General features: G+C 54.2%; 49 protein-coding genes (2 of these 49 cut by a window edge). 25 read left to right on the top strand and 24 right to left on the bottom strand.

What is annotated here, in order from left to right; genetic code table 11:
• Positions 1–448: the 3' portion of a hypothetical protein gene (locus ACPXV9_RS13945; protein ID WP_423898250.1), read on the top strand. 350 nt of this gene lie to the left of the window's left edge; only the last 448 of its 798 coding nucleotides appear in the window; the start codon falls outside the window, past its left edge; the stop codon is at positions 446–448.
• A 65-nt stretch (positions 449–513) separates the two neighbouring features.
• Here the strand turns inward: ACPXV9_RS13945 and ppa are convergent, their stop codons facing one another.
• Complete coding sequence (gene ppa, locus ACPXV9_RS13940) at positions 514–1,062, bottom strand: inorganic diphosphatase (RefSeq protein WP_423898248.1); 549 nt, start codon at positions 1,060–1,062, stop codon at positions 514–516.
• A gap of 190 nt (positions 1,063–1,252) precedes the next feature.
• On the opposite strand from ppa, the gene ACPXV9_RS13935 reads away from it, so the two are divergent.
• On the top strand, positions 1,253–3,274 hold the full coding sequence (locus ACPXV9_RS13935) for a sodium-translocating pyrophosphatase (RefSeq protein ID WP_423898246.1): 2,022 nt from the start codon (positions 1,253–1,255) through the stop codon (positions 3,272–3,274).
• Between the two features lie 79 nt (positions 3,275–3,353).
• On the top strand, positions 3,354–3,944 hold the full coding sequence (gene msrA, locus ACPXV9_RS13930) for a peptide-methionine (S)-S-oxide reductase MsrA (RefSeq protein WP_423898244.1): 591 nt from the start codon (positions 3,354–3,356) through the stop codon (positions 3,942–3,944).
• Here the strand turns inward: msrA and ACPXV9_RS13925 are convergent.
• The 5 genes from ACPXV9_RS13925 to ACPXV9_RS13905 all read right to left on the bottom strand — a co-directional run bounded on the left by ACPXV9_RS13925 (position 3,941) and on the right by ACPXV9_RS13905 (position 10,510).
• Positions 3,941–4,786 carry a symmetrical bis(5'-nucleosyl)-tetraphosphatase gene (locus ACPXV9_RS13925; RefSeq protein ID WP_423898241.1) on the bottom strand — a complete coding sequence of 282 codons (846 nt, stop codon included), beginning with the start codon at positions 4,784–4,786 and terminating at the stop codon, positions 3,941–3,943. The two genes, msrA and ACPXV9_RS13925, sit on opposite strands and share 4 nt — an antisense overlap.
• An 18-nt stretch (positions 4,787–4,804) precedes the next feature.
• The gene (rsmA, locus tag ACPXV9_RS13920) at positions 4,805–5,659 is read right to left on the bottom strand and encodes a 16S rRNA (adenine(1518)-N(6)/adenine(1519)-N(6))-dimethyltransferase RsmA (RefSeq protein ID WP_423898238.1); all 855 of its coding nucleotides are present in this window, start codon (positions 5,657–5,659) and stop codon (positions 4,805–4,807) included.
• Between the two features lie 26 nt (positions 5,660–5,685).
• Complete coding sequence (gene pdxA / locus ACPXV9_RS13915) at positions 5,686–6,687, bottom strand: 4-hydroxythreonine-4-phosphate dehydrogenase PdxA (RefSeq protein WP_423898235.1); 1,002 nt, start codon at positions 6,685–6,687, stop codon at positions 5,686–5,688.
• A gap of 75 nt (positions 6,688–6,762) precedes the next feature.
• Positions 6,763–8,058 carry a peptidylprolyl isomerase gene (locus ACPXV9_RS13910; protein ID WP_423898232.1) on the bottom strand — a complete coding sequence of 432 codons (1,296 nt, stop codon included), beginning with the start codon at positions 8,056–8,058 and terminating at the stop codon, positions 6,763–6,765.
• Positions 8,059–8,101: 43 nt separating this feature from the next.
• The gene (locus ACPXV9_RS13905; RefSeq protein ID WP_423898231.1) at positions 8,102–10,510 is read right to left on the bottom strand and encodes an LPS-assembly protein LptD; all 2,409 of its coding nucleotides are present in this window, start codon (positions 10,508–10,510) and stop codon (positions 8,102–8,104) included.
• A gap of 463 nt (positions 10,511–10,973) precedes the next feature.
• Here ACPXV9_RS13905 and ACPXV9_RS13900 point away from each other — a divergent pair, with 463 nt between their 5' ends.
• Both ACPXV9_RS13900 and murU read left to right on the top strand, forming a co-directional pair.
• On the top strand, positions 10,974–12,053 hold the full coding sequence (locus ACPXV9_RS13900) for an aminoglycoside phosphotransferase family protein (RefSeq protein WP_423898228.1): 1,080 nt from the start codon (positions 10,974–10,976) through the stop codon (positions 12,051–12,053).
• A 5-nt stretch (positions 12,054–12,058) separates the two neighbouring features.
• The gene (gene murU, locus ACPXV9_RS13895) at positions 12,059–12,745 is read left to right on the top strand and encodes an N-acetylmuramate alpha-1-phosphate uridylyltransferase MurU (RefSeq protein WP_423898345.1); all 687 of its coding nucleotides are present in this window, start codon (positions 12,059–12,061) and stop codon (positions 12,743–12,745) included.
• Between the two features lie 9 nt (positions 12,746–12,754).
• Here murU and ACPXV9_RS13890 read toward each other — a convergent pair whose 3' ends face one another.
• Together ACPXV9_RS13890 and ACPXV9_RS13885 are read right to left on the bottom strand one after the other, a co-directional pair.
• Positions 12,755–14,164, bottom strand: coding sequence for a hypothetical protein (locus ACPXV9_RS13890; RefSeq protein WP_423898227.1), 1,410 nt, complete (start codon positions 14,162–14,164; stop codon positions 12,755–12,757).
• Positions 14,165–14,194: 30 nt separating this feature from the next.
• Positions 14,195–15,469, bottom strand: coding sequence for a DUF3530 family protein (locus ACPXV9_RS13885; protein WP_423898226.1), 1,275 nt, complete (start codon positions 15,467–15,469; stop codon positions 14,195–14,197).
• A gap of 53 nt (positions 15,470–15,522) precedes the next feature.
• Here ACPXV9_RS13885 and rpe point away from each other — a divergent pair, with 53 nt between their 5' ends.
• The gene (rpe, locus tag ACPXV9_RS13880) at positions 15,523–16,212 is read left to right on the top strand and encodes a ribulose-phosphate 3-epimerase (protein ID WP_423898224.1); all 690 of its coding nucleotides are present in this window, start codon (positions 15,523–15,525) and stop codon (positions 16,210–16,212) included.
• 43 nt (positions 16,213–16,255) lie between these two features.
• Here the strand turns inward: rpe and ACPXV9_RS13875 are convergent, their stop codons facing one another.
• A complete protein-coding gene (locus ACPXV9_RS13875) occupies positions 16,256–17,581 on the bottom strand; it encodes an alpha/beta hydrolase fold domain-containing protein (protein WP_423898221.1) in 1,326 nt (441 codons plus the stop codon).
• Positions 17,582–17,918: 337 nt separating this feature from the next.
• Here ACPXV9_RS13875 and trpE point away from each other — a divergent pair, with 337 nt between their 5' ends.
• From trpE to trpC, 4 genes are read left to right on the top strand one after another with little or no spacing between them, the layout of a single operon-like run.
• Positions 17,919–19,385, top strand: a complete 1,467-nt coding sequence (trpE, locus tag ACPXV9_RS13870) for an anthranilate synthase component I (RefSeq protein ID WP_423898219.1) — start codon at positions 17,919–17,921, stop codon at positions 19,383–19,385.
• A 17-nt stretch (positions 19,386–19,402) separates the two neighbouring features.
• Complete coding sequence (locus ACPXV9_RS13865) at positions 19,403–19,981, top strand: anthranilate synthase component II (protein ID WP_423898216.1); 579 nt, start codon at positions 19,403–19,405, stop codon at positions 19,979–19,981.
• A gap of 26 nt (positions 19,982–20,007) precedes the next feature.
• Positions 20,008–21,048, top strand: coding sequence for an anthranilate phosphoribosyltransferase (gene trpD, locus ACPXV9_RS13860; RefSeq protein WP_423898215.1), 1,041 nt, complete (start codon positions 20,008–20,010; stop codon positions 21,046–21,048).
• A gap of 33 nt (positions 21,049–21,081) precedes the next feature.
• Entirely contained in the window at positions 21,082–21,879 is a 798-nt protein-coding gene (trpC, locus tag ACPXV9_RS13855) for an indole-3-glycerol phosphate synthase TrpC (protein WP_423898212.1), read from the top strand.
• On the opposite strand, the gene ACPXV9_RS13850 is transcribed toward trpC, so the two are convergent.
• Entirely contained in the window at positions 21,876–23,333 is a 1,458-nt protein-coding gene (locus ACPXV9_RS13850; protein WP_423898210.1) for a patatin-like phospholipase family protein, read from the bottom strand. The genes trpC and ACPXV9_RS13850 overlap by 4 nt on opposite strands.
• 232 nt (positions 23,334–23,565) lie before the next feature.
• Between ACPXV9_RS13850 and ACPXV9_RS13845 the strand changes: the two genes are divergently transcribed.
• From ACPXV9_RS13845 to ACPXV9_RS13805, 9 genes are all read left to right on the top strand, one after another.
• Positions 23,566–24,717: an ABC transporter substrate-binding protein gene (locus tag ACPXV9_RS13845; protein ID WP_423898207.1), complete on the top strand. Its 1,152-nt coding sequence runs from the start codon at positions 23,566–23,568 to the stop codon at positions 24,715–24,717.
• 11 nt (positions 24,718–24,728) lie between these two features.
• Entirely contained in the window at positions 24,729–27,731 is a 3,003-nt protein-coding gene (locus tag ACPXV9_RS13840) for a response regulator (RefSeq protein WP_423898205.1), read from the top strand.
• A 138-nt stretch (positions 27,732–27,869) separates the two neighbouring features.
• Complete coding sequence (locus tag ACPXV9_RS13835) at positions 27,870–28,286, top strand: DUF4399 domain-containing protein (protein WP_423898202.1); 417 nt, start codon at positions 27,870–27,872, stop codon at positions 28,284–28,286.
• Positions 28,287–28,370: 84 nt separating this feature from the next.
• Positions 28,371–29,741, top strand: a complete 1,371-nt coding sequence (locus tag ACPXV9_RS13830) for an SPFH domain-containing protein (protein ID WP_423898200.1) — start codon at positions 28,371–28,373, stop codon at positions 29,739–29,741.
• A 280-nt stretch (positions 29,742–30,021) separates the two neighbouring features.
• Complete coding sequence (locus ACPXV9_RS13825; RefSeq protein ID WP_423898198.1) at positions 30,022–30,360, top strand: ArsR/SmtB family transcription factor; 339 nt, start codon at positions 30,022–30,024, stop codon at positions 30,358–30,360.
• Positions 30,360–30,998, top strand: coding sequence for a cation transporter (locus tag ACPXV9_RS13820; protein WP_423898195.1), 639 nt, complete (start codon positions 30,360–30,362; stop codon positions 30,996–30,998). Before ACPXV9_RS13825 ends, ACPXV9_RS13820 begins: the two co-directional genes overlap by 1 nt.
• Before the next feature lie 426 nt (positions 30,999–31,424).
• Positions 31,425–32,735 carry a TolC family protein gene (locus ACPXV9_RS13815; protein ID WP_423898193.1) on the top strand — a complete coding sequence of 437 codons (1,311 nt, stop codon included), beginning with the start codon at positions 31,425–31,427 and terminating at the stop codon, positions 32,733–32,735.
• A 48-nt stretch (positions 32,736–32,783) separates the two neighbouring features.
• A complete protein-coding gene (locus tag ACPXV9_RS13810) occupies positions 32,784–33,944 on the top strand; it encodes an efflux RND transporter periplasmic adaptor subunit (RefSeq protein WP_423898190.1) in 1,161 nt (386 codons plus the stop codon).
• 10 nt (positions 33,945–33,954) lie between these two features.
• A complete protein-coding gene (locus ACPXV9_RS13805; RefSeq protein ID WP_423898188.1) occupies positions 33,955–37,077 on the top strand; it encodes an efflux RND transporter permease subunit in 3,123 nt (1,040 codons plus the stop codon).
• Positions 37,078–37,197: 120 nt separating this feature from the next.
• Here ACPXV9_RS13805 and ACPXV9_RS13800 read toward each other — a convergent pair whose 3' ends face one another.
• From ACPXV9_RS13800 to ACPXV9_RS13785, 4 genes are all read right to left on the bottom strand, one after another.
• Positions 37,198–37,926: a transglutaminase-like domain-containing protein gene (locus ACPXV9_RS13800; protein WP_423898185.1), complete on the bottom strand. Its 729-nt coding sequence runs from the start codon at positions 37,924–37,926 to the stop codon at positions 37,198–37,200.
• Between the two features lie 71 nt (positions 37,927–37,997).
• The gene (locus tag ACPXV9_RS13795) at positions 37,998–38,747 is read right to left on the bottom strand and encodes a helix-turn-helix domain-containing protein (protein WP_423898182.1); all 750 of its coding nucleotides are present in this window, start codon (positions 38,745–38,747) and stop codon (positions 37,998–38,000) included.
• Between the two features lie 282 nt (positions 38,748–39,029).
• Entirely contained in the window at positions 39,030–40,427 is a 1,398-nt protein-coding gene (locus ACPXV9_RS13790) for a hypothetical protein (RefSeq protein ID WP_423898180.1), read from the bottom strand.
• Between the two features lie 198 nt (positions 40,428–40,625).
• Entirely contained in the window at positions 40,626–42,104 is a 1,479-nt protein-coding gene (locus ACPXV9_RS13785) for an AAA family ATPase (protein ID WP_423898178.1), read from the bottom strand.
• A gap of 130 nt (positions 42,105–42,234) precedes the next feature.
• Between ACPXV9_RS13785 and coq7 the strand changes: the two genes are divergently transcribed.
• Positions 42,235–42,879, top strand: a complete 645-nt coding sequence (gene coq7, locus ACPXV9_RS13780) for a 2-polyprenyl-3-methyl-6-methoxy-1,4-benzoquinone monooxygenase (RefSeq protein WP_423898176.1) — start codon at positions 42,235–42,237, stop codon at positions 42,877–42,879.
• A 20-nt stretch (positions 42,880–42,899) separates the two neighbouring features.
• Here coq7 and ACPXV9_RS13775 read toward each other — a convergent pair whose 3' ends face one another.
• Positions 42,900–43,325 carry an OsmC family protein gene (locus tag ACPXV9_RS13775; protein WP_423898174.1) on the bottom strand — a complete coding sequence of 142 codons (426 nt, stop codon included), beginning with the start codon at positions 43,323–43,325 and terminating at the stop codon, positions 42,900–42,902.
• Positions 43,326–43,509: 184 nt separating this feature from the next.
• Between ACPXV9_RS13775 and crp the strand changes: the two genes are divergently transcribed.
• Positions 43,510–44,142, top strand: a complete 633-nt coding sequence (gene crp / locus ACPXV9_RS13770) for a cAMP-activated global transcriptional regulator CRP (RefSeq protein ID WP_423898172.1) — start codon at positions 43,510–43,512, stop codon at positions 44,140–44,142.
• An 8-nt stretch (positions 44,143–44,150) separates the two neighbouring features.
• Positions 44,151–45,005: a substrate-binding periplasmic protein gene (locus ACPXV9_RS13765; RefSeq protein WP_423898169.1), complete on the top strand. Its 855-nt coding sequence runs from the start codon at positions 44,151–44,153 to the stop codon at positions 45,003–45,005.
• A 102-nt stretch (positions 45,006–45,107) separates the two neighbouring features.
• Here ACPXV9_RS13765 and purD read toward each other — a convergent pair whose 3' ends face one another.
• The 9 genes from purD to ACPXV9_RS13720 form a co-directional block, all read right to left on the bottom strand.
• Positions 45,108–46,397, bottom strand: a complete 1,290-nt coding sequence (gene purD, locus ACPXV9_RS13760; protein WP_423898166.1) for a phosphoribosylamine--glycine ligase — start codon at positions 46,395–46,397, stop codon at positions 45,108–45,110.
• A gap of 215 nt (positions 46,398–46,612) precedes the next feature.
• The gene (purH, locus tag ACPXV9_RS13755) at positions 46,613–48,190 is read right to left on the bottom strand and encodes a bifunctional phosphoribosylaminoimidazolecarboxamide formyltransferase/IMP cyclohydrolase (protein ID WP_423898164.1); all 1,578 of its coding nucleotides are present in this window, start codon (positions 48,188–48,190) and stop codon (positions 46,613–46,615) included.
• Positions 48,191–48,312: 122 nt separating this feature from the next.
• Entirely contained in the window at positions 48,313–48,621 is a 309-nt protein-coding gene (gene fis / locus ACPXV9_RS13750) for a DNA-binding transcriptional regulator Fis (protein WP_423898162.1), read from the bottom strand.
• On the bottom strand, positions 48,618–49,556 hold the full coding sequence (gene dusB / locus ACPXV9_RS13745) for a tRNA dihydrouridine synthase DusB (protein ID WP_423898343.1): 939 nt from the start codon (positions 49,554–49,556) through the stop codon (positions 48,618–48,620). Before dusB ends, fis begins: the two co-directional genes overlap by 4 nt.
• Positions 49,557–49,837: 281 nt before the next feature.
• Positions 49,838–51,097: a DUF3426 domain-containing protein gene (locus ACPXV9_RS13740; protein ID WP_423898161.1), complete on the bottom strand. Its 1,260-nt coding sequence runs from the start codon at positions 51,095–51,097 to the stop codon at positions 49,838–49,840.
• An 83-nt stretch (positions 51,098–51,180) separates the two neighbouring features.
• On the bottom strand, positions 51,181–52,062 hold the full coding sequence (prmA, locus tag ACPXV9_RS13735; protein WP_423898158.1) for a 50S ribosomal protein L11 methyltransferase: 882 nt from the start codon (positions 52,060–52,062) through the stop codon (positions 51,181–51,183).
• A gap of 35 nt (positions 52,063–52,097) precedes the next feature.
• Positions 52,098–54,047: a 1-deoxy-D-xylulose-5-phosphate synthase gene (gene dxs, locus ACPXV9_RS13730; protein WP_423898156.1), complete on the bottom strand. Its 1,950-nt coding sequence runs from the start codon at positions 54,045–54,047 to the stop codon at positions 52,098–52,100.
• A gap of 93 nt (positions 54,048–54,140) precedes the next feature.
• Complete coding sequence (gene ispA / locus ACPXV9_RS13725) at positions 54,141–55,067, bottom strand: (2E,6E)-farnesyl diphosphate synthase (protein ID WP_423898153.1); 927 nt, start codon at positions 55,065–55,067, stop codon at positions 54,141–54,143.
• Positions 55,067–55,306 carry an exodeoxyribonuclease VII small subunit gene (locus tag ACPXV9_RS13720; RefSeq protein WP_423898150.1) on the bottom strand — a complete coding sequence of 80 codons (240 nt, stop codon included), beginning with the start codon at positions 55,304–55,306 and terminating at the stop codon, positions 55,067–55,069. The genes ispA and ACPXV9_RS13720 overlap by 1 nt, the downstream gene beginning before the upstream one ends.
• Before the next feature lie 261 nt (positions 55,307–55,567).
• Here ACPXV9_RS13720 and pomA point away from each other — a divergent pair, with 261 nt between their 5' ends.
• The 3 genes in view from pomA to ACPXV9_RS13705 are tightly spaced (at most 33 nt apart) and all read left to right on the top strand, a layout consistent with a single transcriptional unit that may run on beyond the window.
• Positions 55,568–56,326 (top strand): flagellar motor protein PomA, encoded by a 759-nt coding sequence (gene pomA, locus ACPXV9_RS13715; protein ID WP_423898147.1) that lies wholly within the window; start codon positions 55,568–55,570, stop codon positions 56,324–56,326.
• A gap of 12 nt (positions 56,327–56,338) precedes the next feature.
• A complete protein-coding gene (locus ACPXV9_RS13710) occupies positions 56,339–57,319 on the top strand; it encodes a flagellar motor protein MotB (RefSeq protein WP_423898145.1) in 981 nt (326 codons plus the stop codon).
• 33 nt (positions 57,320–57,352) lie between these two features.
• Positions 57,353–57,671 carry the 5' portion of a PilZ domain-containing protein gene (locus ACPXV9_RS13705; RefSeq protein WP_423898142.1) on the top strand. Its footprint extends 248 nt past the window's final position, so 319 of the gene's 567 nt are visible here — the first part of the coding sequence; its start codon is at positions 57,353–57,355; its stop codon lies off the right edge, out of view.

The following is a 57,671-nucleotide window of genomic DNA, read 5'->3' as shown; positions in this document are numbered from 1 at the left end:
CAAGTCCATGGCTGAGCGTTTGGCCGAACAGGAGTTGCAGCGCCAGGCGGAGGAAGAGGCTGCCAGTAGCAGGGCGTCAGAGGAGAGTGATCCATCGGGTTTGAGCTTGGCTCCGGTGGGCGCCGATGTGTTGCGCCCCGATGAGCGTTCGCAAGTTCAGCCGGTCGAGGTGGATGTATCGGATATCAGTTTGAGAGAGTCCGGAGGCAACCTGCTCGATGCCGGAGAAATAGCCGAGCTGCCGGTGGTGGACGTGGATGTCAGTGATCTGAGTCTGGGTGAAGTGGGTGAAGACTTGCTTGCCGCTGAGGAGAAGCAGGCCTTTGTAGAATTGGAGCTGGACCTGTCGGCCATCGATCTGGCCGAGCCCGGCAGTGACATGGGACAAATCAAACCGTCCGCCCCACCGCCGCCGCCCGATACTTCCGGTATTGAGCTGGAAGAATGAGGTAACGGCAAGGCAATAAAAAAGGGGCTAACAGCCCCTTTTTTGTATCACCACGAAGCGCGCACTCAGAAGTGAGGCTTGTCTTCGGCGTTGTTGAAGCGCTCAACGGAATCCATGATTTCCTGACGCGCATCCTGAGGGCCGCCCCAGCCGTTGATCTTAACCCACTTGCCAGCTTCCAGGTCTTTGTAGTGCTCAAAGAAGTGGGCAATTTGGTTCAGGGTGATTTCAGGCAGATCGCGAACAGACTCAACACCGGTGTACAGCGGTGTGATCTTGTCTACTGGTACCGCTACAACCTTGGCATCTTCACCGGATTCATCGGTCATTTGCAGAACGCCGATTGGGCGGCAGCGAATAACAGAGCCAGGGATCAGAGCCAGAGGCATGATAACCAGAACGTCTACCGGGTCACCGTCACCGCACAGGGTGTGGGGAACATAACCGTAGTTACATGGGTAGTGCATGGCGGTACCCAGCATGCGATCAACGAAGATGGCACCAGAATCTTTGTCCACTTCGTATTTGATGGGATCACCGTTCAGGGGGATCTCGATGATAACGTTGATTTCTTCTGGCAGGTTCTTGCCGGAGGGTACTTCATGCAGGCTCATATGACTGATTCCATGGCTGATTTTAGAAAGGCCGCAATTCTATCACAAATGTGGTCGACCTCAATTTCGACCTTGGTGTGAGTCTGCCCGGCATTGCCCAACGTCTACGGGCCCAGATTCATAGTCTAGACTCTTGGTAGGGATCAAGATGTCGTTGCCCCCCAAATAATAATGATACTTGGGAGTGATTATGGATATGTTGCTGTTGCCGCCCCTGTTGGGGGTGGTGGGCCTGTGTGCCGCCTTTGTTATTTATCGGATTGTCAAAAAACACCCTGCGGGTGAAGGTCTGGTGACCGAGATTGCCGATGCCATCCATCAGGGGGCGCTGGTGTTTATGAAGCGCGAATACACCATCCTGTTTGCGTTTGCTGCGGTGCTGGTGATCCTCTTGTTTATCGGTTTTCAGAGCTGGCACACGCCGGTGGCCTTTATTGTGGGTGCATTAAGCTCAGCATTGGCCGGTTACATTGGTATGTACACCGCGACTCAGGCCAATGTGCGAACCACTGTGGCAGCGGCAGACAGTGGTGCCGCTGAGGCGCTCAGTGTGGCCTTCTTTGGTGGCTCCATTATGGGGCTGGTGGTGGCTTCCATGGGCCTGCTTGGTCTGGGCAGCCTGTATCTGCTGTTTGGTGGTGATCCGGAACACGCCGAGGCCATTCATGGCTTTGGCATGGGCGCCTCGACGGTGGCGCTGTTCTCTCGTGTCGGCGGCGGTATCTTTACCAAGAGTGCCGATGTCGGTGCCGATCTGGTGGGCAAGGTTGAGGCAGGCATTCCCGAAGATGATCCACGCAATCCTGGCGTAATCGCCGATAACGTTGGTGACAATGTCGGAGATGTGGCGGGTATGGGATCAGATATCTTTGAGTCCTACTGCGGCTCCATGATCGCCACCATTGCCATCGCATCCACCATGAGTCTGGTTGCATTGCAGCAGTTGGGTGCTGAGCGCAGCGAATTGATGTTCGCGCCACTGGCGCTCGCATCCATTGGTTTGTTGTGCTCCATTGCCGGTATTGCGTTGGTGAAAATGTCGGCGGCAAAATCTCCCGAGGTGGCGCTGCGGATAGGCACTATCGGTGCCTCGGCAATCTTTATTGCTGCAGCCTGGCTGGTGATCGACAGTCTTGGGATTCATGCCAATGTCTGGTGGTGTGTGGTTTGTGGGGCCGTTGGTGGCGCCTTGATTGGTCTGGTAACCGAGTACTACACCGGGGGTAAACCTGTCAGAACCATTGCTGAGGGAGGTGAAACCGGGCCGGCGACGGTGATGATTGCCGGGTTGGCGATCGGTATGGAGTCGGTGGTGATTCCGGTGCTGGTGATTGCCGGTATTATTTTTGCGACCAGTGCCTTACTGCCCGAAGGCGCTGGTGTTTACGGCGTCGGCATAGCCGCCGTAGGCATGCTGGCGACTGTCGGCATTACCATGGCGATTGATGCCTATGGCCCGGTGGCGGATAACGCCGGGGGGATCGCCGAGATGGCTGAGTTGGGTGAAGAGACCCGCAATATCACCGACAGTCTGGATGAAGTGGGTAATACCACGGCGGCCATTGGCAAGGGCTTCGCGATTGGTGCAGCCGGATTGGCCGCACTGGCCATTATCGCGGCCTACATTGAAACGGTTTCCCTGCACGTCAGTGATTTCTCGCTGGAGATCAATAATCCGCTGGTGCTGATGGGCATGTTTCTGGGTGGTATTTTCCCGTTTCTGGTCAGTGCCATTACCATGCGCGCTGTGGGCGATGCGGCCTTTGATATGATCAAGGAAATTCGTCGCCAGTTTCATGAAATTCCCGGATTGATGGAAGGCAAGGCCAAGCCTGACAGTGGCCGCTGTGTGGACATTGCCACCCAGGCGGCGCTCAAGCGGATGGTGTTGCCCGGTGCGCTGGCGGTGTTTGCCCCTGTGGTGGTGGGCTTTGGGATTGGCCCGGCGGCTCTCGGAGGCATGCTCGGTGGCGCTCTGATCAGTTGTGTGCTGTTGGCGCTGACCATGGCCAATGCTGGTGGTGCCTGGGATAACGCCAAGAAATATGTGGAAAAAGGCAATCTCGGTGGCAAGGGGTCGGAAGTTCACAAGGCGGTCGTTGTCGGCGATACCATGGGCGATCCGTTCAAGGACACCAGTGGCCCGGCCATGAATATTCTGATCAATGTGATGGCGATCGTCAGTCTGGTGATCGCGCCGCTGTTGTCCTGATTTTTCCGGTATCAGGCGAAACCAATCAGGTGGGGATGGGTCATAGGCATTACCAAAAATAAAATAACGGTATAGCCCTATGAAGTTCATCCCCGCTGTCTTGCTTAATCTGTTGCTACTGTTGTCTGCGACTGCTGTTGCCGAACCCCCTAAGACCGCTCTGGCGACCTTTGGTGGCGGTTGTTTCTGGTGTATGGAGCCACCTTTTGACAAGCTTGACGGGGTCATTAGTACCACCTCAGGCTTCAGTGGTGGCCATGTGGTTAATCCCACCTACAAGCAGGTTGTCACTAGTGACACCGGTCATACCGAAGTGGTGCAGGTGGCTTATGACCCGGCCAAAATCAGTTTCAGCCAATTGCTGGAGGTCTACTGGGTAAATATCGATCCGCTCGACAGCAAAGGGCAGTTCTGTGATCGGGGTTGGAGCTATCGGCCGGTCATTTTTGCTCACAGCGAAGAGCAAAAGCAGCAAGCGGAAGCCAGTCGTGCGCAGCTGGATGTGGCAGGCAAGATCGTCGTGCCGATAGAAGATTTTGCGGTTTTTTACCCGGCCGAAGACTACCACCAGGACTACTATCAGAAAAACCCGCTGCGTTATAAGTTCTATCGCCACAACTGTGGTCGTGATCAACGCCTCAATCAGGTCTGGGGTGATCAGTCCCGTTAGGCTGTATCCGGGCTTGTCGGGGGCGCTAAAGTGGCGTCGCTGTCGCAGCTGAACAAGACTTCATCTTCGAGGCGCATCATGGTCAGCTTGCCGCCCCATACGCAGCCGGTATCCAGAGCGTAGATATTCTTGGTGCCGGTTTGGCCTTCGAGAGCGGCCCAGTGGCCAAAAATGATTTTGTCTTTGCGGGTCTTGCGTTTTTTGTGCTCAAACCAGGGGGCGTAGCCCTTGGGGGCATTTTTTGGCGATCCCTTGTGACTCAGGTCGAGGCGGCCATCGGCGGTACACAGACGCATGCGGGTAAAGTAGTTGGTGATCACTCGCAGTCGCTTCATCCCGTGCAGGGTACTGCGCCACTTGCTCGGATGGTTGCCGTACATCTCCCGCAGGAAGCGTTTGAATTTCGGCCCCTGCAGATATTTTTCTACTCGCCTTGAGCGTTTCAGTGCCTTACGGATATCCCATTGCGGGGGAATGCCGGCGTGAACCATGGTGAAGCCCAGTTCCGAATCATGGTGCACCAGGGGTTGCTGGCGCAGCCACTCGAGTAACTCTTTGCCATCGGGGGCGTCTAGGATTTCGTCCAGCGTATCCTGTCGGTTCAGGGCGCGCTGGTGATGGGCGACTGCCAGCAAATGCAGGTCGTGATTGCCCAATACCACGGTCAGGCAGGCGCGCATGTTGTAGAGGTAGCGCAGTGTGCCCAGCGAATCCGGGCCGCGATTCACCAGATCACCGGCGACCCAGAGACGGTCTTTTTCCGGGTTGAATGCCACTTTTTCCAGCAGGCATTGCAGCGGGGTCAGGCACCCCTGAATATCGCCAACGGCATAGGTCGCCATTTATGGGTTCTTCCTTCTCTATCCTTGTTCCAGTTCAAACAGTGCGTCGCTGAGACGAACGTACTCTGCCAGACTGATATTTTCCGGGCGAACGCCGGTGTCCACATCCAGAGCCTCAATGGCGGCTGCCGGCATCAATTGTTTGAGCGAATTGCGCAGAGTTTTACGGCGCTGTTGAAAGGCGGTGTTGACCAGCTTTTCCAGCGTTTTCACATCTTTGGCAACCACTGGCAGTTGCTCATAAGGTGTCAGGCGTACAATGGCGGAGTCGACTTTGGGCCTGGGATTAAAGCTCTCGGGGGGGACGTCAAACAGATTTTCCACTCGACAGTAATATTGCACCATGATGCCCAGACGCCCATAGGCTTTTTCCTCAGGTTGTGCGGCCATGCGATCCACCACTTCTTTTTGCAGCATAAAGTGCATGTCGCGCACCTGGCCATGGTAGCTGAGCAGGTGAAAGATCAGTGGCGTCGAAATGTTGTAAGGCAGGTTGCCAACAATCCGCAGGGGGTTGGCCGGCTCTCCCAGCAGACTGCTGAAATCGAACTTCAAGGCATCCTGCTGATGGATGCTGAAGTCGGGATAGCGGGCAATAAATTGCGACAGCAGCACCGGAATAAGATCGCGATCGAGCTCTACCACCTGAAGGGTGGGGCAGGCCTCCAGCAGATGCTGGGTGATGGCGCCCTTGCCCGGGCCGATCTCCACAAGGTTGTCTTCGGCTTTTGGGCTTATGCATTTGATGATGCGGCGGATAATGCCGTCGTCTTCGAGGAAGTTCTGGCCGAAGCGCTTGCGCGCACGGTGCTCATTGAGGCCTTGAGCCGATGACTTTTTGGCTGCTGGCTTTGAGGCAAAATGTTTCGCCATAGATGGGTTGCTCGGTAGCGATAGGTTTAGAGGTCGTTCAGAGCCTTGCGGGCGTTGACCATATTCATGGCATATTTTAATGCGGTTAGCAGGCTGCCGCCATCGGCTTTTCCGCTTCCGGCCAAATCCAGTGCGGTACCGTGATCCACCGAGGTGCGAATGATGGGCAGCCCAAGGGTGATATTGACAGCCTCGCCAAAGCCTTTGAATTTCAGTACCGGCAGGCCCTGATCGTGGTACATGGCGAGCACCGCATCCGCGCCCTCAAGTACTTTTGGGGTAAACAGGGTGTCAGCGGGCAGGGGGCCGATCAGGTTGATGCCCTGCCCAATCAACTCGGTCAGAGTCGGCTCGATGGTGTCGATTTCTTCTCGCCCCATGTGGCCGCCTTCTCCGGCGTGGGGGTTGAGGCCGCAGACAAGAATCTTTGGCTTGGCAATACCGAAATGATCCACCAGATCGCGGTGCAGGATGGTGATTACCTCGGTCAGACCGGCTCTGGTGATGGCGCCGGCGACGTCTTTCAGGGGCAGGTGGGTGGTGGCCAGTGCCACCCGCAGCCCCTCGGTAGCGAGCATCATCACCACTCGCTTGGTATGGGTGCGCTCGGCCAGATATTCGGTGTGGCCGCTGAAGGGTATGCCGGCCTCATTGATGACGCCCTTGTGTGCCGGGCCGGTGACATAGCCGTCAAACGTGCCATCGACACAGCCATCAATGGCCAGGTTGAGGCTTTCGAGAACGTAGCGGGCGTTGGCCGGATTGAGTTGCCCCGGTGCGGCAGGGGCGGCCAGAGGCAGTGGCAGGTATCTCAGCTCACCCGGTGCCAGCGGTCTGGCCGGTTGCTGCGGGTCGAACGGTGTCAGTTCAATGTCTAGCCCAAGTAATTGAGCCCTGTCGTGCAACAGCGCCGGATCTGTGATGGTAACAATCTCGGCATCAAAGCCCTGCTGTGCCAGTTGCAGGATCAGGTCCGGACCAATGCCGGCGGGTTCTCCGGGGGTGTAGGCGAGTCTCGGTGTCGACATCGGGTGCCTCAATCATGTCGCAATCGTTAAGCCAAAAAAGGCAGCCTGTGGCTGCCTTTAATCGATCTGATCTGGTCAGGAGCGAATATCAATAAATGCTTTGCGGTGAATATCCTGTAACCAGTTGACCCGCTCTTCTTCAAAGCGGCGGTTGCGCAGCATGCGAGTGGCCTGATTGATGCGCACCTGTTCGCTCATGTCCTGACTGCGGCGTTCATCCACGGTCAGAATGTGCCAACCAAACTGGCTGCGGAACGGCAGGCTGATTTTGCCGGTGGCGGTTGCTTCGATGGTTCTTTCAAATTCGGGAACGAATTTTCCTGGCAGTGACCAGCCCAGGTCGCCGCCATTGAGTACGGTGCCTGTGTCATCAGAATGTTCGCGCGCCAGTTCGGCAAAATCGGCGCCGTCGAGGATTTCCTGGCGAATTTCCGTCAGCTTGGCTTCGGCCTGTTGGTCGTTCAGGATGGCGTTGGTCTCCAGCAGAATGTGGCGAACCTTGGCTTGGTCGATGACCTTTTCACTGCTGCCGCGGGTGTCGTAGACCTTCAAAATATGGAACCCGGCGCCACTGCGCAGCGGCTGGGTGATCTCGCCTTTCTTCACGCCCTTGAGCCCTTCGGCAATCAGGTCTGGGAGCTGGGACAGTTTGCGCCAGCCCATGTCACCGCCTTTCAGGGCGTCGCGACCTTTGGATTCGCTGATCGCCAGGGTGCGGAAGTCTTCGCCAGCCAGCAGGCGGCGGTGAATGTCTTCAACCTTGTCCTGCAGTGCTTGCTGCTCGGCTGTGGTTGCAGTCGAGGGGACGTGAATGATCAGATGACCGAGGTTGTAATCCGGAGAGGCCCAGAATTGCCCCTGCTTGGATTTCAGGAAGTTCTTTACTTCCTGTTCGGAAATCTTGATGCGACGGTTGACGCTGCCGCGCTGGACCTGATCGATGATAATGTCGCGGCGCAGTTGGTCGCGCAGGGCCGTGTAGCTGATGCCGTCACGAACCAGTTGCTCGCGAAAGGCGTCATCGCTGAGGTTATTGGAGTCTTTAATGCGCTGGATCTGTTGATCGATTTCGGCTTCAGAAACGGTGACCCCGGCGCGGTCGCCAAGTTGCAGTTGCAGGGACTCAAGAATCAGCTGATCGAGAACCTGTCGCTGGATGACGTTCATGGGGGGCAGTTGGGTGCCCTTGGCACGCAGTTGCGAGGTTACCATCTGTACTCGTTGGTGAATCTCGCTGGCCATGATGACGTCATCATCCACAACGGCGATGACTTTATCCAGGGGAATGGTTTCGGCGTGCAGCAGGCTGCTTAACAGCAGCGAGCCGGCACACAGGGTTTTGCAAAGGGATTTCAGTAGAGTCTGTTTCATTGGGTAATCAATACTTCGTTACTTTTATTAACTGCTGCGCGCATTACTTCAGGTTTTGCTCGCGCAGGTCGTAGCCATAGATGCCATCACTGAGGATGCCTTCCAGCTTGCTGCCAATGCTGCCCAGTCCTTTGAGCTGGAATTCAAAGAAGATGCCCTGATCGTCTTCCAGCAGGGTGTCATCGACGATGGATTGCAGGTCGGTGTCGAGCCATTTACGCGCGACGATACGCACCCGATAGCAGCAATCGTTGTATTCCAGTCCGGCCAGAGTTTCCAGCTCACGGCTGTTGGTGATGTCGTGGTTATAGCGGCCGACGATGTTCCAGTCATCGGTCAGGGGCCAGGCGAAAGACAGATCCGCTTGCTCAACGTCGCGATCGATCAGTTCGGTCACATCCAGATCGTTGTCGACGTCGTTGACATCGGCCACCGGATCTTTTCGCACATAGCGGTAGCTGAGGTTGATCAGGCGATAATCGTCGTCGCGATAGCGCAGGCTGAAGTTGCCGCGGCTGGCTTTGTCGTTGTTGTCATCATCAAGCATCAGGCTGGTGGACAGCTGCCAGTGGTCGTAGATGCGGCCGGCCAGTTCCAGAGCAATCTCCGAATCGTTGGCGGTGTTGAGGGCGTTGGCGCGTGCCTCTTCACTGGTCAGCGTCAGGTCAACTGCGCGATCATCGTAGTAGTAGATCTGGCCAAGGCTGGCGCGGAAGCGCTCGATACCAGAGGCCATTTCGATAAAGCGGGTGGTCAGACCCACCGACAGGCGGTTGTCATCGCCGATGCGATCATGGCCGGCGAAACGACGATCGCGAAACAGCTGGCTGTAGCTGAACGTCAGTTCAGACGAGTCGAAGTCAATGCTGTCGCCATCGGTTTCAATCCCGATCAGCTCGTCCTGATTTTCGTAATCGCTGTAGAAGTAGTACAGGCGGGGCTCGAAGGTTTGCAGGTAGCCGTGACCAAACATACTGCCGTCGCGCTCAAAGTAGAGGCCCATATCGAGGCTGCCCTGAGGTACGGTAAAGCTCGGTGAATCGCTGGCACCTGCAATCAGGTGTTTGTCGTCCAGCTCGTAGCTCAGGTGTTTGACGCTGATGCCCGGTTTAAAGAAGCCCCAGATCCAGCTCTTGTCCCAAGTCAGGCCATAATCAACGTAGCCACGCTGACCGGTTGCCCAGGCTTCGCTGTCGGCATCGCGGTGATCGAATTCGGTGTACTCGTGGTTCAGTTCAGCCTTGAGGTCCCAGCCCAGATCGTAGTTGCCATCAATATTGATCCGAGGCATCTGCTGGTAAGGCGATTCTGCGGTTCTTGAAATAGTCTGGTACTGCTCCACTTTGATTTTGCTGTGCCAGTTCTGGGTGCGGTAACCCACAGTGCCGGTTTCTTTTAAATGCGTGGCGCTGTTCACTTCCAGACTGGTGGTGTCCAGATCCTGGAAGAAATCCTTGTCACTGACCCGGGTGTAATCAACGATGGTGTAGACACCGGAGCTGTAGTTGGCGCGGTGGTTAAAGTCTGCCAGCCAGCGATCATCACCTTTGTGGTAGCGATCAATGGCGTCAGGGTCGCCGGCTTCCACCAGCTTCAGCAGGTCGGAGTCGTCACCGCCTTTGTCATCATAGAGATGCGCAAGGCTCAGATCGGTCTCGCTGTTGGCGGACATGTGACGACCTTCCAGTTCCAGCATTTCGCCGCGCTCACCGATGTAACGTGGGGTGATGGTGGCGTCGTAATTGGGTGCCAGATTCAGGTAAAAGGGCGTGGAAATGTCCAGACCGTTGTCCTCACCCTGACTGAAGGATGGGAACAGGAAACCGGTCATGCGCTGGCTGCCAATCGGGAACTGGATGTAGGGGGTGTAGAACACCGGCACATCCTTGATCTTCAGACGGACGTGTTTGCCCTTGCCCTGCAGGGTGTTTGGATCAATTTCCAGCTCGCTGCTCTCAAAGTGCCACAGATTGCTGTCGGGTTCGCACTGGGTCAGCGAGGCGTTTTGCATCACCATGCGGTTGTCGCTGAGGTGCTGCAGCTCGCCGGCATCGCCGCGCAGACCGGCGTCGTGGAGCAGATAGCTGGCGTTATTGATGACGGCGTCGTTGCTGTTCATGTCAACATCGGCGCTGGAGCCGGTCAGCAGCAGTCCGGGTTCACGAATGCGAATATTGCCCTTCAGGTTGGCGGTATTGGCTGCCTGATCCAGTGTGGCCTCGTCGGCCTCGAGTATCCGATAGCCCTGAGTCAGACGTACGTCGCCTTCCAGTTTGGCAACAGATTCCTGCTGCACTTCGGAGCGGTCGGCACTGGCGCGCAGTGGCGCGTCTTCAGGCTTGAGCTCGGCATCTTCATGAGTTTGTTCCGGCTGGACATAGGCGCCACAACAACCGGGCTTTTGTGCCAGTTTTTGCTCTTCGTTAAGGTCTGCTTCATCAACCCAGTCCACTTCAGCGGCTGGCAGACTGCGCGGTTTGGTGATCGCAACAGCGGCACCGGCAGCGCCGGTTTTGCGGGTCAGCTTTTTGAAACTGTGATGGGGGCGCTGGTAGGCCGGGCCCGGTACCGCCTGTTGATTACAGGTCCAGCCCTGGCCATTGGCTCCGGGTGAACAGTTCCACTGTTGGTGGCTTTCTTCGGCCTGGATCGGAGTGACTGGCAATGCGGCCAGAAGACCCAGAGCGCAGAGGGCAGAAGCAGGTTTTGGCTGTATAGCAAGACGGATGTGTCTTCTCAGCAAAGAGTTATGCAGGGGCATTAGTGAGGAAATCCCTTCTGGTCATTATTGCTTTTTTTCAATTTAAGGAGGGGATTCTACTTGGGATGCTGGCTTTAGGCTACTGCTCAGGTAGAATTCCGAGCCTCTTGATCGAGAGAATAAAATAAAGCCGGCAGGATGGGGTGAATAAAGGATGAATGACGAGGTTTCCCTGTGTGGGGAAGTGATTGAGGCGCTGGCCAGTTGGGTGTCTCAACAGTTGCAGCAGCATCAGTGGCAGTGTCCGAAAAAACTGGTGTTGGACCCGTTGGGTGGGGATGCCGGTTTTCGTTGTTATTTTCGTCTCAATGTTCAGCCGGGATTGCTGGCGGTCTATGCGCCACCGGCGGTAGAGAAGAATCACGCCTTTGTCGCACTGGCCCGGCACTTTATTGGGCAGGGGGTTCACGCCCCCGAGGTGGTGGCCGTGGACTTCGAGCGGGGTTTTCTGCTGCTTGAGGATTTCGGCGATCGACCTCTGCAGGACGAATTAACCTCGGAATCCGTGGACATGCTCTACGGTGAGGTGTTGCTGTCGCTGCTGCGCTTACAGCAAAGCCCGCTGCCAGAACCCGAACCGGGCTTTGAGTTGCCCATCTACGATGCTCAGCTTTTAAGGCAGGAGATGCAGCTGTTTGATCAGTGGTTTGTGCCGCAGTTGTTGGACTATGAACTCGATAGCGCTGAGCGGACCATGCTCAATGATTTCTACGATCAGCTGACTCAGGTCGCTCTGCAGCAGCCGCAGGTGTGCGTACATCGGGATTTTCATTCGCGCAATCTGATGTACCGCGAGGGTCAGGCACCGGGCGTCATTGATTTTCAGGACGCGGTGTTGGGGCCGGTGACCTATGACCTGGTTTCGCTGTTACGCGATTGTTATGTCCGCTGGCCAAGGGCCCGGGTCGAGCAGTGGGCGCTGGCATACGGCACCATGGTTGAAGATGTGGGGCTGGTCGACGATCTCTGTCAGCAGCAGTGGCTGCAGTGGTTTGATTGGATGGGGTTGCAGCGCCATATCAAGGTTCTGGGTATTTTTGCCCGGCTGTGGTTGCGCGATGGCAAGTCGGGTTACCTGAATGATCTGCCTCTGGTGATTCGCTATACCCTGGAAGTGGCCGACAGCTATCCCGAGTTGGCAGGGTTCGCCGACTGGTTTCGCCGCACGCTCATCCCCCTGTGTGAACAGCAGCCCTGGTACCTTGATTACCAGTTGGCGGGAGAGGGATCGTGAAGGCCATGATTCTGGCCGCCGGTCTGGGCAAGCGTATGCGCCCTCTGACCGATTACCTGCCCAAACCGCTGTTGCCGGTGGCGGGCCGGCCATTGATCGAGCATCATCTGATGAGGTTGCAGGCTGCGGGGGTGCGCGAGGTCATTATCAATATCGCTCACCTCGGGCATCTGGTCCGGGAGTCATTGGGTGATGGTTCCCGGTTTGGTTTGAGTATCGAGTACTCTGAAGAGGGCAAGCCTCTTGAGACCGGCGGTGCCATCAATCGGGTCCTGTCACAGCTGGGGGAGGATCCCTTTCTGTTGATCAATGGCGATGTCTGGACTGATTGCGATCTTAGGGCGCTGATCCAATCGGACTTGCCTGAGGCGTGCCTGGGGCATTTGCTGCTGGTGCCCAACCCGGATCATTGTGAGCAGGGTAATTTCTGCTTTCGCGAAGGTGGCGATGGCGTCTTGCAGCCGTTGACCCAGGGGTGTGACAGTTTCACTTTTAGCGGTGTCAGTGTGCTGAGACCGCAGCTGATTGCCGATTTTCCCGAGCGCCGGGAGTATTTCCCGCTGCGCGAAGCTTTTTTCTGGGCGATGGATCAGGGGCGTCTGCGGGGCGAGGTGTTCACCGGGCACTGGGTGGATGTCGGGACTCCCGAACGTCTGCAGCAGCTGGACAGGTTGCTGAGTCAGGGGGATTAATACCCGCTGTTAAAGGGCCGGTGGCCGGTAGTCTGGAAACAGTGTTTTCAGGGTTCTGGCGAGTGGTGCGGCCAGCGCCTGATTTTCCGGGGTCAGGTAGGCGTAGAAACGGTAGGGCCCGCTGCGCATAATCAAATACATGTCGTTGTTGAGAATGTTGATGCGCTTGTAACTGTGGATAAAATTGTCCACGCCCAGACCATAATCCGATCTGCCCGCGGCGGTAAGGCGCAGCATCTGCTCGACATTGATGCTGCCGGTGGCGATGGTGTGGGGCAGTGACAGCATAATATCTTCCAGTACCATCAGACTGCGGGTGTAGGACACGGAGGCTCCATCGGGAATCTCGCTGTAGTCCCGCAGCATGGGCTGCAGTTTGCTGCTCCAGAGATTCACATGATAAGAAAACAGCAGGAAGTCTACGGGTATCAAATTGGCCCCGGTGATCTGGTTTTTATGTGAAGTCAGGCCGCAGGAGCCGTCCACCTGGCCGGACGCCAGCATGGTTTGCTCGCGACTTTTCGGTACGGAGATCATCTCAAAGTTGTAGCCGAGATCTTCAAAGGCTTTGCCAAACAGTTGCAAACCAAAGCCATAGGCCGGGTCCCACTGCTTGGTGCCACAGCTGAACGTGATGGTTTTTGGCTGGTTGTGTGGTTGCTGTTGCAGGTCTTGCTGAATGGCTTTGGCGTTATCCTGAGCGTCAATGAGCAGCTGCTTTTTTTGCCGCTGGTACCAGAGATTCAGGCTTTTTTGGGCGTGTTGTATCAACTCTCCGTGTTTGCGGTGCAGTGCCGGTTTGATGCTTGAGAGAATCAGCCGCTGGGTTGGCTTGTCCCTGAGCTCCGCGGCAATGGCTGGGGCAAACCCAAACAGAGGGTTAAACGCAATAATGCCGTCTAGGCGTTTTTGTTTGAATGCTTCAAACATGGCCTGTTCGCTGTCAAACGTTTGCAGGTTCAGTCCCATGGTTTGTAATTTTTCATGGAATACCTGAGTCACAGGCGAACTGCCGAGTGTTGCTTTCAACAGTTGCTGCTGACTGAGTGGCGTGTTGCTGATCGCCATCAGGCTGTAATTGAATACCGGGGTGTCGAGTGAGATCACCTGGTTGTGAAATTCGGGATTGCTGCTGAAGGCATCGTTGGTGCGACCGCAGCTGCCATCGAGCTCTCCACGGATCAATTGCTCGAAACCACCGGAGCGAATCTGGCTCGGGACAAACTCTATGCGGTAACCGAGTGGCTCAAAGACCTGTTGGTGAATGTCGATTAGCTGCTCATAGAGCGGATTTTCCGGTGGAATCAGGCATTCAAAGCGCAGGGTTTGGTTGGCTTGTATCGCTCCGCTGATGTTGGGCAGTAATGGCAGCGCCAGTAACAGCAGTGCCAGAAGCTGGAGTCGGATGGTCAATGTCATGTGGTTGAAGCCGGTTGCGCCATTCGGGTTCTATTGTCTGCGATTTACGATGGCGTTTTCCACTTTTACACCCTTGGCGTATTTACTCAGAAAACCGCGCACTCGTTTACTGAGGCGGTTTTCACCGAGCATGGTGTTGTGGCTGAGTTCGGGCAGCAGGATTTGCTGGTAGGTTTTGAAGCCATTGCGCAAAGCGTATTTCTTGCGCTCAATGCTGTCGCGGTTGTCCTGCTGGTGGGTGCCAAAGTAAATATCCAGAGTGGGTAATTCCGAATCGTACAGACTGCTGAGCAGATTGATATCGCCTCGTGGTGAGGTATTGCGGGCATTGATAATGATCATGGCGCGAATCGGTTTGATGGGCTTTTCACCGCGCTTTTTCGGTTTGGGCTCGGGGAGGCTGCCGAGGTAATGGCCGGCGCGGGCCGCACCCACACCGTCACCGAGCAGGACAATATTGAAAATACCCTGATCGTTGAGGTGGCGAATGGCGGCTTCAATCCGGCTGTGGGCAATGTCCTCCGGGTTCAGTTGCGGTGGCACCGGTTCTTCGTTGCTTGAGGCAGACTCGGTCTGCAGATTGCCGTCGCTCAGTGCGCCGGTGGTGTCATCAAAAATTTCGTTTTCTTCGCCGGCTTCGGCCCGGGGCTCTGTGGTCGCCGGGTCGGCCTGTGTCTGTTCTGCCGGAGTTTGGTCTGCTGTGGACTCGCCTGGCGCCGGTGTGTTTTGCGCGGCATTGCTACTGCCGGTGGCGTCGGTCAGCGGCGGTTGAGTGGTCGGGACGGGGTTGGCCGGCAGGGTTCTTTTGGGCTTTTCGGTTTCCGCAGGGTTGGGCAGGCTGGTGGCCAGTGTGATCCAGCCGTGATAGGGAAGGGTGCTGCGGATCCGCTCGATGGTTGTGGGCCAGTTGGTGTGTTGTCCCTCGGCGTGCAGAATCAGCACGGCGCCCTCGGGGTCGGTGCCGATGTCTTCTTCGTAGAGGGCCAGAAACGGGCCGCCAAGGCCCTCGAGCCAGATCACCGAATCCTGCTCACCCAGAGACTTTTCCAGCAGTTTCATGTCGCGCTCGCTGCGCGAGGTGTAGATGGGAGGCTCCTCTGGCGTGGGCGGAGCAGCAGTGAGATCGGCTGATGCGGCGTCTGTGCTGGCCGCGGTTGCGGGATCAACCGGTGCCGTGTCAGCGGGTGCCTGACTCCAGCCGGGGGCTGCGAGCAGCCACAGCAGGATCGCAGACAGGAGATGCCCGCCGCGGCTTTTTGTTGGTGGGCTAGGCTGTTGGTTTTCAGTACAATGCGCGCACTTCATAGTTATGTTTGTCTTAACGTTGGTCCGGTCAATTACAGAGTGCAGAGGTTCTCATGCAACAGGATTTTAAAATAGCTCCATCCATATTAGCGGCAGATTTTGCCCGTTTAGGAGAGGAAGTTGAAAATGTTTTGGCCGCAGGCGCCGATATTGTGCACTTTGACGTGATGGATAACCATTATGTGCCCAATCTGACGGTAGGTCCCATGGTGTGTAAAGCATTGCGCAATTACGGTATTACCGCCCCTATTGATGTGCACCTGATGGTGGAGCCGGTGGATGATCTGATCGGTCAATTTGCCGATGCCGGCGCCAGCATCATTACCTTCCATCCCGAGGCGTCAAAGCACGTGGATCGCTCCATTCAACTGATTCAGCAGGCAGGTTGTGAAGCCGGTCTGGTGCTTAACCCTGCTACCACCCTGGAGTCGGTTCGCCACGTGTTGCCGAAGCTGGATATGTTGCTGCTGATGTCGGTGAACCCGGGCTTTGGCGGTCAGAAGTTCATCCCATATACCATCGATAAGTTACGCGAAGCCCGTGCCGCCATCGATGAGATTGTGGCGGCTGAGCCCGGACGCAAACCGATCCGTCTGGAGATTGATGGTGGTGTGACTGCAGATAACATCCGGGAAATTGCAGCAGCGGGTGCCGATACGTTTGTGGCCGGCTCTGCGATCTTTGGCAAGGGTGATTACGCCGCGGCCATTGCCGCCATGCGCGAGCAGTTGGCGCAAGTTTGATTGTGTTGGGCCGGTTGAGTCCGGCCCTGTGTGCTGTTGTGCGTCAGGCTTCTGCCACCGGTTGATCCTTGTTGCTTTGATCGGCGGGGGTGATGGCTTCAGGCGTTTTCGTTTCAGTGGCTGCCTGTTTGCTCTCAAGGTGCTTACTGCGAGACCACTCCAGAAAGCGATGGACGCCCTTGATCACCGCATCGGTGCGTGGCGAGTGAATGGTGTCGAAGGCGTGCTCGGCGCCCAGCAGTTCCAGATACACCGCCGTATTGTCCTGTTGTTTCAATCTCTGGTGGAACAGGCGCGCGCCCGCCACGGTGGTGAGGCTGTCGATCTGTCCCTGAACCATCATAAACGGCGGTAGTCCCGGGCGCAGGTGGGTGACCGGAGACGCCAGATCCCACAGTTCAGGGTTGTCTTCAGGGGTGTCAAAGATCACCTTGTGCTGCAGAAAGTTTACAAACATGTCCCGGCTGCTGTTATCCATCTTACCGATCACATCGTAGACGCCATAAAAAGGCACCACCGCCTGCAACGAGGTGTCCACATCCGGGTAGTCTTGTTGCAGTTCTGGCATATTGGCCGTGAGCCCCATCAGGCTGGTGAGATGGCCTCCGGCTGAACCGCCGGTTACGGCCACAAAGTCCGGGTTCATGCCGTATTCCTGCCCCTGAGTTTTAATCCAGCACAGTGCGCGCTTACAGTCTTCCAGATGGGTGGGGAAGCCGACACTGGGGCTGAGGCGATAGTTGATGGCAACACAGATCCAGCCCTTGCTGGCCATCAGCTGCATCAGTGGCAAGGCTTGTGAATCCTTGGTGCCGATGGTCCAGGCGCCACCATGAATTTGCAGCAGTACCGGGCAGCCCTGTTTGGGCAAATGCTTGGGACGATAGATGTCCAGATGTTGGCGCACCCCATTGGGGCCATAGGCAATATCCTTGATGACTTCGACGTCTTCGCGCTGCATTTTAAAAGGATTGAGCCACTCTTTGGCGTCCGCATGATTTTCAACCCGATGGCGCAGCTCGGGCGTGATTTCCTGCAGATAATGGTTGCCCAGCTCTTCCTGCAGCGCTTCTTCGGTTAGCTGTTCGGCCATAAAGGCTTTCTTGATGTTACTGACCAGACCGCCCCAACTGACAATCAAAACCAGCAGGGCAAAGAGGCCCAGACCTGACTGCAGTGCGCCGGCAAAGCACAGTAACAGGGCCAGAATCATTTGGGTGGGAAGCCAGAGCCAGGCCAGCTCGGTTGTGATCAGTGAATAGGCAAAGCGGGTCCAGGGTGGTGCTATGCGCTTGGTGCGGCGATCGTAGAGAACGGTGGCCATTGATGCGGTGTTAAACGCCGCCAGAAGAGCGAGTATCCAATCCATCAGAATAAATCTCTGTAACTATTATTATTGATGCGCACGATATTAGAGTTTTTATGGGGCTTCTACAAACATCCCAATGGCCTTGAAGCCCATTAATTACGGCACCTGCCTGTACAGTGTCGAGGCGAGTGGTTACACTACGGCGCTATTCATTTTTAACGGTTTTTAGGTGTACTTGTGAGCACAAAGCAAATGGCTCGATGCGAACGGATGTTCGCAGGGCGATGGCGTCAGTAATTCCCTCCTTTTGAAAGCGGGCCCATGGGCTCGAGGCGCTGTGTTGAGCGCCGTATTTGATCGCTGATTTTCACAAGTTTAAAAAAACAAGGACATAACCATGTCACCTGAAGAATTTAGTCGTCTGGCTGCGGCAGGATTTAATCGCATTCCCGTGGCCCGGGAAGTGCTGGCGGATCTGGATACGCCGCTGTCGAGTTACCTTAAATTGGCCCAGGGCCGTTACAGCTATTTGTTTGAGTCGGTGCAGGGCGGCGAAAAATGGGGCCGTTACTCCATGATTGGTCTGCCGGCTCGTACAGTACTCAAGGTGTCGGGCAGCGACATTGTGATCGAGACCGACGGCGTTGCAGTGGAGCGTCATCAGAGTGATGATCCGCTGGCTTTTGTGATGCAATTCAAAGAGCGTTACCGGGTTGCCGAACAAGATGGCCTGCCAATGTTCAACGGCGGCCTCGTGGGTTATTTCGGCTACGACTGTGTGCGCTATGTGGAACCCAAACTGAAGGCGTCACAGCCGCAGGATACCATTGGTAATCCGGATATCCTGCTGATGGTGTCTGACGAAGTGTTGGTGTTCGATAATCTGTCGGGCAAATTGACCGTGATTGTTCACGCCGACCCAGCCGAAGACGACGCGTTTGCAAAAGCCAGTGACCGACTGGATCAGCTGGTGGCCAAGTTGCGCGATATCACTCCGGACACGGCACCGATGAAGTTGTCGGGCGACGCCGTTCGCGAGGGGCAATTCAAATCCAGTTTTGGTGAAGACAACTTCAAAGAAGCCGTGGCCAATATCAAAGAGTATGTGCTCTCGGGTGATACCATGCAGGTGGTGATTTCCCAGCGCTTGTCGTTGCCGTTTGATGCCGAGCCGTTGAACCTCTACCGGGCATTGCGTTGCCTCAATCCTTCACCCTATATGTATTACCTGGATTTGGGCGATCACCATGTGGTGGGCGCCAGTCCGGAAATTCTGGCGCGTCTTGAAGACGGTGAAGTGACGGTACGACCCATTGCCGGTACCCGTCGTCGTGGTCATACAGAAGCCGAGGATCTGGCGCTGGAGCAGGACATGCTCAACGATCCCAAAGAAATTGCCGAGCACCTGATGCTGATTGATCTGGGTCGCAATGACGTCGGCCGGGTAGCCAAAGTGGGTGAGGTAAAACTCACGGACAAGATGGTGGTCGAGCGCTATTCCCATGTGATGCACATTACTTCCAATGTCACCGGTCAGGTGCGTGACGATGTGGACGCCATGGATGTCCTGCGTGCGGCGCTGCCGGCGGGCACCTTGTCCGGTGCACCGAAGATTCGCGCCATGGAAATCATTGACGAACTCGAGAGCGAGAAGCGTGGCATCTACGGTGGCGCGGTGGGCTATCTGGCCTGGAACGGCAATATGGATACCGCCATTGCCATTCGCACGGCGGTGATCAAAGACAAGACACTTTACGTACAGGCCGGTGCCGGTGTGGTCGCCGACTCGAAGCCTGAGTTGGAGTGGAAAGAAACCATGAACAAAGCCCGCGCCATTTTCCGCGCTGTGGATATGGTTCTGTAAGGTAAGGGGAGAACGCTGTGATTTTAATGATTGATAACTACGACTCCTTTACCTACAACGTGGTGCAGTACCTCGGTGAACTCAAGGCTGACGTAAAAGTAGTGCGCAACGACGAAGTCACCGTTGCCGATATCGAGGCCATGGCCCCGGAAAAAATTGTCATTTCTCCGGGCCCCTGTACGCCCAATGAGGCGGGCATTTCCATCGCCGCGATTGAAGCCTTTGCCGGTAAGATTCCACTGCTGGGTATTTGTCTGGGACACCAGAGTATTGGTCAGGCCTATGGTGGCAAGATCGTTCGCGCCGGACAGGTAATGCACGGTAAGACCTCGCCAATTCACCATGGCGATGTGGGTGTGTTCAAAGGTTTGACCAACCCCTATCAGGCCACCCGTTACCACTCGCTGGTGATTGAAAAAGAATCCCTGCCCGAGTGTCTGGAAATTACCGCCTGGACTGAAAACGCCGACGGCAGCATGGATGAAATCATGGGTGTGCGTCATCGCGAACTGGATGTGGAGGGTGTGCAGTTTCATCCGGAGTCCATTCTTACTGAACATGGTCACGATTTGCTGCGCAATTTTCTTGAGCGCTAACAGAACAATAAGAAAGAGATAACACTATGGATATCAAACAGGCTCTGACCGCCGTCGTCGAAGGTCGCCATCTGACCACCGCAGAGATGGCGGACGTTATGCAGCAGGTGATGACCGGCGAAGCAACGCCGGCTCAGATCGGTGGTTTTCTGGTGGCGTTGCGTCTGAAGGGGGAGACTCTGGATGAAATTACCGGCGCCGCTCAGGTGATGCGCAATCTGGCTGCCCGGGTTGAGATCGATTCCCCTAATCTGGTGGATACCTGTGGTACCGGTGGCGATGGCGCCAACCTGTTCAATGTCTCTACCGCTTCAGCGTTTGTCGTAGCGGCTGCTGGTGGCCGGGTGGCCAAGCACGGCAATCGCTCGGTGTCGTCCTCCACTGGTAGTGCCGATGTGTTGGAGGCCGCCGGTGTGGCGCTGGATCTGACCCCGGATCAGGTGGCCCGCTGTGTGGATGCCATTGGTGTCGGCTTTATGTTTGCGCCGGCTCATCACAGTGCCATGAAGCACGCCATTGGTCCTCGCCGTGAGCTGGGCCTGCGTACCATTTTTAATATGCTGGGGCCCATGACTAATCCCGCCGGCGTTAAGCGTCAGGTCATTGGTGTGTTCAGCAAGGCTCTGTGTGCGCCCATGGCCGAAGTGCTTGGCCGACTCGGCAGTGAGCACGTGATGGTGGTGCACGCCGGTGACGGACTGGATGAGATCAGTCTGGCGACCTCGACCCATGTGGCTGAACTCAAAGATGGCCAGGTGAGCGAGTACAGTATCAAACCGGAAGACTTCGATATCGACAGTCAGTCACTGATTGGTCTGGATGTTTCCAGTGCGGTTGAATCATTGGCGCTGATCCACGATGCGCTGGGCAAGCGCAGCAACAATGAGGCGCAAAAGGCAGCGGATATTATTGCCTTAAATGCCGGTGCTGCGATTTATGTGTCCGGTGTGGCAGATACTTTGAAAGAAGGGATTGCCATGGCTCAGGATGCCATTGCTACCGGCCTGGCCCGGGAAAAAATCAACGAGCTGGCAGCCTTTAGTGACTGCCTGAAAGCGGCTGAGTAAGTCATCGCGTTAAGCAAAAATTTGAGTTGTATTATGAGTAAGATTCCAACCATTCTGGAAAAAATTGTCGAGCGAAAGTTTGAAGAAATTGCTGAGCGTCAGGCTGTTGTTTCTGTTGAGGAATTGAAAGCCAAAGTAGCCGAGCAAGCCGACGCTCGCGGTTTTGTAAAAGCCATTCAGTCCAAAATTGATCAGGGATTGGCGGGTGTTATTGCCGAGGTGAAAAAAGCATCACCCAGTAAGGGTGTGATTCGCGAAGATTTTTATCCTGCAGAAATTGCCATCAGCTACGAGAAAGGTGGCGCGGCCTGTCTCTCGGTATTGACCGATGTGGACTTTTTTCAGGGTGCCGATGCCTACTTGCAGGAAGCCCGTACGGCTTCGTCTCTGCCCGTGATTCGCAAGGATTTTATCGTCGACGAATATCAGGTGTATGAAGCGCGCGCCATGGGGGCCGATTGCATTCTGCTGATTGTCGCCATTCTCGAGTTCGATAAGCTGGAGGCTCTAAATACTCTGGCTCATGAATTGGGCATGGATGTGCTAGTGGAAGTGCACGATGCGGCAGAGCTTGAGCTGGCACTGCGCCTGCCCAATAAATTAATTGGCATCAATAATCGCAATTTACACAATTTTGAAACCACACTGGACACCACTTTCTCGCTGTTGGATTCGATCGGTGACGATCGTATCGTTATTACCGAAAGTGGCATCCATACCATCGATGATGTCAAAGCCATGCGCGGCCATGACGTTCATGGTTTTCTGGTGGGCGAGGCCTTTATGAAGGCGGAAGATCCCGGCGTTAAATTGTTGGAAATGTTTAACTAAGAGGCTTTTGCCTCTGTTTCTATCTTCTGTTCCAGCTTTTTACAGCATTCCTGTAATACTCGGCTGATGCGCGTCTCATTTTCAATCATGGCCAGCTTGGGCCAGGTGGCGCGCTCACCCATCTCAATATAATTGACCATGTCCATATGATTCGGGTTGGTTAATATTTTTCTGTAGCGCTTCAGTGACAGTTCCGGGTAGATATTAATATCGCCCATATAATCCTGCCCCAACACGGCATCGGCTCGATCCATCCAGAAGCGCAGGGTGCGGTTCTGGATCCGTTTTTTGGTGACCGTAATGGTTTGGTGCAACTGAGCTTTCAGGCTGGATGTGGCGAAGTCCAGCGCGAACGGAATAACGCCTTCACTTTCGCGGGTCAGCACAAAAGGCAGAACGTGTGGGTTAGTCTGGCTGACAATAAAGTGATTGGCGTTGTGCAATCGACTCATGCGTCCGGTAGGGATGTCGCCATTGACGGCGCCGTCGGCCCAAAGTTCTGAATCCATATAAGGGCGAACCTCGCCGCTGGCTGTTCTTTCCATCAGTTGCGTGGAGGGGAAGGCAAAAGGCACGGCACAGGAAGCCAGCGCTGCGTAAGAGATAAGGGCGTCGGGTGCGGTTTTGTAATTCAGGATACGGGGTTTCTGACCGGCGCGAGTGGGCGATATGGTGATGTTAATAATGCGGCCAGTGCGATCGAACGCTTCCTTAAACGTCAGGTCTGAAAAGTTCGCAGTCATGCATTTCAATAATTGCATGGGATCAAACAGGGCTTTTCGTTTCAGCATCTCAGCGGGTTTTAGCCAGGCGAAAGCTTCCACATAATATTCTTCCGGACGGTTGATGTTAGCCAGCAGTTCTTCGTTGGTTTGCGTGCCCAAAACGCCATTGATAAAGGCACCCATGCTGGAGCCTGAAATAATATTGGGCACCAGATCATGCTCCAGCAGAACTTTGATCACACCCAGATGATAGACGCCGAACAATCCGCCACCGCTGAGCATCAGGGCCGTGCGGCCAAAGATGGTCTCGGCCTGTTGCAGCATGGCCAGTTTTTCCTGTTCCGAGACACCGGGCAGCTTGGCATCGCTGATGGCCTTAATGGAGGTTTCCACTTCCTCCAGGTATTCAGTGATCAGGTGCTTGGTGCCAGTGAGTGCCACATTGTATAAATGCGGATCGGTCAACTCTCCCAGGGTGCGATGCAGACACTCTTTCAGATAGGGAATAAACAGGTTGAACTGCTGCGTCTTGCGATAGTGGCGCATGGCCTTGATTTGCTCTTTCAGCAGCTCGTAGGGGTAGTACCCCGAGCGATCTTTCTCGCGCCATTCATCCAGCCCCAGTGAGCGGTCGTATTCCTGGGCGATTTCCTGCCATTCACGAAACGACTGGGCATTATTAAGGCCTTTCTGGATGCTGCGTAATTTGCGAAGGTTCGGTCTAATCATGGCGTCGGTAGCCCGTAGTGGGGGTGATCAGTAAAACAGGGCTATTATACTGGATAAGACAGTGGAGCAGGATAGCCCGCGACCCTTGTTTGTGGGATGTTATTGGCTGCCATTCCCTGTAAATTCAGTAGATGTTTGCGGCGGTTGTAGGTCTTTGCTCGGGTTTGCAGGGCTTGCACCGAGCGTGGCACTGATATCTGATACAGACTGACGTTTAAACGGTGATTTCTTTATGTCCGGTGTTGTAATAGGCCTGATCAGGCTGCGGTGGTGTTTGAGTCTGGTGGTTCTGGCCTGTTTTTCTGGCCCGCTGCTGGCAGAAGACAAAACGCTGAAATTTGCGTGGTTTTCCTCGCTCTACCCAGAGCACTCGTTTTGGCAACAGAATTGGGCTTTTTCCAAGGCGGCTGCCGATGATCTGGGGGTTGAGCTGACCCCTTACTACCTGAACTCGGATCAGATCCAATGCCAGTCGGCACTGAAAGCGGTTCAAAAGGATGGCTCTTATAAGGGCATTATCTTTATCAATATGAAAAGCCAGAACCAATCTCTGATTGAACTTATTGATCAGGGGCAGGCTCCCGCCGTCAGTCACACCATACCACTGGATTATGCCAAAACCGGCGCCCCGGGTGCTGAGGGCAGTCAATGGGTAGCAGAAATTTTGGTGGATGAAGAAAAGAGCGGTTACGATTTGGCGAAAAAGCTGATCGACGAGGCCATTGCCAACCAGCTGTTTGATCAAGACGGTAAGGTTCAGGTGTTTGCCATTATTGGCAGTAAAACCGACTCGGTCGGTTTGATCAGAGAAAAAGGCTTCCTCAGGGCCGTTGGAGAATACGACAATGTGGTGTTGCATCAGATTTTCTATGCCCGTCACTGGTCCAGTGAGGAGAGTTATAAATTCACCGTTACCGCATTGAAGCGCTACCCGGAAACTACGGTGGTGCTGTCGGGCAATGACGATATTGCTCTGGGCGTGATTGATGCCGCCAGACAGCAGGGGCGGCAGCCCGGGCGTGACATACTCACCGGTGGTATCGACGGCACGGTTGAACTGATGAAAAAGGTCCGTCAGGGTGAAGCCGTCTGTACCGTTGGCGGGCTGTTCCTGCACGGCGCCTGGTCACTGGTGGTGCTTTACGATTATCTCAATGGGGTGAGTCTTGATGATCAGGGTGGCAGCATCGTGCGGGTCGATAACACAGTGATTGATCGCAGCAATGTTGGAAATTATCTGCAGGCCTTTGAGCAGGCGAACTGGGAGAAAATTGATTTCACCGTATTTTCAAAATACCAAACGCCGGATGACAAAGGCTACGAATTCGCTATGCCCCGGATTGTTGACCAGTTGATTGTTGAGCAACGGATTGAAGCGGATTGATGCGACCTGCTGTGAAGAACCAAAACCTATCATTCATTCTGCTGAGATCGGCGGTACTGGCATCGCTGGTGCTTGGTACCGCGTTTGGCATCATCCAGATAGCCTACGATTATGGCTCGTTCCGCGAGCGACAACTGGAGTCGCTGGACCGGGTGATGTCGGTAACGTCCGGCACCGCGGCTCAGGTCGCCTTTGATCTGGATCGGGATGTGGCTGACCGTTTTGTTGAGGGGCTGGTGCAAACGGTTTTTATCGACAGTGCCACCATCTTTAACGAGTTTGATGAGGCGCTGGGACAAGCTGAAAACCGGCCGCCAAAAACCAATGCGCTGTTAAATCTACTGGCGCCACCGGTGGAAGATATTGAAGTCCAGTTGTTTCACGAAGGCGACCGGCAACGGCCGATCGGCAAGCTGCAATTGCAGGTCAATTGGCAAGAGGCTTTTGTCGATTTTTATCTGCGCTCTATTGTGGTTCTGTTTTCCGGTATGGCTCGCGCCCTGTGTTTGGCGCTGGTGCTCTACTGGCTGTTCAAACGTCTAGTGACTCAACCGTTGATGACATTGAATCGGCGGGTTGAGGAATTAAAGGAAAGTCCCGAAGCGCAGCCAAAGTTGCCCGAGGCAGATCCTGAGCGTGGTGTGGAAATTTCCCAGCTCACCGAAAGCCTGAATTATTATCTGGCCGAAATCCATCAGGCCAATAAAGAAAAAGACAAACTCAATCAAACGCTGGAGTCCAAAGTGGCAGAGAGGACACGAGCGCTGCAGATTGAGTCTGAGCGTGCCGAAGAAGCGTCCCGTGCCAAAAGTGAGTTTCTGGCGAATATGAGCCATGAAATCAGGACACCGATGAACGCCATCATCGGCTTGTCGGAGTTGGCATTGGAGACCGACTTATCCCCCAAACAGTACAACTACATCAATAAAGTTCACCGCTCCGCGGAATCGCTGTTGGGTATCATCAATGACATCCTCGACTTTTCCAAAATTGAGGCCGGCAAACTCAATTTGGAATCCGCGGAATTCAGTCTCGATGATGTCTTCAATAATCTCAGTAGCCTGTTGGGTTTTAAAGCCGAAGAGAAAAATCTGGAGCTGCTGTTTGATATTCCCAAGAATTTACCGTCGCCCTTGATTGGTGATCCGTTGCGGTTGGGTCAGGTACTGATCAATCTCGGTAATAACGCCATCAAATTTACCGAACAGGGTGAAGTCATTATTCGGGTGAGTGTTGTCGAGCAATCCCCGAGCCGGATCAAATTGTTGTTTGCCGTGGCTGATACGGGGATCGGTATTCCCGAAGACAAGCTGGATAAATTGTTCAAATCTTTTTCTCAGGCCGATTCGTCTACGACCCGGCAATTTGGTGGTACTGGTCTTGGGTTGGTGATCAGTAAAAATCTTGCCGAACTGATGGGGGGAGAGATCCGTTGTGAAAGTCAGGCCGGTAAGGGTTCGACATTCAGTTTCTCTGCAGAGTTTGCTGTTGGTGTGGCTGTTCAGGAAAGTCCATCACTCGATGATGTCGACAGTCTTAATGTGCTGGTGGTGGACGACAACAACAGTTCTCTTGAGATTATTGGCAGCATGCTTGGGCAGTTCGGTTTTACGGTTGCTCAGGTGTCGTCGGGCGAGCAGGCGTTGGATGCCGTCACTGCGGCCGAACGATCTGGCAAGCCTTTTGATGCCGTTGTGATGGACTGGAAGATGCCCGGTCTGGATGGCATTGAGACCGCGCACAAGTTGCATAACTCGGCGAAATTGCTGAGTCCGCCCGACGTCCTCATTATGACGGCTCATGGCCGGGAGGCGGCCATGGAAGAATCCCGGGGCGCGGATATCAAAGACTATCTCACCAAGCCGGTTACCCATTCGACCCTGCTCGATGCGATTCTGTCAGCCAAAGGCAAGCACGCTGTTTCTCTAAGGCGCAAAGACAACCGGGAAAAAGAAGTGGAGCAGGCCATCGACCAGTTGCGTGGTGCCCGACTGTTGCTGGTCGAAGACAATGAAATCAATATGGAACTGGCCGTGGATATTCTGGAACGCCATCAGATTACCATTGTCACCGCGGTGAATGGCGCCGATGCACTGACGTGTCTGAAGCAGCAGGATTTCGATGGCGTATTGATGGATTGTCAGATGCCGGTAATGGATGGTTACGAAGCAACCAAGGCCATCCGCGCCATGACCGAGTTTGAACAGTTGCCCATTCTGGCTATGACCGCCAATGCCATGGTGGGTGATCGGGAAAAAGTGCTGGCTGTGGGTATGAACGATCACATTGCCAAGCCCATTCAGCGCCGTGAACTGTTTTTGACCATGGCTCGATGGATCCGGCCTGAATTTCCGGTTGTTAAAAGTACGGATGCCGGTGACCATCCGTTGCACGATGCGATGCCCAATATTGCTGGCGTTGATACCGCGTTGGGCATGGAAACCATGCAGGGCAATAAGGCGCTCTATATAAAATTGCTGAAGAAGTTTGCCGCCAAGGAAGCGGACTTCAGTGATCGGTTTTTGCAGGCGCTTGAACAAAAGCAAAACGGAGCGGATGCTCAGGGACCAACCCGTTGTGCCCACACCTTAAAAGGCGTTGCCGCCAATATCGCCGCCGAAGATGTGCGTCAGGCGGCAGCGGAACTGGAACAGCTGTGCAGCAAAGGCGGTGATGAAGAGGCTATTCTGTCGACGCTGAAAACGCTGCAACGGCAGCTTGATGCGGTGGTGCAATCCATTGGCTCGATGGAGCCGAGTATGGTTGCTGACTCGGCTTTACACCAGAGCTTAGGGTCTGACAATTTACAGTCATTTGTTCTGGCCGAAGAGTTGCAGCGTCTGTCGCAACTGGTTGAAGATAACGATGCAGAAGCCCTGTCCTGCCTCGATCAAATCCGCAATCATTACGACGGCCCGGATGTTGATCTGATCGATAATATTGCGGCCGCCATTGACGGTTTTGATTTTGATCAGGCGGTCGTTTTGGTTTGCCAGTGGCAGCAAAAAATCTAGGTCCCGGGTAGCTGGTCTGAGGCAAACGATGATCTCGCCCAAGGCTGTGCAAAAGGTTTGGAATATCCAGCCGCTTTGGGCTAACGTAGGCGCTTCATCCAATAACAATAACGTCATAAAGCTAAAAGGAGTTAATTGATGAATTTATCGAGAGTCGTTCTGATGGTGTTGGCTGCGAGCCTTTCTTGGGCCAGTGTTGCCGAGGTTTCCACTTCCCCTGAGGGGGCGCGCCTTTACATTGTCTCCCCTGAAAATGGTGCGGTGGTGGAAAGCCCGCTGGTTGTTCGTTTTGGTCTGGCGGGCATGGGTGTTGCCCCGGCCGGTGTCGATAAAGCCAATACCGGTCATCATCATTTATTGATCAACAAAGATGAGCTGCCTGAAGCCGGTAAGCCCATGGGCAGTGATGTCAAACATTTCGGTGGCGGTCAGACTGAAACCACCATCGAACTCCCCGCCGGTGAACATACCCTGCAATTGATTCTGGGTAATCATCTGCACATCCCGCACGACCCTGTTGTGGTTTCAGAAAAAATCATTATCACGGTTAAGTAATTTTTTAATCGCCAGTTTTTATTGTCGGCACGCAGTGAGATCACTGCGTGCCTTTTGTCGTTTTACAAATAACAAGGTTTTTCTATGTCTGCCATTAAAGACGGTTTATCGAATGCTAAAGGGTTTGGTCTGAAATACATTGGTGCCATCGTTGGCGCTCTGGCTTTTGTGTTCGTTCTCTATCATTCGATTTTTTACGCCGAGCCCGGTTACATCTACCACGTTCGCACCCTGACCGGAAATGAAGAAGTGGTCAGCGAAGTGGGCTACAAATTCTATCCCTTTGGGCGCTATAACTCCTGGAAGCGAGCCATGACGGTTCAGGCATCCCAGGGTGCGGTGGGTGACAGCATTCGCGCTGAAAAAGACTCTGACAACACCTCGGCCAGTTTGCCACCCATGAGCATTATGTTCCTCGATCAGGTAGATGCCCACGCCGAGGCCACGGTGCGTTTTTCCATTCCTTCTGATCAGGACTCTTTTCTGAGGCTGGCCCACGAATACCGCTCGCCGGAGAATCTGCTGCGCACCGCGTTGATGCCGGCCTTTAAAGAAACGCTGCAAGCCAATGCGTCGCTGATGACCGCTGAAGAATATTATTCCGGTGGCCGTACCCAGTTTAATTCCGAGTTTGAAAACCAGATGAGCAATGGCATTTTTCTGGTGAAGCGTCAGGAGGTGACCATTCGCACCAACAAACAGGCCAAGGGCAGCGCCAACGTTGCACTGGGTACCGATCAGGAGCAGTACGGCGAAGATTCCAAAACCATCTTTCAGGTGAAAAAAGTTCTGGGTGATGACGGCTTGCCGAAGCGCAAACCACAGCGCTTTTCCAATTTTGGCATTACCGTGGTGTCGGCCTTGGTGACCGATATGCGCCCCAATCAGAAGTTTGTCGAGCGCATGCAGTTAAAGCAGAAAGCATCAGCCGATCGCGCCATTGCCCGTGAGCAACGGGTGCAGGAAGAAGAGCAGCGTCTGCTGGCCATTGCCCGTGGTGAGCGCGAAGTGGCCGAGCGTCAGGCTCAGGCCAAGGTGGAGCAAATTCAGAAGACCACCGAAGCGGAAACCGAAAAACAGCTGGCCATTACCGAGGCGGAAAAGTTAAAAGCTCAGGCGGCGATTTCCAAAGATACCGCGCAGATCAATCTGGAGAAGGCCCGCATTGAGGCAGAAACCAAGCGCACTCTGGCCGATGCAGAAGCCTATCAGAAAGAAGTGATTCTGAAGGCGGATAACGCCCTGGCACAGAAGCTGGATGCTGAGATCGAAATTCAGAAACTCTGGGCCAGTGCCTTTGCCAAGCGCCAGGTGCCGACCAATGTGTTCGGTGCCGGCAGTCAGGGAGGTACCCCGGTGGGCAGTGATGCGGAGACCAAGGCGTTTATGCAGATGCTGACTCTGGATGCGGCCAAGCGATTAAGCTATGACAGAAATGTTGGGCCGGAGAAGTAATTAAATGGATAGCCGCCCTGCTAGGATGTTGGCAGGGCTGGTTTTGGTTGGCGGTTATGTGCCAATTACGGACATTCTAATAACTCCTATCAGCCACAATGTATAACGTCGTGGTATTTCAAACTACTCAAGCGCCCCTGAAACTCATTACGCACTGCGCGCGAAAATTTTTAAATAACAACCCCATCCTACCTGTAAACACAAATAGCTGGAGAATGCTTGAACTCCTAAAGCTCTTATGCAAACATATAAACACGTATTCATATGTTTGATTGTAAGCATGAAAGATAAAAGACTCCCGCTTAATACACTCAGCTCAGAAGAAGCGATAACACAGCTAAGTGATTTATTTCGCCTTATGGGGGATACGAGCAGGTTACGTATTATTCTGGCCTGCTTGCATGATCCAGTCAGCGTCTCCGGCATCGCCGAAAAGCTGAAACTGTCACAATCATTGGTTAGTCACCATCTGCGACTGCTGCGCGCTGCTCGAGTGGTACGCTCAGAGCGGCGTGGCAAGCAGGTTTTCTATGTCGCGGCGGATGAGCATATTCAATGCGTAATTGAAGATATGCTGGTTCACATCGAGGAACCTGATTACTCAAAGGAGGAAGGATAATGCCAGGGTGTACAAATTGTCCATCAGACGCAGTAACCGAAAAAAATGCGATAGATCCTAGATTTCGTCGCATTCTATGGGTTGCACTTATTGCTAATGCGGCGATGTTTTTTGTTGAAATCATTGCCAGCCAAATTGGCGATTCCATCTCTCTACAAGCTGATGCGTTGGATTTCTTTGGCGATGCAGCCAACTATGCTATTAGTTTGTTTGTGCTGGGAATGGCACTGCATATACGCGCCCGCGCATCCCTTTTCAAAGGTGCGACCATGGCTGCTTTTGGTCTTTGGGTAATAGGCAGCGCTATATATCGCGCAATTAATGGCAGCGCACCTGAAGCTTCGGTGATGGGGGTAGTGGCCGTTCTTGCATTACTAGTCAATGTCGCTGTTGCGGTATTGCTTTACCGCTATCGCGGGGGCGACAGCAATATGCGCTCGATATGGTTATGCAGTCGTAACGACGCCATTGGCAATTTAGCGGTCTTAATTGCTGCAGCGGGCGTGTTTGCAACCACCTCACGCTGGCCCGATCTGGTCGTTGCGGCAGTCATTGCGAGCCTCAATTTCAGTGCGGCAATACAGGTTATCCGTCTTGCGCTTGCTGAGATGCGTGCAGAACCGTCAAAAACTGCGTAGACTCATTAAATATGTTTAGGCCATTTATCTATTATCTGTTTATCTTTTCGTTGCTCTTTATGGGTGCCGAGAATTCTGTCGATAACGTTGGTGGTGGCCACCATGTGGACGCTCATGCACATGCTCTGGATGGCCATGACCTGCATGAATCGGATACACATAGCGACAACGAACATTGTTCACATTGCTGTCATGGCCATACCGGCAGCATCGCCAATAATACCCTCACCCTGAGCTGTGAAATTACAGGGCAACAGTTCGCTCATTACCAGCCGCACTTTCTTAACTTTTCTCAAGCCCCACCCACGCCCCCACCTAACGCATAAATCGCTTCTGAACTTTATTAGCACGCCTGCTGTAACCGGATATCTATGTTTGCAGTATCGGTGGCGTGTTCCGGAATTCACAAGAATCGGACTATGATTTATGCAAGCGCGAAATATTATTGTTGCCTTTCTATTAGGTAGCCTACCCCTATTGAGTTGGGCAGATTCACCTCCATCGCCCATACAAGACTCAACGCAAACATCACAAGACATCAATACTTCTACGGTATTGGCATTGGAAGACGCCATTGCCTTTACCCTAAAAAACAATCCACTGTTGTACCAATACCACTTTCGTCATCAGAGCCTTATGGCGCAGCGCGAAGCCAGCTCGCTCTCACCCGCATTAGAGCTGGGAATAGAGATTGAAAATATAGCAGGAAGCGGCGAATTCAACGGTGTTGATAGTGCAGAAACCACACTAGCGCTGTCTTCGGTAATTGAATTGGGTGCCAAAGCGCGTTCACGGGTGGCGGTGGTTGATGCCAGAAGTGACCGCTTGAATTTTGAGCGTCAAGCAGCAACGCTGGACGTGCTCGGCGAATTAACAGCACTTTTTATTCGCACTCTTGCCACTCAGGAGAGCATTGCACTGTCCAAAGAAGCTGCTGCCTTATCAGAGCGCATGCTGAAAACCGTTAGGCAACGAGCATCTAAAGGCGCTGCGCCTGAGGCTGAAGTGATGCGAGCTAAAGCTGCGCTTATCCGAGCGTCTGTGCGGCTCAACGCCCAGCACAGCAGCTTTGAACGACAAAGGATGGCGTTAAGCAGTTTTTGGGGGAGCACGAATCCCCATTTCTCCACGCTGAGCGGCAGCTTATCGGTACTTGACGCTTCCGGTGATTTTGCCAGTTTATTGCAACGAGCCCAGCGCTCCCCGGCTATTGCTATTTTTGCCAGCGAAGCTCGGTTAAAAGACGCCGAAGTCAAACTAGCGCAAGCACAGAGCCGTGTGGATATTGGCTGGCAATTGGGCGTCAGGCGCTTCGAAGAAACAGATGATACCGCATTCACTGCGGGCATCTCGATTCCGTTGTTCAGTGGTAAACGCAACCATGGCGCCGTCACTTCGGCATTGGCCGAACGCAACGCCGTGGACTATCAGCAAGTCGATGCCCAACTCAAGCTCCACAATCGCTTGTTCACGGCCTTCTCCCAGCGCAAAGAGAATACCGCTGCGGTGAAGCAATTCAGTTCGCAAATACTGCCAGCATTAGAACAAGCACTGAATTTGACAAGGCAGGCCTATGAAACCGGCCGTTATCGTTACCAAGACTGGATTGCTGCCCAGGAAGAATTGCTGACAGCAAAACAACAACACATTGAGGCTGCAACTGCCGCACAGCTTAACCAGGCACTTATCGAGCAGCTTATCGCAGAACCTCTAACAACTGACAACCTCCCTTATTAATACAAGCTATTCACTGATAAACCGTTTGCGAATAGCGAGGAATTAACAATGAAAACATCACAACTGAGTTTATACCTGGCAATAGTCTTAACACTGGGGACAGCAAACCCTGCTATTGTCATGGCCGCTGATGATGATCACCGGCACGATCACGACCATGAGCACGCAGCACATGCCACTGAAGGCACGCCGCATGATGAGAGCGAAGCGCATACCACCGAACACGAATCACATGACGAGCACGAAGCGCATACCGCCGAACACGAGTTACATGACGAGCACGAAGCACATGCCGCCGAACACGAATCACATGACGAGCGCGAAGCACATACTGACGACCACGATGATGAGCATTCACACGAACAAGAAGATTCCCACAACGATAGCTATGCTCAAGAGGAAGAAGAAAATATCAGCCGTATCAGTCATGACATGGCCAACCAAGTTGGTATTGAGGTAACCCGCGCATCAAGCCAGGCACTCCATCAAATCACCACCAGTTACGGCACACTCTCTATCGGGCCCGAACAACTCAGCCATATACGTGCACGTTTTCCTGGTTTGATCACTCAAGTTAAGGTCAGTGTCGGCGATACCGTCAAAGCGGGCGACTTACTTGCCGAAGTAGAATCCGATGAAAGCCTGAAAAAATACTCATTGCGTGCCCCAATTTCGGGAACCATCGTGCAGCGGCATGCCAATATCGGCGAAGTCACACAAGATCAAATACTCTTCTCAATCGCCAATTTCGACACCCTGTGGGCCGAACTGCGTATCTATCCAGCACAACGGGGTAACATCTCTGCGGGTCAGGCTGTTGACATTATCTCTGGCAAACAACGCATTGCTGGCAAGGTTAGCCATATTATTCCGTCCCTAGATAAGCCGTACCAACTCGCCCGTGTAGAGCTGGATAACCGGCAACTGAGGCTGTCACCCGGCTTACTGGTAGAGGGGCGTATCGTCATTGCCGAATTCCAGGTGCCGCTAGCCGTCGAAAAAGCGGGTGTACAACAACTGGGCGGACGTTCCGGTGTGTTTATTCAAGAAGAAGAGACTTATCGCTTCGCCCCCTTAACACTGGGTCGTGCCGATGAGCATTACGTTGAAGTGCTTGGTGGCCTTGAGATAAATCAGCGCTATGTCAGCCAGAACAGCTATTTAGTCAAAGCGGATATCGAAAAATCCGAAGCTGAACACGCACACTAAGGGTCGCACTATGATTGATTCACTACTGCGCCTCTCCATTGAACGGCGCTATTTATTCCTCAGTCTCATCCTGGTTATCGTGGGTATCGGTATATGGAGTTACCAAAAACTACCGATTGATGCCGTACCTGATATTACCAATGTCCAGGTGCAAATTAATACGGAGGCACCGGGTTACTCACCATTGGAGGCTGAACAGCGAATAACCTATCCCGTAGAGACGGCCTTATACGGTTTACCCAGCTTGTCGTATACCCGTTCACTATCACGTTACGGCTTGTCACAAGTTACCGTCGTATTTGAAGAAGGTACCGATATCTATGCCGCACGAAATTTGCTTGATAATCGCCTAGGGGCAATTCAAAGCGTGCTGCCCCCCGGCATCGAGCCAAAGATGGGGCCTATCTCTACCGGGCTTGGCGAAATCTTTATGTACACAGTGCAGGCATCGCCCGATGCTGCCATGGCAAACGGCCAGCCCTATGACGCGACAGCCCTGCGTGAGATTCAGGACTGGATCATCAAGCCGCAGCTGGCTCAGGTTAAAGGCGTAATCGAAATCAACAGCATTGGTGGTTTCAATAAGCAATACCATGTCACGCCTGATCCCAAGAAGCTGCTTTACTACCGCATCGGTATCGAAGAGCTGGTTAATGCCCTGCAAGCCAATAATGATAATCGAGGCGCTGGATACATCGAGCGCAACGGCCAACAACTATTGGTGCGCTCTCCCGGTCAATTGGCCACCGTGGAGGACATCGGCAATGTCATCATTACCGAGCGCGACAGTGTGCCGGTAAAGATCCTGGATGTGGCCGAGATTGGCATTGGCAAAGAGCTGCGCTCTGGCGCGGCAACGCAGGACGGTAAAGAAACGGTGCTCGGCACAGCCATGATGCTGATCGGCGCTAACTCCCGTACCGTGGCGCGCGACGTCGCTCGCAAGCTCGAAGCCATACAGAGTTCACTGCCCGACGGGGTACGCGCTGAACCAGTCTATGATCGCACGCAGCTGGTGGATAAGGCCATCGCCACGGTGACCAAAAACCTGCTCGAAGGTGCGCTGCTGGTCATTGTTGTGCTATTTACGCTACTCGGCAATTTCAGGGCAGCCTTGATCACCGCTGCGGTCATCCCTCTCTCTATGCTGGCAACGATGACAGGCATGGTCAGAACCGGGGTCTCCGCCAATTTGATGAGTCTGGGCGCACTGGACTTTGGCTTAATCGTCGATGGTGCCGTCATCATTGTTGAAAACTCGGTTAGGCGGCTGGCCATGGCACAACAAAATGGCGGACAGCAGGCGTTACGCGAACGACTGAATACGGTATACGAAGCGACGGCCGAAGTGATTCGACCCAGCCTGTTTGGTGTGGCCATCATCACCGTTGTGTATATTCCCATTTTCAGTCTCACCGGCGTTGAAGGAAAAATGTTTCACCCCATGGCGGCGACCGTTGTTATGGCGCTACTGTCTGCCATGGTGTTTTCGTTAACCATCGTACCTGCCGCTGTTGCCGTCTTCTTACGCGGTAAGATCAGTGAAAAAGAAAGCGGGGTAATTACCAAGTCGAAATCCATTTATAAGCCACTATTGATACTGGCTCTTAAATTTCGTTGGGCGGTCGTTGGTTTCGCAACAGTATTGGTCGCGGGCTGCATCTGGCTAGCAACCACTCTGGGTTCAGAATTTATTCCGCAGCTAAATGAAGGTGATATCGCGCTGCATGCCATGCGTATTCCAGGCACAGGCCTGGAGCAAGCCGTCGTCATGCAGGAAGTTCTCGAACAGCGTATCAAGTCTTTCCCCGAGGTGGATAAGGTCTTCGCCCGTATCGGTACGGCCGAGGTAGCGACCGACCCGATGCCTCCCAATGTCGCGGATAATTTCGTGATATTAAAACCGCGCAGTGAATGGCCGAATCCAAGCAAAACCAAGGATGAATTAGTCATCGAAATAGAAACGTCTCTGGAACAGTTGCCGGGCAATAACTACGAGTTTACCCAGCCCATCCAAATGCGTTTTAACGAGTTAATCTCCGGTGTGCGTGCTGATCTCGGCATTAAAGTCTTTGGTGATGACCTTGATCAATTAGTATTAACCGCCAACGACATACTCAAAGTTATCAATCAGATTCCTGGCGCGGCTGATGCGCGGGTTGAGCAAGTGACCGGGCTGCCGACTTTATCCATTATTCCCAAGCGTACCGAGCTGGGTCGATATGGATTAAATATCGTAGACCTACAAGACTGGGTATCTGCCGCCATTGGCGGTGAATCGGCAGGCTTACTTTACGAGGGTGACCGGCGCTTTGAGTTGATTGTACGCTTACCCGAAATATTGCGCCGCAACATCGATCGACTGGCCTACTTACCAGTCCCCCTGCCCAATGGTGACTACATCCCCTTAGAAGAAGTCGCCACGCTGAATATATCGCCGGGGCCAGCGCAAATCAGTCGGGAGAACGGTAAGCGTCGGGTGGTGGTCACCGCGAATGTACGAGGTCGCGACCTCGGTAGTTTCGTGACTGACGTAAAAGCACGCATTAACACTGATGTTGAAGTACCACCGGGGTACTGGCTGGATTACGGAGGCACCTTCGAACAGCTGGAGTCTGCCAGCCAGCGCTTGGCCATCGTTGTTCCCATCACCCTACTAATAATTATCGGTTTGTTGGTCATGGCTTTCGGCTCACTCAAGGATGCCTTGATTATTTTTACCGGAGTGCCTTTAGCACTAACAGGCGGTGTCCTTGCCCTTTGGCTTCGCGATATGCCGCTGTCAATTTCGGCGGGGGTTGGTTTTATTGCCCTGTCCGGTGTCGCGGTGCTCAACGGCTTGGTGATGCTGGCCTTCATTCGCGACCTCTGGCATGAAAAAGGTGAGCTGCTAGCATCCGTTATCGATGGAGCCTTGGTGAGATTGCGGCCGGTATTAATGACTGCACTGGTTGCCAGCCTCGGCTTTATACCGATGGCACTCAATACGGGGACTGGCGCAGAAGTTCAACGTCCTCTGGCAACAGTCGTTATCGGTGGAATTCTTTCATCGACGCTGTTAACGCTCTTCGTATTGCCCGTGCTTTATCACTGGGTTCATCGCCACAGTGAAGCAGCCCAAGGCAGCGACTGAAAGGAAAGCACGCCCGACCAGATGGAAGGGCGTGCTCTACACTATTCTTGGCGGTATCGCGCTAGCAAAGGAAGTAAAACAGCCTTCGGAAAGTGAAGTTTTCCATTTTCTAACAGCCTATTAAATTTTTCTGTTTATCCCCTTAGCTCGAATTCTCTTAACATTAAGATTCATCAAATGGCGTAATAAATACCGGAATAACCATTTCTTTATGCCCGATAAGTTACTCCCATAGCCTTGATAAAAATCATCAGGTTGAGAATAAACGCCAAAATCATCAGCAATGCCTTCACTTTGAATGTATGTATCTTCACCCTGCCAGTCGATAGGCGGATTTTGAAGAGAATTGGTAGAGATGCCAAAGCCCGAGAACTGAGTACACTGACTACTAAAAGCAGTTTGCACCTTCTTTAAATAGGGGCGATCTAAAATATAACCTTCAAGATTAATCCAGCGTTCATTCAGAAACACCTCTACCCAACTGTGGATAATTCTGTCTGGCGCAAAGCCAAATAGATAGTTTGGAATTGCTCCCTTTTGCAGCTCGTTATAGATTGTAAATCCATGAAAACGAGTCGGAATATCGACAGCACGCAGCAGAGCCATTAGTAAGGTGCCCTTGGTATTACATTGCCCGTAGCCATCCTTTAATACCTGACTGGCGGTGATAGTATCGTCAGCGTTATATCCGAACAAAATGTCATCACGCACAAATTTATATATTTCACCTGTAGCGTCATATTTCGATAATCTCTGCCAACCTTTTTCACTTATCAGCGCACGTATACTTGGATGTTCGAAATCCAGCATTGATGTGGTTTTTAAGTAATCATCTTGTGGGTGATTCATTATATTCTCCTCATCAAAAAAATCTGTTTGCAGGATAATCAGATAACGGGCAGAAAACTTGAATAAACTGGCTATCTAGGTTTGAACATGCTTTTTGCCTCGCGTATAGAGATACCAAAGAGACTGCGGAACGTACGGCTCAAATGCGCACTATCAGAAAATCCTGCCGAATGAGCAGCGTCTGTAGCTGACTGCCCCTTTGTTATGGCATTAATCGCGCAGATCGCACGCCGCCAAAGCAGATAGGGCCGCCAGGCTATACTCATCTCTTCACGAAAAAGGTGCAAAAACCGACTTTCGGACAAGGCCATCTGGCTGGCAACATCTGAGGCTCGCCAAGCAACAGGCTTTTGGCAGTCACCCAATAAGCAGCTATCGAGCTCATCCAATAACTTTTTAACTCGGTTATCAGCAATAGAGTTCGACATGCTTTTTTCGGTAAAAACCAAATTAAGGTCAAGAAATGAGAATAGCGGTGCTAATAACTCCGCAGGATTGTCACTTTGTTTTGGTCTGGCAACAGTAATATCAGCCAATTCAGCAAGTCGTACAACAGGCTTCTCCTCCAAGTGCATGAGAAACTTATACCCCAAATCACTTTGTGGTTCAGCCAATAGCACCCAGCCTGATTCCATGTGTAGCCGGTGATCTATTTGAGAGTTAATTATGAAGGGGGCTGTTATTTCCCGTCCATCAAGTAAGCAAAGAGATTGCTTCTCTGGCCATACAAACTGCATTGCATGATGCTTATGGCTGGCAGTATTAAATGCTGCACCATAGAGAATCAGAACACCCGGTTTTAGCCAAACAGTGGGAAGCATAATCAATTGATTGGTAGTGAGATTCTCTCGATAAGTATATTGCCGATTTAAAGCAGAGCAAAACTGGATGGCTGCTATGGGTTAAGGTGAGTCATGTCATCCTGAGCGAAGCGAAGGATCTCTGGAATATTCCTCCCTTCATTCACCAAAATAACAATTTAAAACCCCAACCCTTATCGGAGCTGAGGCAATAAAAAAATCGTCGCCGTTTGCTCGGCCATAACCACCGACAGCGGAGTCGCTTTAAAAATGACCTGAATCAAAATCTTGGGTCTCGCCCTGCTATTCGCTGGCAGATTCCTGCAACTCCTCTTCAGGCTGTGGTTTAAAAACCTCTACACCGCAAAGTGCAATCACGGTCATCACACCTACCAACAATCCCAGCCATGGCTCGAACAGGCTGAAAGCCATGGCCGTGATCACCATGGCACCTCGCTCGGTGGCGTCATCCACCAGGGACAAAGCCAGAGTGGCGCAAGCGAATGCCGTAAGAATCAATGTGACCGCCAGGGCGACGGGTAGCAGGGGTTGCAGCAGTGTGACCAGTGGCAAAAAGACAAATAAGACGGGGAGGCCAAACTGATAAAAGCTGCCGATGCTGTCATAAATCGAGTGAAGTTTGTCTTTACCTTCCGTCCAGCGTTTTAACAGGATGACCTGAATGCCGGTCCACAACACGCCCTGGGTGGCAAAGAACGGCGCGGTGATGCTCATTAATACATTGCGAATACCGGTGGCCATATGAGCGCGGCTGCTGTTGATGTCCAGCTTCTCATCCTGACGCTGCTTTTGGGCCTGTTCAATCATTTCATTGCCGGTCACCACGTCACCGAAAAATAATATATAGGTAATCAAGGCCAGGGGAAAAGTGGCTAAGAAGGTATCCAGACTCGGCCAGCCGATCACAAAAGGGGATGCCTTTGACCAGAGCCCTGCGGCAGCCGAACCGATATCGAGAAACTCCCAGCGAATGTTGTAATTAAATTCATCGGTAAAATAACCAATGATGCCTGCCAGTGCGAAACCGGGGAGCAGTCCAAATCCGAGGATCTTGGCTAACACAGGCTTGCTTGCCGCCATGGTTTGCAGGGGTTTGGAAAAGGCAAAGACCAGACAGACCATGACCCCGATGGTTCCGGCAATGGGCGCCGACTGAAAGACGTTGGCGGCATCGCCATCTTTGGTCACGCGTAGGAAGGCGGCAATGGCGGCGCCGAGAATAATGCCGCCTTTGAGCACATTGGGGATGACTTTAATGAGCTTGGCCCCCAGTCCGGTTATTCCCAGAATCATTAGAATCAGGGCAAAGTTTATCGACAGGGCCGTCATGGCCTGGAACTGAGCGGCATGATCGCCCAGATACATAGGCGAGGTAATAAACGCAACAACGAATGGAATGGCCGGTGTTAGCCAACCGGGGGCGTAAGGGTCGCCAAAGGCCATCCATCCCAGGGAAATCAGAATGTTGTGAATCATGGCCATGACCACCGCTTCCTCGAAGGTCAGGCCCAGCAGGGTCATAAAGTAGGGAACCAGTGCCAGTCCCGTTGCCCCGGCCACCGCCAGCCCCTGGAGCGCATCGGGTATGGAAAAGCGGATGTGGATCAACGGGATTCGCATGGTGAACGGACCCCACTGATACCCCGGATGTACTTCGCCGTCTGTCCTTTGTCTGGCCATGGCAATTTCCTTGTTTGAATTATTATTGGGTGATAATTAAACAATTACGGAAGAGAGCCAAATTTGTATCAATAACTATTCGCGATATTAATCAATGGCTTATTTTCCATCTCGCGAGTTTCCGCGCAGTCAGGGTTGGACGGCTGCAAAATGTTCCCCGAACTGAGTTAACCAAACGATTGGCGTTCGCTCTGATGGCTAAGCCACCACGGCCCGATCACTGGCCCAGTTTCTCAGGCTTTGAATTTGTTCTGCCATAACCACCGACAGTGGAGTGGTTTTGAATATCGCTTGAATCAAATCGTCTTCGCTGATGGTTTTGTCTTCTTCGGCGGCGTAGAGCGCAGAGATAACGGCCTGTTCTATTTCGGCGCCGGAGAAACCCTGCGCGGCTTCGGCAACGCGGTTCAAATCCATGCCGGCGTGACTGATGCCGCGCTTTTCCAGATGGATAATAAAAATATCTTTGCGCACCTCGGTATCGGGCAGGTCGACAAAAAAGATTTCGTCAAAGCGGCCTTTGCGCACCAGTTCGGCGGGCAGGCGGCTGATGTCGTTGCTGGTGGCCACCATAAATACCTGACTTTTGTGTTCGGCCATCCAGGTGAGGAAGTAGCCGAGCATGCGTTTGGATACGCCGTCATCGGAGCTGCCCGATGACATGGCCTTTTCAAGTTCATCGAGCCACAGTACGCAGGGGGACATGACTTCGGCCTGAGCCAGCGAGTCGCGCAAATTCTTTTCGGTTTCGCCGACAAATTTATTGTAGAGCGAGCCCATATCCAAGCGCAGTAAAGGCAGGCCCCATAAACCGGCAACGGCTTTGGCGGCCAGACTTTTGCCGCCGCCCTGAACCCCCAGCAGCAAGACCCCTTTGGGTGTCGGCAGCGAGGATTCACCACTGAACGCTTTTTCCCTTTCGCTCAGCCAGTGTTTGAAATTGTGCAGACCACCGACGTTGGCCATCTTTTCGGTGTCAAACTGATAGCTGAGCAACCCCTGATGATTGAGCAGGGCAAATTTGGCGCTGTTGACCTGAGGGATGTCGCTGGTGTCAATTACGCCGTCATCGGCGATGGCGTGGTAGGCCAGTCTGGCCACGTCTTTGTGTGCCAGCCCGCGCAGATTGCTGACCAGCTGTTTTAAGGCCGCGGGATCGGTTTTGATGCGATTGGTGTCAGAGCGGCTGACGTAGCGCTGGGCTTCCTGACGAACGATGCTGAGGATTTCATCGTCATCCGGTAGAGTCAGTTTGGCGTAAGCCATATAGGGGGCCAGCTCCGGGGGGGCTTGCAGCCGATGGCTGAGCAGCACCACGTGTTTTTCAATGTTGTCGAAATCCAATGCGATGTCTTTGAGCAGGCGGACGTTGAGCGGTTCGCTTTCCCAGTGGGGGTGAAAATCACAGAGGACAAATACGCCGCCCTGATTGCGGGCTTTGATGGCTTTCAGGGTCTCAGTGGGGCTCTGGGGTTCTGCGGTCTTGGCGATTCTGGGACCAAAGCCGAGGGTGTCGAAGCCGTCACTCAGGCTCCAGCGATAGAGTGTCTGGCGCTGTTCCTGACAGAGTGTCTGCAGCAGTTCCAGAACGTGTTTTTCCTGAGTGCTCTCCAGTGCAATCAGTGGGATTCTCTGTTTGAGTAAACGTCCGATGTCTTCGCTGACGGCGACTTTCATATTGTTATCTCTTGGCCGATTCCATTGGTGTGGATCAAGAGTACAGGGGAGGCGGTCGCTTCGCCAGCGTGTGCTGGCTACTCCGCTTTCATGAATAAGGGTACAATTGCCCGATCAAAGAGGATTATTTATGACGCAACGCCAATTGACCATCGCCGACCGCCTGCTGACCAATATGGATCGTGCCGTGCGCACTCTGGCTCCCGGAAAAGTCAGCCACTATCGGCCGTCGCCATCGAAAAATATGGATGAGCAAACGATGTCGGATGCCGAGCGCAAGCACGCTGCCGGTTTGATGCGGGTCAATCACTCCGGCGAGGTGTGTGCACAGGCGTTGTATCAGGGGCAGGCTCTGACGGCCAAGTTGCCCGAAGTGCGCAAGGAAATGCAGGACGCCGCCGATGAAGAGATCGATCATCTGGCCTGGTGTCAGGAGCGCATCGAGTCGCTGGGCAGTCAGCCCAGTGTGTTGAATCCACTCTGGTATGGGTTGTCGTTTGGTGTCGGTGCTGTAGCCGGTCTGGTGAGTGATAAGGTCAGCCTGGGGTTTGTCGCAGCTACCGAAGAGCAGGTCTGCAAACATCTGGAGAGCCACCTGCAAACCTTGCCGGAGCAGGATACCAAGAGTCGTGCGGTGGTGGAGAAGATGTTGGAAGATGAGGCCCGGCATGCGCATTCGGCACTGGATGCCGGCGGCGTGCGTTTTCCCGCGCCGGTAAAGGGTGCCATGACCCTGATTTCCAAGGCCATGACCAAGAGCAGCTACAAAGTCTGATAGCCGCCGTTATCCATGGATCAGAGTGCCTGCTCCAGAATTTCATAACTGTGGGTCAGTTCGACCCCGGCAGATTCCATCATGATGGAGGCTGAGCAGTATTTGGTGACGGACAGCTCAATGGCTTTTTTCACTTGAGCTTCTTTCAAGCCAATGCCGGTGACCACAAATTTCAGATGAATTTTGGTGAAGGGCGAGGGTACGCCATCGGCGCGTTCGGCTTCAATTTCCACCCGGCAATCGGAAACCTTCTGGCGGCTTTTCTTGAGGATGCCCATCACATCAAAGCTGGAGCAGCCGCCAATACCCAACAGGAACATCTCCATCGGGCGTGGGCCGGTATTGCGGCCGCCGTGGTCGGGGGCGCCATCCATGACGACGGTGTGGCCACTGCCTGACTCGGCCAGAAACTGAACGCCATCAACCCATTTGACTGTTGCTTGCATGCTGTTGCTTCCTGTTAAATCTGTTAAAACGGTTGGCGATTATGCTTGATTGTGGCTGCAGCGTCCATGCTCGGTCAGGCCGGACTGACGTCGCCTGAATTTGATTTGTGGCGTGGTAGTTTGCAGGCGAAGCGGCTATGGTTAGTGCAGTGGATAAACAGATAAATGCATTGGAGTTGTATCATTGGTTTCAGTATCACTGACGCCACATATCAAAAATGTGGATGAATTTTTAAGTCACTGTCACCGGCGGCGTTTTCCCGCCAAGAGCACCCTGATCTACGCAGGCGATAACAGCGACTCCCTGTATTACATCGTCAAGGGCTCGGTCACGGTGTCGATTGAGGACGATGACGGCCGCGAAATTATTGTGGCCTACCTCAATCCCGGCGACTTCTTTGGTGAAATGGGTATGTTTGAGCAGGGTGCCCGCAGTGCCTGGGTGCGCGCCAAGACCGAGTGTGAGGTGGGTGAGATCAGCTATGGCCGCTTCAATGAGTTGGTGGAAACCCACCCGGAATTTCTGTTTGCGGTGGGTGAGCAGATGGCGCGCCGGTTGCGCAATACCACTCGCAAGGTGGGTGATCTGGCTTTTCTCGATGTCACCGGTCGGGTGGCGCGCACCTTGCTCGATCTGAGTGCCGAGCCGGATGCTATGACCCACCCCGATGGCATGCAGATCAAAATTACCCGTCAGGAAATCGGTCGCATTGTGGGCTGTTCGCGCGAAATGGTGGGACGTGTTCTAAAATCACTTGAGGATCAGGGGTTGATCACGGCCCACGGCAAAACCATTGTGGTGTTTGGCACCCGCTAGGGGGATGTATGTCACTGAAAAAAATCGCGCTGCTGAGTCTTGGCAATTGCTTGCTGGTGGCTTGTCTGGCTTTTTCAGTGTCTTCCCGGGCCACTCAGGGCGAGGGTTTAACCGAGGTGGTTATTGCCGGTGACAATTGGTGCCCGATCAATTGTGGCAAGGATGATCCCCAGCAGGGCTATATGATTGATGTTGCCCGTCTGGCGTTGAAAGAGTCCGGTTACACCCTGAAGTACGTCGAGATCCCCTGGGCGCGGGCGGTTTCTCTGGCAAGGGCCGGTGAAATTCACGGCATTGTCGGGGCGTTTCGCGGCGATGCCCCGGGGTTTATTTTTCCCAATTCCCCTTTGTTGCAGATGAGCAGCAGTAATCTCTATACTCGGGTCGAATCCGACTGGCGTTTTGTCGGCGAGCCGTCTCTGGAGGCGGTGCGTTTGGGGGTGATTCGCGATTACGACTACGGCCCACTGATCAATACCTATGTGGAAACCTATGGCAAGAACCCCAACCGTGTCAGTATTATGTCGGGGGATAATGCGGTGGAGAGAAACATCAAACAATTGTTGCGCGGCCGTCTGGATGCTTTTGTCGAAACGGCCCCGGTGTTCTGGTACGCGGCGAAAAACCTCAAGGTTACCCAGCTGTTGCGCGATGCGGGCTCGGCGGGTGAACAGGAACCCTGCTACATAGCATTTTCGCCTAATCGCAAGGATTCCCTGGCCATCAGCAAGGCGCTGGATGCCGGTGTTTTACCCATGGCTAAAAAGGGCAAATTGAAACTGCTGGGGCAGGCCTATGGCTTGCCCGAAAGCGTGATTCCTAAATTGCCTGTGGTTCAGATGAACGCGGTAGCCCAGCCATAGTGGTTGGCTGTTCGGGGTCAGACTGCACGTCTCATAAGGTAAACCCCATAAAAAAGGCGGCGCTGTGAACAGTGCCGCCTTTTTGTTTGCCGGTTGGGAGTTTTACTCTCCCTGCTCCCGGGCAATGGCTCGGTAGGCAATGTCGTTACGATAGAACACACCGTCCCATTGGATCTTGGCGGCCAGTTCATAGGCGCGCTGCTGAGCTTCGGTGACGCTGTTGCCGAGGGCCGTGGCGCACAGAACACGACCGCCATTGGTGGTGATCTGGTCGTCGATCAGCTTGGTGCCGGCGTGGAAAACTTTTTCGCCAGCCACTTCGCCTTCGGGCAGGCCGGTGATGACGTCGCCTTTGTTGTAGGAGGCTGGATAGCCGCCAGCGGCCAGAACCACGCCCACAGAGCACTGCTGTTCCCAGTCGGTATCGACACCCGCCAGCTTGCCATCGATGGCGGCTTCACACAGTTCCACCATGTCGGACTTCATGCGCAGCATAATGGGCTGGGTTTCCGGGTCGCCAAAACGGCAGTTGTATTCGATAACCTTGGGGGTGCCATTGGCGTCGATCATCAGGCCGGCATACAGGAAACCGGTGTAATCGTTGCCTTCCTCGGCCATGCCATTGACGGTCGGGTAGATGACTTCATCCATAATGCGCTTGTGGATCTCGGCAGTCACAACCGGGGCTGGGGAGTAGGCGCCCATGCCGCCGGTATTGGGACCGGTGTCGCCATCGCCAACGCGCTTGTGATCCTGACTGGTGGCCATAGGAACAACGTTTTTGCCATCGACCATGACAATAAAGCTGGCTTCTTCACCGTCGAGGAACTCCTCGATCACCACACGGCAGCCGGCTTCACCAAAGGCGTTACCAGACAGCATATCTTTAACCGCTTCCTCGGCTTGCTCCAGAGTCTCGGCAACAATTACGCCTTTACCGGCGGCCAGGCCGTCGGCTTTAACGACGATTGGTGCGCCCTTTTCACGCAGGTAAGCCAGAGCTGGCTCAACTTCGGTAAAGTTCTGGTATTCCGCAGTCGGAATTTGATGGCGGGCCAGAAAGTCTTTGGTAAAAGCTTTGGAGCCTTCCAGCTGTGCGGCACCCTTGGATGGGCCAAAGGCGCGCAGGCCTTGCTCGGCAAAGTAGTCGACCACGCCTTCAACCAGTGGCGCTTCCGGGCCAACAATGGTCAGGCCGCAGTTGTTGTCTTTGGCGAAAGTGGCCAGCTTTTCAAATTCCAGCACGTCGATGTCGACGTTGGCCAGGCCTGCTTCAGAGGCGGTGCCGGCGTTGCCCGGGGCAACAAAAACGGTTTCAACGGATGGGTTTTGGGCGGCTTTCCAGGCCAGGGCGTGTTCGCGACCGCCAGAGCCAATTACCAATACATTCATGTGCGTTTTCCTTTCAGATGGATTCCCGCCTGCGCGGGAATGACGCGTTTAGAACAAATTATTTTTTACAAAAACCTTAAGGCAGAGCAGGCGGAGTGGATTTTGCGTTAGAGCAAGGAGGCACTGCGCACAGGAAGGGAATGTACATTTTGCACATGACCGACCGAGCACAGCGCCGACGCTGCTATCGCGCAAAAGACGCCCGCCTGACTGTCTTAATGGCGGAAATGGCGCATGCCGGTGAATACCATAGCCATGCCGTGTTCGTCGGCTGCGGCAATCACTTCTTCATCGCGCATGGAACCACCGGGCTGAATTACCGCGCTAATGCCCACTTTGGCGGCGTTGTCGATGCCGTCGCGGAATGGGAAGAAGGCGTCGGATGCCATTACCGCACCTTTCACTTCCAGATTGGCGTGCTCGGCCTTGATGGCGGCGATACGCGCGGAGTTGACGCGGCTCATCTGGCCTGCGCCGACACCGATGGTGCGACCGTCTTTGGCGTAGATAATGGCGTTGGACTTCACCATCTTGGCGACTTTCCAGGCGAACAGCAGTTCGTCCATTTGCTCGTCAGAGGGCTGTACTTTGGTGACCACTTTCAGGTCGCCCTTGGCAACCATGCCGTTGTCTTTTTCCTGAATCAGCAGGCCACCGTTAACGCGCTTGTAGTCGTAAGCGGTCGGGCGCTCTGCACCCCACTCGCCACACTCCAGCAGGCGTACGTTTTTCTTGGCAGATACGGCTTCAGCGGCTTCGGCAGAAACGCTTGGCGCGATGATCACTTCAGAGAATTGCTTGTCGACGATCAGCTGTGCAGTCTCCGCATCCAGTTCGCGGTTAAAGGCGATGATGCCGCCAAAGGCCGATTCCGGATCGGTAGCAAAGGCCAGCTCGTAAGCGGTTTTGATATCAGTGGCAACGGCTACACCGCAAGGGTTGGCGTGCTTGACGATGACACAGGCAGGCTCTTCAAACAGTTTCACGGTTTCCAGAGCGGCGTCTGTGTCGGCAACATTATTGAACGACAGCTCTTTACCTTGCAGTTGCTTGGCGGTGGAAACAGAGGCTTCGGCAGCATCGGCTTCGACGTAGAAGGCGGCCTTCTGGTGCGGGTTCTCGCCGTAGCGCATATCCTGAGTCTTAACGTACTGAACGTTATAGGTGTTGGAGAAATCGCGCGCCTGGTTTTCAGTGTTGCGGCGACCAAAGTGGTTGGCAATCATGCCGTCGTACTGGGCGGTATGCTCAAACGCCTGGACCATCAGGTCATAACGGGTTTCGTAGCTGGTAGCACCACTGTTGGCCTGCATTTCGGCAATCACGGTTTCGTAGCTGGAAGCGTTAACCACGATGGCCACGTCTTTGTGGTTCTTGGCTGCAGAGCGAACCATGGTTGGGCCGCCGATGTCGATGTTTTCAATCGCGGTTGGCAGGTCACAGTTGGGGTCGGCAACGGTGGCTTTGAAGGGGTAGAGGTTTACCACCACCATGTCGATGGGCTGGATGCCATGCTCGGTCATTACCGCGTCGTCGGTGCCGCGGCGACCCAGAATGCCACCGTGTACTTTCGGGTGCAGGGTTTTAACGCGACCGTCCATCATTTCCGGGAAGCCGGTGTAATCGGACACTTCCACGGCGTTGATGCCGTTTTCGGTCAGCAGGCGGAAGGTGCCGCCTGTGGAGAGGATCTCTACGCCTTGAGCCGCCAGGGCCTGGGCAAATTCAACGATACCGGTTTTGTCAGACACGCTGATGAGGGCGCGTTTGACGGTCACAAGGTTGTTGCTCATGTTGTTTTCCATCGACAAAAAGTTGGGGACTGTTTAAAACTCAAAATTAAAGCTGGGTGTGAAAACACAAAAGGGCGAGATGGTTGTGTCTCGCCCTTTTCGGTATTGGTGCAGTCTGCGGATTAAAGCAGGCCGTACTGCTTCAATTTTTTGCGCAGGGTGCCGCGGTTCAGACCCAGAACCTGGGCGGCGCGGGTCTGGTTGTGACGGGTATACTTCATCACGATTTCCAGCATTGGCGCTTCTACTTCGGCCATAACCAGATCGTATACGTCAGTCACTGACGAACCATCCAGATGCTGGAAGTAGTTGGACATGGCTTGCTCAACGCAATCACGCAGTGATTGGTTTTGCGTTTGCTGAGGTACTTCCTGTACCGGGCTGGTAAGTTCTCTTGGCGCGTCGGCCATCAGCATAGCGGCAGAGTTCATGCTGCTTGATCCTCTTTTGTTATCAATTGCTTAAAGTACTCAGTGACGCTCTCGAGTTGTTCTTGAGCGCACTCAATTGTGTTAAAGGTCTTAATAAAGGACTTGCCATTGGCAAGTGTCTTCAAATACCACCCGACGTGTTTGCGGGCGATCCGGAGCCCCATATATTCTCCGTAGAAGCTGTGCAGTTCCTGAATGTGACTGCGCAGCAGTTCGCTGACATCCTTCAGCGCTGGCTCAGGCAGTAATTTGCCTGTGGCCAGAAAGTGGTTGATCTCCCGGAATATCCAGGGACGACCCTGAGCGGCCCGGCCCACCATGACGGCGGCGGCACCTGTGTGCGACAAAACCTGTTGGGCCTTGATCGCATCGTTAATATCGCCATTGGCCATAACCGGTATCGAAACCGCGTCTACGATCTCGGCAATGGTGTCGTATTCGGCATCACCCTGAAACTTGCAGGCTCGAGTACGGCCATGCACGGCCAGCGCGGCAATGCCTGCCTGTTCAGCCATTCGGGCGATGATCACGCCATTGCGGTTATCTGTGTTCCAGCCGGTGCGAATCTTTAATGTCACCGGTACATCGACAGCCTGTACGACCTGGGTCAGGATTTCCTGCACCAGTGGCTCGTCTTGCAATAGCGCAGAGCCAGCGGCTTTCTTGCAAACTTTCTTGGCCGGGCAACCCATATTGATGTCGACAATTTGGGCGCCGCGCTCGACATTCATGCGGGCGGCGTCAGCCATCATTGCCGGATCGCCCCCCGCTATTTGCACTGAGCGGGGCTCCAGTTCACCCTCGTGGTTGAGGCGCGTCTGGGACTTGCGGCTGTTCCAGAGACGGGTGTCGGATGTCACCATTTCCGAGGTGGTCAGCCCGGCGCCCATTTGGCGGCACAGTTTGCGAAAGGGCTGATCGGTCACGCCTGCCATGGGCGCCAGAACCACGGGGCTTGCAATGTGGTAAGGGCCGATATGAAACACGCTGACCTCGTCTTGATCCGATGTCGTCTCTGGGTTGAATAATGTTGTTGTGATGCAACCGAAGGGTTGTATCGTAGCTCTTTGGGGGAGGCGTTTAGTGCGTCCCGAAAAGGGGGGCTATCATACCCGCGAAGGTGGTTTTAGAAAAGTAGAAATCGCTCAAATTGATGAAAAAATAGTCGTTGACAGGGGCGTTGAAATAGGTTCCAAACGGCCGTTTGTCAGCCCCGTTATTGGGGGCTGATGGCGAGGTTGTAATTTACCGCCTGTTTGCCGGGGTCAATGACTTCCAGGGCGATATGAATCGGTGTTTGGCTGGGCATGGTGTCGGCGCCAGCCAGTTCTCCGCCCAGGTATTCTCGGGGCGTAAACACCCGGTGCGCCACAGGTTTGCCATTGATGTCGCTGAACAACAGGGTCAGATTGGGAAACGGTTGGCTGAAGCTGGCGGTATTGATCAGGATGCTGTCGATGGCCAGTGCATTGTCTGCCTTGGGGTGGCTGCGCACCACGAGGTTGTAGCTTTTGATCTGGTTGATGTCGTAGCGCGGCGGCAGTTTGCAGCCAAGCGAGGGGCAGAGCGTTTCATAGATGCCCCGGTAGCTGTCCTGACGAGCGTAGCGATCGATTTCAAACCAACCTATCTGGGCAATCAGAGTGATGGCTCCCAGCAGGCTCAGTCCGCCCCAGAGCAGGCGGCGGGGCCAGGGTGAGGTTTGATCGTGCCACTCCATTTCAACTGGAGCGTCACCAATGCCGGCAAGGATGTTATCGCCAGTGCCGGTTTGTGGCTCTGCTTCCTGCTCGTCCAGATCGGCCAGCAGGCTTTCATCCAACAGGTCTTCCGTGTCATCTGTGTCGTACTGGATGGAAGAGGGGTTATCGATGTAAGGCTCATTGTCGTCTTCGAGCAATTGTTCTGCCCAGCTGTCGTCGGCCGGTTCGCTCGATGCGGTGGTTTTTCTTTGGATGTTGCGATCGAACAGTCCCCCGTGGGTTTGCGGGGTGGAGTCACGATCCAGGAATTCGTCGGAGAGCTGTCCGAGGCTGTTATCCATGTCGTCGGAGATGAGTTCATCATCATCGCTGGGTTGAGGCGGGGTGTTGGCCTCGATTTCAGTCTCGCTCTCGTCAGTGGCATCGACCGGCTCGCTTACCAGATCAATATTGAAGCTGTCGTCGGTTTCTTCGTCGATGCTTTCCTCTGCGCCAAAATCAATGTCTGTGGGCAGCGGGTCGAAATCCGCAGTTGGATCGGCTTGGGTGCTGATTGCATCGGTCGTGGATGGGTTGGCTGTGGAATGGGTGGTCGTGGATGGCTCGGCGATTGATGTGTCAGCAGGGGTGTCACTGACGGTGAGGTGGTCCAGAGCCTTGAAGACCTGCAGGCAGGAGCCGCAGCGCACCGCGCCTTTGGCTGTGGCCAATTGTGCATCGGTTACGTGGAAGGCGGTGTTGCAGTGTGGGCAACAGGTTACCTGATCTGCCATGAATGGTGTTATTCCCTGAAGGCTTGCTTTGAGTGCCAGAGTTTAGACGCTCTGTGTGCTGGGGTAAATCCGTAGTGTGCCGCCTAGTGAATTCGGGTGGCGCTGAGGCATACCCATTCATCCTGCTGTCGAATGGGGTCGAATTGGAAGTGGTCGCGGTAGGCGCTCATGACGGTTTCTGCCTGCGTCGCCAGAATGCCGGACAGGCACAGCCGGCCGCCGGGGCGCGTCAGGCTGGTCAGGGTTGGCGCCAGTTCGGCCAGTGGTCCGGCCAGAATGTTGGCCAGTACCGTATCAAACTGTTGCTCGGGGCACTTGGGTGGCAGGTAAACCGGAAAGCGCTCCGCCGCAATGTGGTTGCGCTGGGCGTTGTCGGCAGTGGCCAGTAAGGCCTGTGGGTCGATGTCTACCCCGGCCAGTTGATCGGCGCCCAGTAGCAGCGCGGCAATGCCCAGAATGCCAGAGCCGCAGCCGTAGTCCATTAGGGTCTGGTTATTGAGGTCCTGCTCGGACAGCCATTGCAGGCACATAAATGTGGTGGGGTGCGTGCCGGTGCCGAAGGCCAGTCCCGGATCCAGCAACAGGTTGACGGCCTCCGGTTGTGGCGGTTCCAGCCAGCTGGGGCAGATCCACAGGTCGCCACCGAAGTGGATGGGCTGGTAGTTCTGCATCCACTCGCGCTCCCAGTCTTTGTCTTCCAGTTGTTCCCATTTGTGGGGGGGCAGTGGTTTGCCATAGCCATTGGCGATGGCTGCGCTGCACAGAGCGGTATCAATGTCTGCATCAAACAGGCCGGTTACCCGGGTGTTATCCCAGAGCGGAGTTTCCCCGAGTGCGGGTTCGAGGATGGGTTGGTCGGCGTTGTCCTGCAGGGTGATGGAGGCTGCGCCAGCGGCGAGCAAAATGTCCTCGAGCGCTTCTGCCTCGGTGCGGTTGGTGTAAATATAGAGTTGCAGCCAGGGCATAGGGGATCTCAATGGTGGGTTGCAGTGGTGGGCGGTCAGGATGCGGCTGGGCGGCGCTCGGCCATCAGTTGCAGGCGCTGCTGAATGCGGGATTCAATGCCTTTGGCATCCAGGCCGACCTGAGCCAGCAGGCTTTCGTGTTTGCCGTGCTCAATCAGTTGATCGGGCAGGCCCAGAGGCAGCAGTTCGGTGCGCATGCCCTGTTGTCCCAGCCACTCGCCAACGCTGCTGCCGGCACCACCCATTACGGCGTTCTCTTCCAGAGTGACCAGCAGATCGTGGGTGTTGTACATATCCAGAACCAGATCGGTATCCAGTGGTTTGACAAAGCGCATGTCACAGACGCTGGCGTTCAGGGCTTCGGCAGCTTCCAGTGCGGCTGGCAGCAGGGTGCCAAAGTTGAGGATGGCAACCCGCTTGCCGGTGCGGCGAACCACGCCCTTGCCGATGGGCAGGGGTTGCAGCGATGGTTCGATGGCGGTGCCGGTGCCGGTGCCGCGCGGGTAGCGCACCGCGCTGGGACCACAGTGCTGGTAGGCCGTAGTCAGTAGTTTGCGGCATTCGTCTTCATCGCTGGGGGCGCAGATCATCATATTGGGGATGCAGCGCATAAAACTGAGGTCGTAGTTGCCCGCGTGGGTGGGGCCGTCTTCGCCCACGAGACCGGCGCGGTCGATGGCGAAAGTGACGTCTAGGTTTTGGATGGCGACGTCGTGAACCAACTGGTCGTAACCGCGCTGCAGGAATGTGGAGTAGATGGCGACCACCGGTTTTTGCCCTTCACAGGCAATGCCGGCACCCAGAGTTACCGCGTGCTGTTCAGCAATGGCGACATCGTGAAAGCGCTCGGGAAAGCTCTGGGCAAAGCGAACCATGCCGGAGCCCTCACACATGGCGGGTGTGATACCGATGAGCTTTTCGTCCTGTTGGGCCATGTCGCACAGCCAGTCGCCAAATACATCCTGATATTTGGGTTGCTTGCGTGGGGCGGGTTTGGGTGAGGTGGTCTGCTCCTGAGGGGGTTGACGAGGCTCGATTTTATTGAGGGCGTGGTAGCCCACCGGATCGCTCTCCGCTGGCGCAAAACCTTTGCCTTTTTTGGTGATGATGTGCAGCAATTTGGGACCGGGCATGGCGCGCAAATTGTTGAGGTCGTGGGTCAGGCGTTCCAGATCGTGACCGTCGATGGGGCCCACGTAGTAAAAACCCAGTTCTTCGAACAGGGTCGCAGGCGACACCATGCCCTTCATGTGTTCTTCGGTTTTACGGGCCAGCTCTTCGAGAGAACTGGGCAGCTTGGCCAGCACCTTTTTACCGCCGTCGCGCAGGTTGGTGTAGAACTGGCTAACCCAGATTTTGGAGAAGTAATCCGACAGGCCGCCCACATTGTGGGAAATCGACATGTTGTTGTCGTTCAGTACCACCAGCAGGTCGCTGCGAGTGTGCGCGGCGTGGGTCAGGGCTTCAAACGCCATGCCCGCTGTCATGGCGCCATCGCCGATGATGGCAACCGATTTGCGCGCACCATGGCCCTGTTGGCCCGACTGTTTGTTGGCATTGGCGGTCGCCAGCGCCATGCCCAATGCGGCACTGATGGAGGTGCTGGAATGGCCGACGCCAAAGGTATCAAACTCGCTTTCGCTGCGCTTGGGGAAGCCCGAGAGGCCGCCTTCCTGACGAATGCCAAGCATCTGTTCGCGGCGCCCGGTAAGAATTTTGTGGGGATAGGTCTGATGGCCTACGTCCCATACCAGTCGGTCTTCCGGGGTGTGGTAGCAGTAGTGCAGGGCGATGGTCAGCTCAACCACACCCAGACCTGCGCCGAAGTGGCCGCCGGTCTGACCAACGCTGTAAAGCAGAAATTCCCGCAGTTCACGCGCAAGTTGGGGCAGCTGGCTTTCGGACAGCTGGCGCAAATCCGCCGGAGTATCCACCCGATCGAGCAGTGGCGTGGTTGGGCGGCTGAGAGGAATTTCGTTAAACATACGGGTGATGGGTCGGGCAAAACCGCAATTTTATGACTCTGGCGAGGGTTTGCATAGTGCGGTGTCGTATGAAGATGGAGAATAATGTGGAAATCAGTGGCTGCGTTCTACGATATAGGCGGACAATCCCCTGAGCGGGTCGGCGCTGTGGTCAAACGGCTTAAGTGCCTGCAGTGCCTGTTGATGCAGGGCTTCGGCTTTCTGGCGAGCGCCCTCGAGTCCCAACAGTGACACGTACGTGGGTTTGTTCAGGGCTTGATCGGCCCCCTGTTGTTTGCCAAGGGTTTCGGTATCCGCGATGACGTCGAGAATGTCGTCCTGTACCTGAAACGCCAGCCCCACTGCCGCGGCGTACTGTTCCAGAGCGTGCAGTTGTTGCTCCGTGGCGCAGCCGGTGGCCAGTGCGCCCATGCGCACACTGGCGCTGATCAGGGCGCCGGTTTTATGGTTGTGCATCTGTTCCAGCTGATCGAGTTGCAGTTCGGAGTCGACGGCGGCTATGTCGATGGCCTGGCCGGCCACCATGCCTTTGTCGCCGGATGCCCGGGCCAGAGTGCTGATCAGCTGCAGCTTGCTGGCATCGTCGCCGCTGTCACAGTCGGCAATCAGTTCAAACGCCAGTGTTTGCAGGGCGTCGCCGGCAAGAATGGCGGTGGCTTCATCAAACTGTTTGTGGCAAGTGGGTTGGCCGCGGCGCAGATCGTCGTCATCCATGGCCGGCAGGTCGTCATGAATCAGGCTGTAGGCGTGGATACACTCCACGGCGCAGGCTGCGCGATCAATCAGTTCGTTAGTGGTCGAGGTAATGGCGGCGGCAGCGGCGTAAGCCAGTACCGGGCGCACCCGCTTGCCGCCACTGAGGAGACTGTAACGAATGGCTTGATGCAAATTCAGCTGTTGGTGCGGGCGTTGTTCGAGGCTTGAATTAAGAGCTTGCTCGATGCGTGCCTGATGTTCGGAAAAAAAGTGCAGAAAGGCGTTGCCCTGAGGAGTGCTGGGGCTGGAATGGTCGGCGGGCATCAGTGGTCGTCACCAGCGAAATCTTCAGCGTACAGGTCACCCTGATGCTCGGTCAGCAGTTGGACTTTCTGTTCGGCTGCGGCCAGGCGGTCCTGGCATTCTCTGGTGAGTTTGACGCCCTTTTCAAAGGCCTCCAGAGATTTTTCCAGACTCAGGTCGCCCTGCTCCAGTGCCGTCACCAATTTTTCCAGTTCCTGCATGGATTTCTCAAAATCCTGTGATTTCTTTTGGGCGGCCACGGTGTTGTTCTCTGTTGGTTTGATATGATTGCGAACTTAGGCCGCACCCTACATAAGCTCAGGGGCGAGGTCAATCTGATGGTGAGGGTTATAGACTAAACTGTGGGCCAGAGGAGCTGCTTTTTTTAAAGCCAGTGGGTAATCTATTTGTCATTGAGGTTTTTTGACTTGCTGCCGATACAGTTGAATGCAGGTCATGTTTTGGTTTTTTGGGGTCTTGCCCGATAGCGGCGAGATGCTTGTTTCGCAAGGAGTGGAAGAGTGGATTTAGCAACGATTGTTGGCATATTGGGCGCGATGGGCCTGATTGTCGCCACCATGTTGATGAGTGGCAGCCTGGGGATGTTTATCAACATTCCATCGCTGGTCATCGTGTTTGGTGGCAGCCTCTTTGCGGTTATGGCCAAGTTTGGCCTGGGACAGTTTCTCGGCGCCGGCAAGGTGGCGGGTAAAACCTTTGTCTCCAAGTCGCCGGATCCGGCTGAGTTGATTGACGAAATTATTGAACTGGCGGATATGGCGCGCAAAGGGGGGCTGTTATCCCTTGAGGGTAAGGAGGTGGGTAACGACTTCCTGCAAAAAGGCATCCAGTTATTGGTGGATGGGCACGATCCAGACGTGGTTAAAGGCCTGTTGACCAACGATAAAAATCTGGCTGAAGAGCGGCATGCTACGGCGGCAACCATCTTTTCATCGCTGGCCAGTATGGCACCGGCCATGGGAATGATCGGAACTCTGATTGGTCTGGTGGCGATGCTGTCGAATATGGACGACCCCAAGTCCATTGGTCCGGCGATGGCGGTGGCCCTGTTGACTACCCTCTATGGTGCGATTCTCGCCAATGCCGTTTGTGAACCCATGGCGGACAAACTGAAGCTGCGTGCGGCAGAAGAATCCATGGTTAAAAGTCTGGTGATCGATGCGTTGCTGGCGATTCAGGCGGGGCAGAACCCCCGTGTGATCGATGGCATGTTGCGCACCTACCTGCCCGAAGGCAAGCGTGAAGTTGCCGAAGGTTAACGGGGTAGCGCTATGAGCGATGAAGAACAGAAATGTAAATGCCCCCCGGAGGGGTTACCCCCGTGGATGGGGACCTTTGCCGACTTGATGTCCCTGTTGATGTGTTTCTTTGTGTTGCTGTTGTCTTTTTCTGAGATGGACGCCATGAAGTTCAAACGGTTGGCGGGTTCCATGGCTCAGGCGTTTGGTGTGCAGAACAAATTGAATGTCACCGATGTCCCCAAGGGCACCAGTATCATTGCTCAGGAATTCAGTCCGGGCACCCCGTCACCAACCCCCATTAACGAAATCTGGCAGAAAACCGAGAACATCACCGAAAACACGCTGGATTTTGAGTGTGCTCAGGAGTTCGATATCGAGCAGGGTGAAGAGGCCAAAGAGGGTGGTGTTAAGTTGCGGATCAAACGCAAGCTCGAAGAGCTGATCCAGCAGACCGAGCAGGATGCTATTGAGCTGGCGCAGTCGCTGCACGATCAAATCGCTGCCGGTGAAATCGAGGTGGAGACCCGAGGGCGTAAAATCATCATCCGGATTCGTGAAAAGGGCTCATTTAAAACCGCCTCGGCAGAGATGAATGATGATTACTACGATGTGCTTGATGAAATCAGTGATGTGCTGCGAGTAAAGCCGGGTAAGATCCAGGTTCAGGGACACACCGATAATATCCCCATTCGCAGCCCCCGGTTCCGTTCCAATTGGGAGCTTTCATCCGCGCGGGCGGTGACGGTTGCCCACGCCCTGATGAAAGACGACATTAATCAGCGCCGGTTTGAAGTTTCCGGTTTTGCAGATACTCAGCCGTTGGTGGCGAATAACTCCTCGGATAACCGCTCGCGTAACCGCCGGGTTGAGATCCTGATTCAGCAGGGGCTGGATGAAAGCCTCGATGATGAAGATCTGAATGTGTTGAAAGAAGAGGGCGCCGACATTTTGCGTGATCTTGATCTGGATCCGGAGTACCTGTTTGATTTGGATCCCAATGAAATCTTCTGATAACAGCAACGTCATGTCTGCCGGAGTAACCCCATGACCGATTCCGATCGCCGCCAGTTCTTTCGCATCAATGATCGCATTGGTGTGGCTTACAGGGTGTTGAGTGATGAGGAGTCGCGGGCGGAGGTTGAGCAGAGTCGCCGTTTGATGGCACCGGAAGCGTTGCTGGCCGATTACAATAAGACCGTACACCAGCTTTTAGGCCAGTTGAAAGTTCAGCAGCCGGTGATGGCCGAATTGCTGGGGGCGTTGGACGACAAAATCAATTTTGTGATCAATCAGCTGGAGCTGGAGTCCAGTCTGGTTGAGAAAATGGCTCACGAAATGAAAGCGGTCAATATCAGTGCCAGCG

The organism is Candidatus Pelagadaptatus aseana (assembly GCF_040362265.1).
GTDB classification, from domain to species: domain Bacteria; phylum Pseudomonadota; class Gammaproteobacteria; order Pseudomonadales; family Cellvibrionaceae; genus Pelagadaptatus; species Pelagadaptatus aseana.
The sequence above is the reverse complement of the archived record's forward strand: the minus strand, read 5'-3'. Positions and strand labels throughout refer to the sequence as shown.

Excerpts from the sequence above, each read along its gene's own strand:
- ACPXV9_RS13900 (WP_423898228.1), top strand. The coding sequence starts at position 10,974 with ATGAATGACGAGGTTTCCCTGTGTGGGGAAGTGATTGAGGCGCTGGCC.
- ACPXV9_RS13795 (WP_423898182.1), bottom strand. The coding sequence starts at position 38,747 with ATGCTTCCCACTGTTTGGCTAAAACCGGGTGTTCTGATTCTCTATGGT.
- ACPXV9_RS13910 (WP_423898232.1), bottom strand. The coding sequence starts at position 8,058 with ATGAAACAGACTCTACTGAAATCCCTTTGCAAAACCCTGTGTGCCGGC.
- ACPXV9_RS13835 (WP_423898202.1), top strand. The coding sequence starts at position 27,870 with ATGAATTTATCGAGAGTCGTTCTGATGGTGTTGGCTGCGAGCCTTTCT.
- coq7 (WP_423898176.1), top strand. The coding sequence starts at position 42,235 with ATGACGCAACGCCAATTGACCATCGCCGACCGCCTGCTGACCAATATG.
- trpD (WP_423898215.1), top strand. The coding sequence starts at position 20,008 with ATGGATATCAAACAGGCTCTGACCGCCGTCGTCGAAGGTCGCCATCTG.
- ACPXV9_RS13740 (WP_423898161.1), bottom strand. The coding sequence starts at position 51,097 with ATGGCAGATCAGGTAACCTGTTGCCCACACTGCAACACCGCCTTCCAC.
- ACPXV9_RS13790 (WP_423898180.1), bottom strand. The coding sequence starts at position 40,427 with ATGGCCAGACAAAGGACAGACGGCGAAGTACATCCGGGGTATCAGTGG.
- purD (WP_423898166.1), bottom strand. The coding sequence starts at position 46,397 with ATGAATGTATTGGTAATTGGCTCTGGCGGTCGCGAACACGCCCTGGCC.
- ACPXV9_RS13825 (WP_423898198.1), top strand. The coding sequence starts at position 30,022 with ATGAAAGATAAAAGACTCCCGCTTAATACACTCAGCTCAGAAGAAGCG.
- ACPXV9_RS13890 (WP_423898227.1), bottom strand. The coding sequence starts at position 14,164 with ATGACATTGACCATCCGACTCCAGCTTCTGGCACTGCTGTTACTGGCG.
- ispA (WP_423898153.1), bottom strand. The coding sequence starts at position 55,067 with ATGCCCGCCGACCATTCCAGCCCCAGCACTCCTCAGGGCAACGCCTTT.
- ACPXV9_RS13830 (WP_423898200.1), top strand. The coding sequence starts at position 28,371 with ATGTCTGCCATTAAAGACGGTTTATCGAATGCTAAAGGGTTTGGTCTG.
- ACPXV9_RS13785 (WP_423898178.1), bottom strand. The coding sequence starts at position 42,104 with ATGAAAGTCGCCGTCAGCGAAGACATCGGACGTTTACTCAAACAGAGA.
- trpC (WP_423898212.1), top strand. The coding sequence starts at position 21,082 with ATGAGTAAGATTCCAACCATTCTGGAAAAAATTGTCGAGCGAAAGTTT.
- prmA (WP_423898158.1), bottom strand. The coding sequence starts at position 52,062 with ATGCCCTGGCTGCAACTCTATATTTACACCAACCGCACCGAGGCAGAA.
- dusB (WP_423898343.1), bottom strand. The coding sequence starts at position 49,556 with ATGGCAGGCGTGACCGATCAGCCCTTTCGCAAACTGTGCCGCCAAATG.
- msrA (WP_423898244.1), top strand. The coding sequence starts at position 3,354 with ATGAAGTTCATCCCCGCTGTCTTGCTTAATCTGTTGCTACTGTTGTCT.
- ACPXV9_RS13800 (WP_423898185.1), bottom strand. The coding sequence starts at position 37,926 with ATGAATCACCCACAAGATGATTACTTAAAAACCACATCAATGCTGGAT.
- pdxA (WP_423898235.1), bottom strand. The coding sequence starts at position 6,687 with ATGTCGACACCGAGACTCGCCTACACCCCCGGAGAACCCGCCGGCATT.
- trpE (WP_423898219.1), top strand. The coding sequence starts at position 17,919 with ATGTCACCTGAAGAATTTAGTCGTCTGGCTGCGGCAGGATTTAATCGC.
- ACPXV9_RS13885 (WP_423898226.1), bottom strand. The coding sequence starts at position 15,469 with ATGAAGTGCGCGCATTGTACTGAAAACCAACAGCCTAGCCCACCAACA.
- ACPXV9_RS13710 (WP_423898145.1), top strand. The coding sequence starts at position 56,339 with ATGAGCGATGAAGAACAGAAATGTAAATGCCCCCCGGAGGGGTTACCC.
- dxs (WP_423898156.1), bottom strand. The coding sequence starts at position 54,047 with ATGTTTAACGAAATTCCTCTCAGCCGCCCAACCACGCCACTGCTCGAT.
- ACPXV9_RS13925 (WP_423898241.1), bottom strand. The coding sequence starts at position 4,786 with ATGGCGACCTATGCCGTTGGCGATATTCAGGGGTGCCTGACCCCGCTG.
- ACPXV9_RS13805 (WP_423898188.1), top strand. The coding sequence starts at position 33,955 with ATGATTGATTCACTACTGCGCCTCTCCATTGAACGGCGCTATTTATTC.
- rpe (WP_423898224.1), top strand. The coding sequence starts at position 15,523 with ATGCAACAGGATTTTAAAATAGCTCCATCCATATTAGCGGCAGATTTT.
- rsmA (WP_423898238.1), bottom strand. The coding sequence starts at position 5,659 with ATGGCGAAACATTTTGCCTCAAAGCCAGCAGCCAAAAAGTCATCGGCT.
- ACPXV9_RS13820 (WP_423898195.1), top strand. The coding sequence starts at position 30,360 with ATGCCAGGGTGTACAAATTGTCCATCAGACGCAGTAACCGAAAAAAAT.
- ACPXV9_RS13845 (WP_423898207.1), top strand. The coding sequence starts at position 23,566 with ATGTCCGGTGTTGTAATAGGCCTGATCAGGCTGCGGTGGTGTTTGAGT.
- ACPXV9_RS13810 (WP_423898190.1), top strand. The coding sequence starts at position 32,784 with ATGAAAACATCACAACTGAGTTTATACCTGGCAATAGTCTTAACACTG.
- ACPXV9_RS13850 (WP_423898210.1), bottom strand. The coding sequence starts at position 23,333 with ATGATTAGACCGAACCTTCGCAAATTACGCAGCATCCAGAAAGGCCTT.
- ppa (WP_423898248.1), bottom strand. The coding sequence starts at position 1,062 with ATGAGCCTGCATGAAGTACCCTCCGGCAAGAACCTGCCAGAAGAAATC.
- ACPXV9_RS13815 (WP_423898193.1), top strand. The coding sequence starts at position 31,425 with ATGCAAGCGCGAAATATTATTGTTGCCTTTCTATTAGGTAGCCTACCC.
- ACPXV9_RS13935 (WP_423898246.1), top strand. The coding sequence starts at position 1,253 with ATGGATATGTTGCTGTTGCCGCCCCTGTTGGGGGTGGTGGGCCTGTGT.
- fis (WP_423898162.1), bottom strand. The coding sequence starts at position 48,621 with ATGAACTCTGCCGCTATGCTGATGGCCGACGCGCCAAGAGAACTTACC.
- ACPXV9_RS13765 (WP_423898169.1), top strand. The coding sequence starts at position 44,151 with ATGTCACTGAAAAAAATCGCGCTGCTGAGTCTTGGCAATTGCTTGCTG.
- murU (WP_423898345.1), top strand. The coding sequence starts at position 12,059 with ATGATTCTGGCCGCCGGTCTGGGCAAGCGTATGCGCCCTCTGACCGAT.
- ACPXV9_RS13875 (WP_423898221.1), bottom strand. The coding sequence starts at position 17,581 with ATGGATTGGATACTCGCTCTTCTGGCGGCGTTTAACACCGCATCAATG.
- ACPXV9_RS13775 (WP_423898174.1), bottom strand. The coding sequence starts at position 43,325 with ATGCAAGCAACAGTCAAATGGGTTGATGGCGTTCAGTTTCTGGCCGAG.
- purH (WP_423898164.1), bottom strand. The coding sequence starts at position 48,190 with ATGAGCAACAACCTTGTGACCGTCAAACGCGCCCTCATCAGCGTGTCT.